The 57671-nt window shown below is 73.2% G+C and carries 48 protein-coding genes and 1 pseudogene (2 of these 49 only partly in view); 21 read left to right on the forward strand and 28 right to left on the reverse strand.

Features of this window, described 5'->3' with window-relative positions; all coding sequences use genetic code 11:
- A protein-coding gene (locus AB0J12_RS01955) for an MMPL family transporter (protein WP_363262160.1) crosses the window boundary here: on the forward strand, positions 1-2173 show its 3' portion. 77 nt of this gene lie to the left of the window's left edge; only the last 2173 of its 2250 coding nucleotides appear in the window; its start codon lies beyond the left edge, outside the window; it ends in the stop codon at positions 2171-2173.
- An 83-nt stretch (positions 2174-2256) separates the two neighbouring features.
- Here AB0J12_RS01955 and mgt read toward each other — a convergent pair whose 3' ends face one another.
- From mgt to AB0J12_RS01975, 4 genes are read right to left on the reverse strand one after another with little or no spacing between them, the layout of a single operon-like run.
- Complete coding sequence (mgt, locus tag AB0J12_RS01960) at positions 2257-3459, reverse strand: macrolide-inactivating glycosyltransferase (protein ID WP_363262161.1); 1203 nt, start codon at positions 3457-3459, stop codon at positions 2257-2259.
- Positions 3460-3518: 59 nt separating this feature from the next.
- A complete protein-coding gene (locus AB0J12_RS01965) occupies positions 3519-4802 on the reverse strand; it encodes an extracellular solute-binding protein (protein WP_363262162.1) in 1284 nt (427 codons plus the stop codon).
- A complete protein-coding gene (locus tag AB0J12_RS01970; RefSeq protein WP_363262163.1) occupies positions 4802-5635 on the reverse strand; it encodes a carbohydrate ABC transporter permease in 834 nt (277 codons plus the stop codon). The genes AB0J12_RS01965 and AB0J12_RS01970 overlap by 1 nt, the downstream gene beginning before the upstream one ends.
- Positions 5632-6567, reverse strand: coding sequence for a sugar ABC transporter permease (locus tag AB0J12_RS01975; RefSeq protein ID WP_363262164.1), 936 nt, complete (start codon positions 6565-6567; stop codon positions 5632-5634). Before AB0J12_RS01975 ends, AB0J12_RS01970 begins: the two co-directional genes overlap by 4 nt.
- Positions 6568-6715: 148 nt before the next feature.
- Here AB0J12_RS01975 and AB0J12_RS01980 point away from each other — a divergent pair, with 148 nt between their 5' ends.
- Positions 6716-7573 carry an aminoglycoside phosphotransferase family protein gene (locus AB0J12_RS01980; protein WP_363262165.1) on the forward strand — a complete coding sequence of 286 codons (858 nt, stop codon included), beginning with the start codon at positions 6716-6718 and terminating at the stop codon, positions 7571-7573.
- 41 nt (positions 7574-7614) lie between these two features.
- Here the strand turns inward: AB0J12_RS01980 and AB0J12_RS01985 are convergent, their stop codons facing one another.
- Entirely contained in the window at positions 7615-11118 is a 3504-nt protein-coding gene (locus AB0J12_RS01985) for a CHAT domain-containing protein (RefSeq protein ID WP_363262166.1), read from the reverse strand.
- A 75-nt stretch (positions 11119-11193) separates the two neighbouring features.
- Here AB0J12_RS01985 and AB0J12_RS01990 point away from each other — a divergent pair, with 75 nt between their 5' ends.
- Both AB0J12_RS01990 and AB0J12_RS01995 read left to right on the forward strand, forming a co-directional pair.
- Entirely contained in the window at positions 11194-11379 is a 186-nt protein-coding gene (locus AB0J12_RS01990) for a hypothetical protein (RefSeq protein WP_363262167.1), read from the forward strand.
- Positions 11376-12119 carry a hypothetical protein gene (locus tag AB0J12_RS01995; protein WP_363262168.1) on the forward strand — a complete coding sequence of 248 codons (744 nt, stop codon included), beginning with the start codon at positions 11376-11378 and terminating at the stop codon, positions 12117-12119. The genes AB0J12_RS01990 and AB0J12_RS01995 overlap by 4 nt, the downstream gene beginning before the upstream one ends.
- 135 nt (positions 12120-12254) lie before the next feature.
- On the opposite strand, the pseudogene AB0J12_RS02000 reads toward AB0J12_RS01995, so the two are convergent.
- Positions 12255-13133: pseudogene (locus AB0J12_RS02000) on the reverse strand (LysR family transcriptional regulator); the annotation flags it as partial.
- A 94-nt stretch (positions 13134-13227) separates the two neighbouring features.
- Here AB0J12_RS02000 and AB0J12_RS02005 point away from each other — a divergent pair.
- Positions 13228-14190, forward strand: coding sequence for a DMT family transporter (locus AB0J12_RS02005; protein ID WP_363262169.1), 963 nt, complete (start codon positions 13228-13230; stop codon positions 14188-14190).
- A gap of 143 nt (positions 14191-14333) precedes the next feature.
- On the opposite strand, the gene AB0J12_RS02010 is transcribed toward AB0J12_RS02005, so the two are convergent.
- Together AB0J12_RS02010 and AB0J12_RS02015 are read right to left on the reverse strand one after the other, a co-directional pair.
- Complete coding sequence (locus AB0J12_RS02010; RefSeq protein WP_363262170.1) at positions 14334-15056, reverse strand: 3'-5' exonuclease; 723 nt, start codon at positions 15054-15056, stop codon at positions 14334-14336.
- A 107-nt stretch (positions 15057-15163) separates the two neighbouring features.
- Positions 15164-16432, reverse strand: coding sequence for an SAV2148 family HEPN domain-containing protein (locus AB0J12_RS02015; RefSeq protein WP_363262171.1), 1269 nt, complete (start codon positions 16430-16432; stop codon positions 15164-15166).
- Between the two features lie 374 nt (positions 16433-16806).
- On the opposite strand from AB0J12_RS02015, the gene glgX reads away from it, so the two are divergent.
- The 3 genes from glgX to AB0J12_RS02030 all read left to right on the forward strand — a co-directional run bounded on the left by glgX (position 16807) and on the right by AB0J12_RS02030 (position 22732).
- Positions 16807-18918, forward strand: a complete 2112-nt coding sequence (glgX, locus tag AB0J12_RS02020; RefSeq protein ID WP_363262172.1) for a glycogen debranching protein GlgX — start codon at positions 16807-16809, stop codon at positions 18916-18918.
- A 104-nt stretch (positions 18919-19022) separates the two neighbouring features.
- Complete coding sequence (treY, locus tag AB0J12_RS02025) at positions 19023-21374, forward strand: malto-oligosyltrehalose synthase (RefSeq protein ID WP_363262173.1); 2352 nt, start codon at positions 19023-19025, stop codon at positions 21372-21374.
- Positions 21375-21481: 107 nt separating this feature from the next.
- Positions 21482-22732, forward strand: a complete 1251-nt coding sequence (locus tag AB0J12_RS02030; protein ID WP_363262174.1) for a M14 family zinc carboxypeptidase — start codon at positions 21482-21484, stop codon at positions 22730-22732.
- An 89-nt stretch (positions 22733-22821) separates the two neighbouring features.
- Here AB0J12_RS02030 and AB0J12_RS02035 read toward each other — a convergent pair whose 3' ends face one another.
- The 3 genes from AB0J12_RS02035 to AB0J12_RS02045 form a co-directional block, all read right to left on the reverse strand.
- Entirely contained in the window at positions 22822-23229 is a 408-nt protein-coding gene (locus tag AB0J12_RS02035) for an SSI family serine proteinase inhibitor (RefSeq protein ID WP_363262175.1), read from the reverse strand.
- Positions 23226-24608 carry a M14 family zinc carboxypeptidase gene (locus AB0J12_RS02040; RefSeq protein ID WP_363262177.1) on the reverse strand — a complete coding sequence of 461 codons (1383 nt, stop codon included), beginning with the start codon at positions 24606-24608 and terminating at the stop codon, positions 23226-23228. The genes AB0J12_RS02035 and AB0J12_RS02040 overlap by 4 nt, the downstream gene beginning before the upstream one ends.
- 96 nt (positions 24609-24704) lie before the next feature.
- Positions 24705-25256, reverse strand: coding sequence for a DUF1707 and FHA domain-containing protein (locus AB0J12_RS02045; RefSeq protein WP_363262178.1), 552 nt, complete (start codon positions 25254-25256; stop codon positions 24705-24707).
- Positions 25257-25441: 185 nt separating this feature from the next.
- Between AB0J12_RS02045 and treZ the strand changes: the two genes are divergently transcribed.
- The gene (gene treZ, locus AB0J12_RS02050; protein ID WP_363262179.1) at positions 25442-27187 is read left to right on the forward strand and encodes a malto-oligosyltrehalose trehalohydrolase; all 1746 of its coding nucleotides are present in this window, start codon (positions 25442-25444) and stop codon (positions 27185-27187) included.
- A gap of 62 nt (positions 27188-27249) precedes the next feature.
- Here the strand turns inward: treZ and AB0J12_RS02055 are convergent, their stop codons facing one another.
- Together AB0J12_RS02055 and AB0J12_RS02060 are read right to left on the reverse strand one after the other, a co-directional pair.
- Positions 27250-28176 carry an aminoglycoside phosphotransferase family protein gene (locus tag AB0J12_RS02055; RefSeq protein WP_363262180.1) on the reverse strand — a complete coding sequence of 309 codons (927 nt, stop codon included), beginning with the start codon at positions 28174-28176 and terminating at the stop codon, positions 27250-27252.
- Positions 28177-28228: 52 nt separating this feature from the next.
- The gene (locus AB0J12_RS02060; protein ID WP_363262181.1) at positions 28229-29356 is read right to left on the reverse strand and encodes an aminopeptidase P family protein; all 1128 of its coding nucleotides are present in this window, start codon (positions 29354-29356) and stop codon (positions 28229-28231) included.
- Positions 29357-29566: 210 nt separating this feature from the next.
- Here AB0J12_RS02060 and AB0J12_RS02065 point away from each other — a divergent pair, with 210 nt between their 5' ends.
- Positions 29567-30322, forward strand: coding sequence for a metallophosphoesterase (locus AB0J12_RS02065; RefSeq protein ID WP_363262183.1), 756 nt, complete (start codon positions 29567-29569; stop codon positions 30320-30322).
- Here the strand turns inward: AB0J12_RS02065 and AB0J12_RS02070 are convergent.
- On the reverse strand, positions 30315-30905 hold the full coding sequence (locus AB0J12_RS02070; RefSeq protein WP_363262184.1) for a PDZ domain-containing protein: 591 nt from the start codon (positions 30903-30905) through the stop codon (positions 30315-30317). The two genes, AB0J12_RS02065 and AB0J12_RS02070, sit on opposite strands and share 8 nt — an antisense overlap.
- 142 nt (positions 30906-31047) lie before the next feature.
- A complete protein-coding gene (phsA, locus tag AB0J12_RS02075; RefSeq protein WP_363262185.1) occupies positions 31048-32934 on the reverse strand; it encodes an O-aminophenol oxidase PhsA in 1887 nt (628 codons plus the stop codon).
- A gap of 163 nt (positions 32935-33097) precedes the next feature.
- On the opposite strand from phsA, the gene AB0J12_RS02080 reads away from it, so the two are divergent.
- Positions 33098-34030 carry a hypothetical protein gene (locus AB0J12_RS02080; RefSeq protein WP_363262186.1) on the forward strand — a complete coding sequence of 311 codons (933 nt, stop codon included), beginning with the start codon at positions 33098-33100 and terminating at the stop codon, positions 34028-34030.
- Positions 34031-34139: 109 nt separating this feature from the next.
- Here AB0J12_RS02080 and cyc2 read toward each other — a convergent pair whose 3' ends face one another.
- A complete protein-coding gene (gene cyc2, locus AB0J12_RS02085; RefSeq protein ID WP_363262187.1) occupies positions 34140-36302 on the reverse strand; it encodes a germacradienol/geosmin synthase Cyc2 in 2163 nt (720 codons plus the stop codon).
- 164 nt (positions 36303-36466) lie between these two features.
- Here cyc2 and AB0J12_RS02090 point away from each other — a divergent pair, with 164 nt between their 5' ends.
- Both AB0J12_RS02090 and AB0J12_RS02095 read left to right on the forward strand, forming a co-directional pair.
- Positions 36467-36613, forward strand: coding sequence for a hypothetical protein (locus AB0J12_RS02090; RefSeq protein ID WP_363262188.1), 147 nt, complete (start codon positions 36467-36469; stop codon positions 36611-36613).
- The gene (locus AB0J12_RS02095; RefSeq protein WP_363262189.1) at positions 36610-37872 is read left to right on the forward strand and encodes a cytochrome P450; all 1263 of its coding nucleotides are present in this window, start codon (positions 36610-36612) and stop codon (positions 37870-37872) included. The genes AB0J12_RS02090 and AB0J12_RS02095 overlap by 4 nt, the downstream gene beginning before the upstream one ends.
- Positions 37873-37896: 24 nt before the next feature.
- Here AB0J12_RS02095 and AB0J12_RS02100 read toward each other — a convergent pair whose 3' ends face one another.
- The 6 genes from AB0J12_RS02100 to AB0J12_RS02125 all read right to left on the reverse strand — a co-directional run bounded on the left by AB0J12_RS02100 (position 37897) and on the right by AB0J12_RS02125 (position 43770).
- On the reverse strand, positions 37897-39078 hold the full coding sequence (locus AB0J12_RS02100; protein ID WP_363262190.1) for a damage-control phosphatase ARMT1 family protein: 1182 nt from the start codon (positions 39076-39078) through the stop codon (positions 37897-37899).
- Positions 39079-39277: 199 nt separating this feature from the next.
- Entirely contained in the window at positions 39278-39931 is a 654-nt protein-coding gene (locus AB0J12_RS02105) for a ScbR family autoregulator-binding transcription factor (protein ID WP_363262191.1), read from the reverse strand.
- Positions 39932-40232: 301 nt separating this feature from the next.
- Positions 40233-41189, reverse strand: a complete 957-nt coding sequence (locus AB0J12_RS02110) for an ABC transporter substrate-binding protein (RefSeq protein WP_363262192.1) — start codon at positions 41187-41189, stop codon at positions 40233-40235.
- Between the two features lie 90 nt (positions 41190-41279).
- On the reverse strand, positions 41280-41948 hold the full coding sequence (locus AB0J12_RS02115) for an ABC transporter permease (RefSeq protein WP_363262193.1): 669 nt from the start codon (positions 41946-41948) through the stop codon (positions 41280-41282).
- A complete protein-coding gene (locus tag AB0J12_RS02120; protein ID WP_363262194.1) occupies positions 41945-42652 on the reverse strand; it encodes an ABC transporter permease in 708 nt (235 codons plus the stop codon). Before AB0J12_RS02120 ends, AB0J12_RS02115 begins: the two co-directional genes overlap by 4 nt.
- The gene (locus AB0J12_RS02125) at positions 42649-43770 is read right to left on the reverse strand and encodes an ABC transporter ATP-binding protein (protein WP_363262195.1); all 1122 of its coding nucleotides are present in this window, start codon (positions 43768-43770) and stop codon (positions 42649-42651) included. The genes AB0J12_RS02120 and AB0J12_RS02125 overlap by 4 nt, the downstream gene beginning before the upstream one ends.
- Positions 43771-43988: 218 nt before the next feature.
- Here AB0J12_RS02125 and AB0J12_RS02130 point away from each other — a divergent pair, with 218 nt between their 5' ends.
- The 3 genes from AB0J12_RS02130 to AB0J12_RS02140 are packed head-to-tail and all read left to right on the forward strand — an operon-like array spanning position 43989 to position 46768.
- Positions 43989-44585 (forward strand): LysE family translocator, encoded by a 597-nt coding sequence (locus AB0J12_RS02130; protein WP_363262196.1) that lies wholly within the window; start codon positions 43989-43991, stop codon positions 44583-44585.
- Positions 44586-44587: 2 nt separating this feature from the next.
- On the forward strand, positions 44588-45289 hold the full coding sequence (locus AB0J12_RS02135; protein WP_363262197.1) for a phenylalanine--tRNA ligase beta subunit-related protein: 702 nt from the start codon (positions 44588-44590) through the stop codon (positions 45287-45289).
- Between the two features lie 15 nt (positions 45290-45304).
- Positions 45305-46768, forward strand: coding sequence for a PLP-dependent aminotransferase family protein (locus AB0J12_RS02140; RefSeq protein ID WP_363262198.1), 1464 nt, complete (start codon positions 45305-45307; stop codon positions 46766-46768).
- A 3-nt stretch (positions 46769-46771) separates the two neighbouring features.
- On the opposite strand, the gene AB0J12_RS02145 is transcribed toward AB0J12_RS02140, so the two are convergent.
- From AB0J12_RS02145 to AB0J12_RS02170, 6 genes are all read right to left on the reverse strand, one after another.
- A complete protein-coding gene (locus AB0J12_RS02145; RefSeq protein WP_363262199.1) occupies positions 46772-47992 on the reverse strand; it encodes a PP2C family protein-serine/threonine phosphatase in 1221 nt (406 codons plus the stop codon).
- 46 nt (positions 47993-48038) lie between these two features.
- A complete protein-coding gene (locus AB0J12_RS02150; RefSeq protein ID WP_363262286.1) occupies positions 48039-48788 on the reverse strand; it encodes a PP2C family serine/threonine-protein phosphatase in 750 nt (249 codons plus the stop codon).
- Between the two features lie 97 nt (positions 48789-48885).
- Positions 48886-49293 (reverse strand): peptide-methionine (R)-S-oxide reductase MsrB, encoded by a 408-nt coding sequence (gene msrB, locus AB0J12_RS02155; RefSeq protein ID WP_363262200.1) that lies wholly within the window; start codon positions 49291-49293, stop codon positions 48886-48888.
- A 14-nt stretch (positions 49294-49307) separates the two neighbouring features.
- A complete protein-coding gene (murC, locus tag AB0J12_RS02160) occupies positions 49308-50696 on the reverse strand; it encodes a UDP-N-acetylmuramate--L-alanine ligase (protein ID WP_363262201.1) in 1389 nt (462 codons plus the stop codon).
- Between the two features lie 190 nt (positions 50697-50886).
- A complete protein-coding gene (locus tag AB0J12_RS02165; RefSeq protein ID WP_363262202.1) occupies positions 50887-51360 on the reverse strand; it encodes an indole-3-glycerol phosphate synthase in 474 nt (157 codons plus the stop codon).
- Positions 51361-51575: 215 nt separating this feature from the next.
- Positions 51576-52364 carry a pyrimidine reductase family protein gene (locus tag AB0J12_RS02170; protein ID WP_363262287.1) on the reverse strand — a complete coding sequence of 263 codons (789 nt, stop codon included), beginning with the start codon at positions 52362-52364 and terminating at the stop codon, positions 51576-51578.
- A 323-nt stretch (positions 52365-52687) separates the two neighbouring features.
- Between AB0J12_RS02170 and zapE the strand changes: the two genes are divergently transcribed.
- The 5 genes from zapE to AB0J12_RS02195 form a co-directional block, all read left to right on the forward strand.
- Positions 52688-53797: a cell division protein ZapE gene (gene zapE / locus AB0J12_RS02175; RefSeq protein WP_363262204.1), complete on the forward strand. Its 1110-nt coding sequence runs from the start codon at positions 52688-52690 to the stop codon at positions 53795-53797.
- Between the two features lie 484 nt (positions 53798-54281).
- Positions 54282-54677, forward strand: a complete 396-nt coding sequence (locus AB0J12_RS02180; RefSeq protein ID WP_363262205.1) for a hypothetical protein — start codon at positions 54282-54284, stop codon at positions 54675-54677.
- A gap of 108 nt (positions 54678-54785) precedes the next feature.
- Positions 54786-55367 carry a carbonic anhydrase gene (locus AB0J12_RS02185; RefSeq protein ID WP_363262206.1) on the forward strand — a complete coding sequence of 194 codons (582 nt, stop codon included), beginning with the start codon at positions 54786-54788 and terminating at the stop codon, positions 55365-55367.
- Positions 55368-55375: 8 nt separating this feature from the next.
- Positions 55376-56842, forward strand: a complete 1467-nt coding sequence (locus AB0J12_RS02190; RefSeq protein WP_363262207.1) for a SulP family inorganic anion transporter — start codon at positions 55376-55378, stop codon at positions 56840-56842.
- A 105-nt stretch (positions 56843-56947) separates the two neighbouring features.
- A protein-coding gene (locus AB0J12_RS02195) for an SPFH domain-containing protein (RefSeq protein ID WP_363262208.1) crosses the window boundary here: on the forward strand, positions 56948-57671 show its 5' portion. It continues 212 nt past the right edge of the window; only the first 724 of its 936 coding nucleotides appear in the window; it begins with the start codon at positions 56948-56950; its stop codon lies beyond the right edge, outside the window.

A 57671-nucleotide genomic window follows, 5' to 3' on the forward strand; every position in this document is an offset into this window, starting at 1 on the left:
GGTCGGCATCTGGGTGCTGTTCGTCGTCCTGGCCATGGGGCTGGGGTCCGCGGCGGGCCGGGTCGACGTCGACGACAGCGACCAGCTCAAGGGGGAGACGCACACCGCGGCTCAGATCATCAAGGACGCCGGGATCGAGGAGCCCGCGAGCGAGACCGTCCTCCTCCAGGCGAAGGACGGCCGGCTGCGGGCGACCGACGCGGAGTTCAGGTCCGCCGTGGACGCCGTCGTCAAGGCCGTCGACGGCACCGGCCGGGTCACGGACGTGACGTCGCCGTACACCACGCACACGATCTCCAAGGACGGGCACAGCGCGCTGGTGCAGTTCGACATGCGCGGCGACGCGGACACCGCCGGTGACCGGGTGGAGCCGGTGCTGAAGGCCGTCGAGGGGGTGCAGAAGGAGCACGCCGGCACGCTGCGGATCGAGGAGATCGGCGGCGCGAGCATGACGAAGACGTTCAGCGACGCGTTCGGGGACGACTTCCAGAAGGCCGAGTACTCGGCCGTACCGGTGGCGCTCGGCATCCTGCTCATCGCCTTCGGCGCGCTGGTGGCGGCCCTGCTGCCGGTGGCGCTGGCGATCACCGCGATCATGGCGACGATGGGCCTGATGGGCCTCGTCAGCCATCTCCAGCCGATGAGCGACACCGCCAACTCCGTGATGCTGCTGGTCGGCATGGCGGTCGGCGTCGACTACTGCCTGTTCTACCTGCGCCGCGAGCGCGAGGAGCGGGCGGCCGGACGGGACGCGCGCACGGCCCTCAGGATCGCCGCCGCCACCAGTGGCCGGGCGATCGTGGTCTCCGGCGTCACCGTGTGCGTGGCGATGGCGGGCATGCTGTTCACCGGGCTCGCCACCTTCGAGGCGATGGGCCTGGCCTCTCTGATGGTGGTGGCCGTCGCCATGGTCGGCTCGGTCACCGTGCTGCCGGCGGTGCTGTCGCTGCTCGGCGAGCGCGTGGAGAAGGGCCGTCTGCCGTTCCTGAGCCGTCGCCGGCGCAAGGGCAACGGGGAGAGCCGGTTCTGGTCGGCTGTCCTCAAGGGCGTCCTGGCCCGGCCCGCGGTGTCCGTGGTGGTCGCGCTCGGCGCGCTGCTCGCCGTGGCGGCGCCCGCGCTCGGCATGAAGACGCAACAGCTCACCCTGGACCAGGAGTTCGGTGACTCGCTGCCCCTCGTGCAGACCTACAACCGTCTCAACGACGCCTTCCCGGGCGGCTCGGAGCCGGCCCAGGTGGTCGTGAAGGCCAAGGACATCGACGCCCCGGAGGTGAAGGCGGCGCTCGCCGACTTCCGGGACCTGGCGATCTCCTCGGGCGCCTCGCGCGGCCCGGTCGACATCAAGGTCCACGAGAAGCAGAACGTCGCCTTCGTCTCCGTCCCGCTGGTCGGCGGCTCCGACCAGGACAAGGCGGGCGCCAGCCTGGAGAAGCTGCGCGACGACGTGCGCCCGGCGACGCTGGGCAAGGTGGCGGACGTCCAGGCGCCGATCACCGGGCAGGTCGCGGGCTCGCACGACTTCAACGACCAGCTCGTCGGCTCGGTCGTACCGGTCTTCGCCTTCGTGGTGGTGTTCGCCTTCGCGCTGATGCTGCTGTCGTTCCGCTCGCTGACCATCGCGATCACCTCGATCGTGCTGAACCTGCTGTCGGTGGGCGCCGCGTACGGCATCCTCGTCGCGGTCTTCCAGCACGGCTGGGGGGCGTCCCTGGTCGGCGCGGAAGGGGTCGGCGCGATCATCACCTGGCTGCCGCTGTTCCTGTTCGTGATCCTCTTCGGCCTGTCGATGGACTACCACGTCTTCGTCGTGTCCCGGATCCGCGAGGCGCGGCTGCGCGGCCGGTCGACGAAGGACGCGATCACGCACGGCGTGGTCACCACGGCGGGTGTGGTCACCAGCGCCGCGGTCATCATGGTCGCCGTCTTCGCGATCTTCGGCACGCTGTCGATGCAGTCGATGAAGCAGATGGGCGTGGGCCTGGCGGCCGCCGTCCTGATCGACGCGACCGTCATCCGCGGTGTGCTGCTGCCGGCGGTCATGGCGCTGCTGGGTGAGCGCAACTGGTACCTGCCGAAGTGGCTGCACCGGCTGCCGGACCTGACCCACGACGAGGCGCCGGAGGCCATCGCGGCCGAGCCGGCGCGGGGCGAGGGCGAGCCGCTGCGGGTGTGACGTCCCCAGCAGCGGCCCGAGGGCCCGCCGGTCTGCTGACCGGCGGGCCCTCGTATGGGTACGGCGTGACGGTACGGCGTAGCTCAGCGGACGCGCGTGGGCAGTTCGGCCTCGATGAGGTCGGCTGCCCGCCGGGTGCCGCCCTCCTGGGCCATCCGGGCCTGGATCTCCTTCAGCCGCCGGGCCACCTCCGCGTCGCCGACCAGCGCGAGAGCGGCCTCGCGCAGCGCCTCGGCGGTCGCCTCCTTTGTGGCCAGTTGCCGTGCCACACCGAGCTGCTGGAGCACGTCGGCGTTGCCGAACTGGTCCGCCGCCTGTGGTACGGCGATCATCGGCGTGCCCGTGGCCAGCCCCTCCTGGCTGCCGCCCGCCCCGGCGTGCGTGACGAACAGGTCGGCCTCCTTCAGGATCGCCAACTGCGGCACCCAGTCGCGCACTTCCACGTTCTTTGGTACGTCGCCCAGGTCTGCGGGATCGACGTGCTTGCCGATCTGCAGCACCGTGTGCCAGCCGGGCAGATCGCCGAAGGCGCGCACGCATTCCCGGTAGAAGGTGGGCTGCTTGGTGAAGGCGGAGCCCAGCGACACCAGCACCACCTTCTCGGCGCCGGCGGGCCGCCGCCACGTGCCCTGCGCGGTGCGGTCGCCCTGGCAGGCGCCGACGAAGGTGTACACACGCTCGTCGACCCGGTCGGACTGCGGCTGCAGCGCCTTCGGGATCAGCACCAGGGAGCGGGCGGGCCGGCCGGCGAAATCGTCGGGGTGCTGCGTGATGCCGTTCTCCTCCAGCCAGGCCCGGAAGCGGGCGTAGTACGCCTGGCCGCGCGGCGTCTTCTTCGGCTCCGCCCACATCGGCTCGGCGACCTCCTCCTCGTAGCCCTCCCAGGCGACGAGGCTGGGCGAGAGGGAGATGGCGGGGACGCCCCAGCGGTGGGCGAGGACACGGCCCGGGTAGGACGCGATGTCGTGCAGCACGAGGTCCGGTTCGTCGCCCCGGTAGGCCTCGATCAGCTGTGGCAGGGCTTGGACGGCGTCGTTCAGAAACGGTTCGACGTTGTCCAGCAGGGTGTCGCCCCACGCCGACGGGTCGTCGTCGGGCGAGGGCAGGGTGGAGTTCCAGAGCTTGGGTTCGGCACCGGTCTCGGCGACCTTGTCGGCGAGGAGCGGCGGGATGGCGTACGTGACCCGGTGCCCGCGCGCGACGAGCTCCCGGATCACCTCGAGGCTGGGGTTCACATGGCCGTGGGCGGCGATGGAGAACATGGCGATGTGGGCGCGACTGGTCATGGGCAGCACCCTAATCGAGACGAGACGTCTCGTCCAAGCATTTCGAGGGCGACCGGAAGTCAGCGCTGGTAGCGGGCCAGGACCAGGTTGCCGTCGCCTTCGAGGCGGCGGCGCAGTTCGGGGAGGCCGATCGCGCCGCTGTAGTACTCCTGGAAGGCGGGGGTGGCCACCTTGTCCTTCCACTCGGGGTAGCCGCGCACCGACTGCGCGGGCGCCGAGGTGAGCCGGCCGGCCAGGGCGGTGCCGGTGGCCCAGCCGTCCTTCGCGGTGTGCAGGGCGGGGTCGCTCAACGCCTCGGTGCCCGTGGGCAGCATCCAGTCGCCGAGCGCCAGCCGGACCATGTTCTTCGGCCGCAGCAGGAAGTCGAGGAACGCGGCGGCCTCCTTCTTGTGCGGGCTGTCCTCGGCGATCGAGAGGGTCTGCGGGCTGACGCCCTGGGTGAGCCCGCCCGCGCCGGCCGGGGCGGGCAGCACCTGCCAGGCGAAGCCCTTCGGCGCCTGCTGGGCGATCTGCTGGCGGTAGGAGAAGCCGAGCGGCACCATCGCGTACCGGCCGCCGAAGAAACCGGGCAGGGTGTCGGAACCACCGCTGCCGAGGGTGGAGCGCGGGGCGCTGTGGGCTCCGCTCACCTGGTCGCGGATGGTGCGCGGCACTTCGGCGTCGGCGGAGTCGAAACGGACGGTGACCTTCCCGTCGGCGCCGCGGTGGAAGAGCCGGCCGCCCGCGGACAGGGACAGGTTGAGCGTCGCGGACACCGGCTCCTTCAGCGGCCAGGCCACTCCGTACCGGCCGTTTCCGCTGAGCCGCTTGGTCACCTGCCGGAACTCCGGCCAGCTCCAGGGGTGTTCGGGCGACGGGATGCGGACGCCCGAGCGGCGCAGCCAGGTCGCGTTGGCGATGAGCACGCGCGGTTCCTGGAGGAAGGGCACGCCGTAGACGCCTTCACCGAAGGTCGTCGTCGCCCAACTGTGCTGCGGGATGGCGTCCTTGAGCCGTCGCGGGAGCAGGCCGGTGAGGTCGGCGAGGTAGCCGCCGTGCGCGAAGTCGGCGAGGTCGTCGGCGGCGTCGTGGATGACGTCGGGGGCCTCGCCGCCCTCGAAGGAGGTGAGCAGCTGGTCGTGGACGCTGTCCCAACTGCCCTGGACGTACTCGACCTGTACGTCCGGATGCGCGGCGTTCCACTCGCCCACCAGCTCCTTCGTGGCACGCACGGACTCGTCCTGCCAGGCGAGGGACTGGAAGCGCAGGGTGACGCGCCCGTCGTCCCCGGCATGCGGTGAGCACGCGGCGAGGAGCAGCACGAGTACCGTCAGCAATCGGGTGCACGTCAGCGTGGTACGCATCAGCCTCTCACCGCCCCGGCGAGCAGCCCGCCCGCGATCCGCCGCTGCACCAGCGCGAAGAAGGCCAGCGAGGGGATCGTGGCGAGCACGGACGCGGCGGCCAGCGGCCCGAGGTCGGCGACGCCCTCCGCGCCGATGAAGTGGGTGAGCACCACCGGCAGGGTCTGTTTCTCCGGGCTCTTGAGCAGCACCAGCGCGAAGAAGAACTCGTTCCACGCGGTGACGAACGCGAACAGCGCCGTCGCCGCGATGCCCGGGGCGAGCAACGGTGCCGTCACCGACACGAGGATCCGCAGCCGCCCGGCCCCGTCGACGGCCGCCGCCTCCTCCAGCTCCACCGGCACGGCCCGGACGTACCCGGTGAGCAGCCACAGCGCGAACGGCAGCGCCCACACGACGTACACCATGACCAGCCCCGCCGGGGAGTCGACCAGCCGCAGGGCGCGCAGCAGCAGGAACAGCGGAATGATCAGCAGCACGAAGGGGAACGCCTGGCTGACCACCACCCAGCCGCTCGCCGCCCGCGCGAGCCGGGTGCGGTGCCGGGCCAGGGCGTACGCCATGGGCGTGGCCAGGCATACGGCGATCAGGGCGGCGGCGAGCGCGATGAGCAGGGAGTTGGCCGCGGCCCGCAGCAGGGGCTGCTCGTCGAAGGCCTGGCGGAAATTGGCCAGGGTGGGGTCCTTCGGGAGCCAGGTGGGGTGCAGACGGGCCAGCTCGCGCGGCGGCTTGAAGGCGGTGGACAGCAGCCACAGGAAGGGGAACGCGAGGAAGACCAGGTACGCCAGCAGCGCGGCGTACTGGCCGGCGCGGGCACTCCTGCGGACCTTCACCGCTCCTCGCCTCCCCGCAGCCGGCCCGCCAGGAACACGGCGAGACAGACGGCGACCACCGCGACCAGCACACAGCCCATCGCGGCCGCATAGCCGAACTGCCCGTACCGGAAGGCCTCTTCGTAGGCGAAGAGCATCGGAAGCCGGGTGCGTCCGCCGGGACCGCCGCTGGTGAGGACGTAGACCAGGGCGAAGGCGTTGACGTTCCAGATGAGGTTGAGCGCGGTGATGGCGAGGGCGACCGGGCGCAGTGCGGGCCAGGTGACCGCGCGAAAGCGGCGCCAGGCGCCCGCGCCGTCCAGGGCGGCGGCCTCGTGCAGATCACGCGGGGTGTTCTGCAGGCCGGCGAGGAGGGCGACCGTGGTCTGCGGCAGGCCCGCCCAGACGCCGACGACGATCACGGCGGGCAGGGCGGTGGACAGGGAGCCGAGCCAGTCGCGGCCGCCGCCGAGGCCGAGGCCGCGCAGCGTCTCGTTGAGCACGCCGGCGTCGGTGTTGTAGACGAGCCGCCACATGATGCCCACCACGACCTCGGGCATGGCCCACGGCACGATCGCCAGCGCCCGGGCGAGCCAGCGCAGCCTCAAGTCCTGGTTCAGCAGCAGGGCGAGGCCGAGCGCGAGCAGGAACTGCGGGACGGTCACGCCGACGGCCCACACCAGGCCGATCCGGAACGACTCCCAGAAGAGGGTGTCGTGCAGCAGGTCGCGGAAGTTGAGGGCGCCGATCCAGTGGGTGGGCGCGGCGCGGCCGGACTGCGCGTCGGTGAACGCCAGCAGGAGGCCGTAGAGCAGCGGGCCGACGCTCAGCACGAGGATGGGCAGCAGTGCGGGCAGGACGAGGAACCAGGCGCCGCGGTCGCGGGGCAGCCCCGGGCCCCGGGAGCGCGGCGCGTGCGGGGCCGGCCGCCTCACGTCCGCCACTGCCGTCACGGAATCAGCCCCTTTGGACACCCTTGGGTTGGCATGACCATGGTTGTAAACGGCGTGGCCGCCGTCAAGGGACCGCGCACCGGGGCCGACCTGTACGAATGCGAGACTGACGCAGACACGGTGCGGGAACGTGAAACGGAGGCGGACGATGGACGAGGCGCGGGCGCGGGAGGTACTGGCCACGGCGAAGGTGCCGGAGGCCGGGGACGCGCGGCTGCTCGCCCTGGGCGAGAACGCGGTGTTCGCCGCCGGTGACCTGGTCGTCAAGGTGGGCCGCGACGCCGAACTGCTGGAGCGCGCCCGCCGCGAACTGGACATCGCGCGGTGGCTGGCGGACGCGGACGTCCCGGCCGTCCGCGCGGCCGAGCCGGAGCCGCTGCTGGTCGAGGGGCACCCGGTCACCGTGTGGCACCGGCTGCCGGACGCGGTACGGCCCGCCGAGCCCCGCGACCTGGCCGCGCTGCTGCGGATCGTGCACGCCCTGCCCACGCCCTCCTTCGAGCTGCCACGCCGGGAGCTGCTGGGCGGGGTGGAGCGCTGGCTGCGGCTCGCGGGCGACGCCATCGACCCGGCCGACGCCGCCTACCTGCGCGAGCGCCGGGACGGCTTCGCCTCGGCCGCGGCGGCGCTCACCCCGCACCTGACGCCGGGCCCGATCCATGGCGACGCCCTGCCCCGCAACGTCCACATCGGCCCCGACGGCCCGGTCCTGGTCGACCTGGAGACCTTCTCCTCGGACCTGCGCGAGCACGACCTCGTGGTCATGGCCCTCTCCCACGGCCGCTACGGCCTGCCCGCCGACGCCTACGACGCCTTCACCGCCGCCTACGGCTGGGACGTACGGGAGTGGGAGGGCTGCGCGGTGCTGCGCGGCGCGCGGGAGACGGCCAGCTGCGCCTGGGTCGCCCAGCACGCGCCGAGCAACCCCAAGGCCCTCGCCGAGTTCCGCCGCCGGGTGGTGTCACTGCGCGAGGGCGACGCGACGGTGCGGTGGTTCCCCTTCTGAGCTGCTGCTGAGCGGTCGAGGCCGCGCGCGACGGTGACGGATCAGGTGCCGAAGAACACGAACGCGCCCCAGCCGGCCGCGTCGGCGAACACCGGGAAGCGGTAGCCGCCCCCGGAGGCGGCCAGGCGACGGTGCCGGTCGGTGTCGAGGGACAGGGCCCCGGCGTGAAGGGCTGACACGTCGGTGGGCGGGACGTCCGCGTGGGTGTGGGGGACGTTCGCGCCGATGTGCGGGACGTCCGCGTCGGCCGTGCCCGCCAGCCGGTGGGCCAGCCGCAGCATCTCGCGGCTCAGATCGTCGGCCGCGGCGGGGCGCTGCGGCGTCTCCAGCCGGGAGCAGGCCCAGCCGACCAGGTCGGCGGCGGTCATGGCCGCCATACGCCGCTGGGCGCGGGCCAGCGCGTCCGCGACCACCCCGGCGTCCCAGGAGGGCTCGGCGGCCAGTGACTCGTAGAACAGGGACATCAGCACCGCCGTCTCGTGGTCCAGCACCGGCCACTGACTGACGATCAGCCCGCGCGCACCGGCGGACAGCAGGGCGTGCCCGAGGCCGGTCAGCTCGTCGCCGCGCCGCACCCGGTGGCGGCCGCTGCCGCAGGCGCTGAGGGTGACGAGCGCGCCCGACCAGTCCAGAGCGGCGAGCTGGTCCACGGTCACCACCTCGCCCCCGGCGGATCCGGTGCCGCGGGCGAGCAGCAGGCCGCTGCGTTCGGGGCGCCGCTCGTCGAACGTCGCGTGGCAGGCCAGATGCACCAACGACAGCTGCTCCGCGGCGGTGACGGCCTCCTGGAGCCACTCGCCCGTGACCGTGTGGCCGACCCGCTCGGTGCCACCCAGCCGGTGGGCGACCTCGGCGCACTCACTGCGGCAGAACACCAGCTCCGGGCCGCCGTCTGCGCGCCCGGCGCCGGGGAAGCCGCCCACCACGACCGTGCCGTCCCGGTGCCAGGGGCCGCCGGACGAGCGCAGCAGCGACGCCGACGGCAGGTAGCGCAGCGGCGGGCGGCTGTGGGCACCGGCAGGGTCGGGCGACAGATGCATCGGTACACCGTGCAGCGGGCCGTGGGGCACGACGAGCACCGAGCCCGCCGGGTTCACGCCATGCGCTGTGCTCGCGGCGTCCGCGGAGTCGGCGGAGTCGGCGGAGTCGGCAGCGTCCGCCCCGTTCGCCGGGCCCGCCGGGTTCGCCGCATGTGCGGCGCCGTCGACGACCGAGCGGAGGGCCGCGTGCAGGGGCCCCACCAGCAGGGAGCCGAGGGCACGTTGCCGGTCCCGGCGGTTGCGGGCGGTGCGCAGTGCCCGCATCCGGTCGGTTCCGTCCCGCAGGCCGAGGGTGTCGTGCCGGCCCACGGTCACCAGTTCCGGTTCGGCGCGGCCCGGCACGATCACGAACGCGTACAGCGCCTCCGCCCCGCTCCACAGCTCCACCAGGGCGGTGGCTCCGGAGCGGGCGAGCAGACGCGCCGCCTCGCGTGCCGTGATGGGCTCGGCCATCCGGTGGCGGCGTACCTCGGGGCGCGTGTCCGCCAACCGGTCCCAGAGGGCGGCCAGTTCGGCGCGTACCGCCACCAGCTCGTCCTCCACGGCGTACAGCCGGCGGATCCGCTCGTCGGGCCGCTCGTCCTGCCGCCACAGCGACAACTCCTCGCGCAGCCTTCGCTGGCGGCGCCACAGGTCGTGTTCGCGGGCGAGCGGGTCGGCGGCGGCATGGTCGGTGGAGGCGGCGGGGGCCGGGGCATCCATCACTCCGTGCCGCACCGCGTCCAGCAGCGAGCGGCTCCGGTCCCGCTCCGCCAGGGTGAAGCCCTGTTCGACCTGGCCGATCGCCAGCGCGACCTCCACCGCTTCCGCGTAGGGCGGGGTGGTGAGCGTGTGGAAGTCGGGCAGCGGTCCGAGGTCCAGGGCACGCCGGCGCACCTCCTCGTGGGCGTCGCACGCCGCGGTCAGCCGGTCGAGCAGCTCCGGGCTGCGTTCGCCCCGGCGGAAGCGGTGCGCGCCGACCGCCAGGGACGCCACCATGACCGTCTGCGGTGCGGGGTGGCGCGCGGCGAGTGCGGTGAGCCGTTCCACCGTCTCGGCGGCCTCGGCGTCCCGCCCGGTCCTCTCGGCCAGGTACAGCCGTACGGTCAGCCGTGCCGCCAGCCGGTATGCCGACGGGCCGTCGGCGGACCCGGCGGCCGCGATGCCGAGTTCGCTGTAATCACGGGCCAACTCGTAGGCGCCGTAGCCCATGCAGATCTGTGCCAGCCGGCTGTCGTGCACCCCGAAGTCGTCTCCGGGCGCGTCCTCGGGCAGGGTGGAGGCGGCCGCGCCGAGACGCCGGCGCAGGGAGAAACGGCTGAGCGCCCGTGCCCGCAGCAGGAGCATGAGCTCGTCCTCCTCACCGATGCCGAATCGGTTGACCGCGATGGCCAGATGGCGCAGCGCGATGCTCTCCCGGAACGCGTCGCCGAGGCCGTGCGTCACCTCCCGCGACCGCACGAGCATCTCGTGAGCACGGTCGTGGGCGCCCGCGTACAGCAGGATGATCCCGCGCAGATTCCACACCTGCGGCATCTCGTGCAGCGCCTGAAGGTGGGCCCAATGCGCCTCGGCGCGGTGCAGCAGCTCCTCCGCACCCACCAGGTCCCCTTCCTCGAACCGCCGTTCGGCCCGGTCGGCCAGGTCCCGGCCCTCAGTCGCGTGCAGCCCGATGTCCAGCGCGATCTCCGCGTCGCCCACGCCCGGCTCGGCGGCGTACCGCTCGCGCAGCACCTGCACAGTACGGGCCTCGATGGCCCGGACCCGCTCGTCGTACCCGGGACCGTAGTGTTCCTCTTCGATCCGGGCGTGCAGCCGTAACCCCAGGTCGTGGGCGCGGGTGAACGCGACGCCGGCGGCGGCCTCGTCACCGGCGGCACGGTGCAGGTCCGCCAGGTTCAGCCAGGCCTTGTACGCGTCGTGCTCGGCGCCCGCGGCGGCCAGCAGCCGCGCCGCCTCCTCGGTGTGCCGCGCGGCCTCGTCCCAGTGGCCCTGCCGGTCGAGCTCCCGGGCAAGGTTGTCGGTGACGATGCCGCGCTGGGCGCCGGTGAGCTCCTGAACCTCCAACGCCGCGCGCAGCAACTCCTCGGCGCCGTCGCGACCGTGCCGGATCAGGGCCGTGGCGTGGTTCTGCAGGACCATCGCGTAGCCCATGGCATCGCCGGCGTTCCGGGCTGCCCGGGCCGCCTCCTCGAACCAGCCGACGGCCCGCCGCAAGTCCCCCAGCGCCACCGCTGTGAGGGCGAGCCCCTCCAGGGCACCGCTGCGGGTCTGCTCCGTCGTGGCGGCGTCCCGGCACTTCTCGTAGTACGCGAGTGCCTCCGCCGGCCGCCCCTCGGTCCGCGTCACCTGGCCGAGCAGCCGGTAGAGCAGGAACCGCGCTTCGGCGTCGGCCACCTGTTCCGAGACGGTCTCCAGGGCGAGCAGCAGCCGTTTCGCCTCCGCCGTTCGCCCCTGGGCGAGTTGGCCGTGGGCGTACAGCAACGCCTCCTGGTACCGGGCGAGTCGGACGTCGTCGTCGGTCACACCGCCTCCGGTGGGTCTGCGCGATCCGGTGACGGGTCACCCATGACGGCCCGCCGTTCAGACATACTCTGACGCATGAGCATCCCGGACGACGTCGATCCGCCCACCCCGCAAGCGGGTGCCGTGCGGCTGTCGGAGGACGGCGAACTGCAGTACTGGGACGGCACCGAGTGGCTTCCCTATCTCCGGCTGGCCGAAGGCGAGACGTTCCACCACTCAGTGGTGTTCCGCGTTGACGATGCCGAGCAGGACGACCGGTGACCTCGCCGCTGCCCGACCCGGCCACCGCGGGGCCTACCGCCGACCCCGCCGCCACGGGCCCCGCGGACGCCGTGACCGATCTGCGGACCACGGCCCGCTGGACGATCGCGGCCACGGCGGCCGTCGGCGCACTGCTGCTGGGCGGCGGTCCGCTGGTGGCCGTCGGCCGCATCCACGGCTGGGCGGACGCTGCCGCCGCGTTCGGCGGGCTCGCGCTGGCCGTGCTCGGCATCGGCTGGGCCATCTGGCAGACCGGCGAGGCGCTGACGCCGCGCCTGGCCACGCTCGCTGATCTCGGCACCCCCGGCATGGCCGGTCTGCGCGAGGCCGTCGCCCGCGATCCGTCCGCCTACTTCGGCCCGTACGCCTCCCTGGACGAGCTGTCCGCCGGACGCCGGCTGCACGAGAAGATCGCCGCCGAGCTGGCGGTACGGCTGGCCCGCGAACCGGACGCGGACCACACGCGGGTGCTCCAGCAGGGCCTTGCCGACGCCCGCGCCAACGCGCAACAGGCCCGTGCGCTCCAGCAGCGGCTGCTCACGCTGATCCACGCCTGGGCGGTGCGCGACGCGGTGCGCCGGGCGCGGGTGCACACCCTGGCGGCCTTCATGGTCGTGACCCTCGGCGCGGTGCTGTTCCTGACCGCGACCCACGAGGACCCGCCCGCGCAGCCGGCCAAGTCCGCGCGAGCCTCCGTGTCACCTACGGGGGTCCACCCCGCCGCCACCGTGCCGCGTTGAGCGGGGGCTGTCAGGTTGCGGACCGCCGGCCCGCTCGGCGTCCCGTTCACCGGCATCCCTCGCGTCGGCGTCCCGCTCATCGGCGTCGCGTTCGCCGGTGTCGATTTCTCCGGTGTCGCGCTGACTGATCGCCCGGGCGGCGCGGCGGAGTTCCGTCAGCACCGTGCGGACCGCCGCTCTCGCCGTGCGTTCCGGGCGGCACAGCACGTCGATGTGACGGCGGGCCTGCACTCCGCTGAGCGGCCGCAGGACCAGGTCCGGGTGGGGGCGCATGGTCCAGCGCGGCATCAGCGCGAGGCCGCCGCCGGCGGCGACGGCCTCGGCGACCACCGCGAACTCGTTGATGCGGTGCGCCAGATGCAGCCGGCGACCTGCCGCCGCGGCGATCGCCTCGATCGTCGCCAGCACCGGGAAACCGTCGTGCACCGTGATCCACGGCTCGTCGGCCACGTCCCGCGGGCTCAGCCGCTCCTTGCCGGCGAGCGGGTGCCCGGCTGGCAGCGCCACGTCGAGCGGCTCACGCAGCAGCGTCGTCGCGGCGACGGTGCCCGGCCAGGGCGGGGCGTGGTCCAGACGGTGGGCGAGCACCAGGTCGTAGACGCGTGTCAGCCGGGGGAAGTCCTCCTGCGGCACGTCCTCGTCGGCGAGTGCGAGCCGAGGCCCGCCGGGGGCGCCGAGGGCACGCAGCAGCAGCGGGAAGAAGGCGGAGCCCGCGCTGTGGAACGCGGCCAACGACACTTCCCCGTCGGCCCGCCCCACGAAGTCCTCCACGGCGTGCCGGGCCCGGGCCAGCGCCGTCTCCACGTCGGCGGCCGCGGCCGCCAGCGCCTGCCCCGCGTCGGTGAGTACGAGGCGCCGGCCCTGCCGCTCGGTCAGCGGCACCGGCATCGTGCGCTGCAGCAGCCGTAGCTGCTGGGAGATCGCCGACGGGGTCACCAGCAGCGCCTCGGCGACCGCGCTGACGCTGCCCAGTTCCCCCAGCTCGCGCAGGATCCGCAGCTGCCGTTCGTCCATTCCCGCAGTGTACGGGCATGGTGTAGGGCTGCTAAAAGATCGTTGAAGGAAGTGGTGCTGGGCTTCAGGGTCGTGGCCGGTGCACGGTGGGCGGGTGTCCGACGCCCGCCGTACCGATGCGGTACTCCTCCTGGTCGCACTCGTCTGGGGCTCCAGTTATCTCTCCGCCCAGACGGCCACGGCCGCGCTGCCCGTCCTGTCCGTCCTCTTCGCTCGTTACGCCCTCTCCTTCCTGGCGTGCGTGGCCTGCCTCGCCCTGATCGCCGGCCGCCGCGGGCCGCTGCGGCCGCGCCGTGACGAGTGGCGTGCCGGGCTGCCGCTCGGCGTCACCCAGGCCGCGGTGCTGGTCGGGGAGACCTACGGCGTCGCCCACACCACGGCCGCCAACGCGGGGCTGATCATCAGCCTGACCATCGTCCTCACCCCCCTTTTCGACCGCTCCGGTCACCCGGGCGGGCTGCCCGGCTCCTTCTACGCCGCCGCCGGGGTGTGCCTGTTCGCCGTCGGGCTGCTGATGTCCGGCAACGGCTTCCACGCGCCCCGCCTCGGCGACCTGCTGATGCTGGCCGCCGCCGGGGTGCGGGCGGCGCATGTAGCCCTGGTCGGCCGGCTCACCACCCGACGGGCCGTGCGCCCGCTGCATCTGACGACGGTGCAGACGGCCGTCGGTACGGCGCTGTTCCTGCCCGCGTCCGCCGCCGGGCTGCCGGACCTGGTCCGCGCCCCGGCCGCCACCTGGACGCAGCTGTTCTACCTCGCCCTGTTCTGCAGCGTGTTCGCCTTCCTCGCGCAGACCTGGGCGGTGCAGCGCACCTCCGCCAGCCGGGCCAGCCTGCTGCTGGGCACGGAGCCCGTGTGGGCCGCGGTGGTCGGGATCGCGCTCGGCGGCGAGCACCTCACGGCGCTCACGGGACTGGGCGCGGGGCTGATGGTCGCGGGGACGTACTGGGGGCAGGCGGTGGAGCGGGGGCATCGGCATCGCACGATGTCCGCGACAGCCGGTGAGCAGACGGACGGGACGGTCCCCCGGCGGGCTCCGACACTCACCGGCACCTGACGGCACACCGCCGGGTGGAAGGTGATGCCCGGTCAGCTCAGACCCAGGGTCCGGCTGCCCCGGGACGGGTCATACCTGCTCTGCGGGTCCGGTTGCCCTGGGGTCGGTCACTGCTGCGCAGGCTCCGGTCGCCCCGCAGCGCGTCACACCCGCTCCCCCGCCACCTCGCGCACCGGCCACCTGCCGTCCACGACCGCGTCCGCCTCGCCCTTGCGGCGGAGGAAGGCCTGGAAGTCCGCCGCCCACTGCGCGTACCACTCGACCTGGCGGTGGTGCAGCTCCGCCGGGCCCAGGGCCGCGATCTTGGGGTGGCGGTCGGCTATCGCGCCTGCCAGGCGGGCCGCGGCGAGGGCGTCGGCGGAGGCGTCGTGCGCGGCGTCGAGCGGGACGCCGTACTCCGCGCAGACGGCTTCGAGGTTGCGTTTGCCGCGGCGGTAGCGGTCGGCCCAGCGGTCGATGGTGTAGGGGTCGACGACCGGGGCCGGGTCCTGGCCGCCGAGCCGGTCCCGCAGGGACGGCAGGCCGTGCCGCAGCAGTTCGGCGGAGAGCAGGGTGAGGTCGAAGGCGGCGTTGTAGGCGACGACCGGGACGCCCGTCTTCCAATATCCGGCCAGGACGTCCGCGATCGCGTCGGCGACCTGGTCCGCCGGCCGTCCCTCGGCCGCCGCGCGCTCGTTGCTGATGCCGTGCACCGCCACCGCGTCCGCCGGGATCTCCACCCCGGGATCCGCGAGCCATTCCCGGTGCCCCAGCACCTGCCCGGCCCTGACCTCGATCACGGCGCCGGCGACGATGCGCGCCTCACACGGATCCGTGCCGGTGGTCTCCAGGTCGAAGCCGATGAGCAGCTCGCGGTGCCAGGCCATGGCGGCCCCCCTTCTCGGTGGTGCTGTCCCCCAGTGGCCTCCACCATCGCACGGCCCACTGACAATCGACCGGCGGCCGCTTCACCCGGCCCCGGTCGAGGGACACTTCAGGACACGGGACGCGAATCCGCCCAAGCCATCTCGAACTCCTCCCGGTAGGTGGAGAAGAGCCCGCCGTCCTCGACGCCCTCCGACTTCACCACCCGGTTGCCGCCGCGCAGCACCAGCACCGGTGCCTCCATGCCCCGCGCCCGCCGCAGATAGGACTGCACGACGGCGATGCCGTCCGCGCCGTCGCCGTCGACGAGGTAGGCGGTGAAGCGCGGGGTGTCGTCGTACACCTGGATCTCGAACGCGCCGGGGTCGCGCAGCCGGGCGCGGACCCGGCGTATGTGCAGGATGTTCATCTCGACCGCGCGGCTCAGCTCGCCGCGCTTCATGCCCAGTTCCCGCTCGCGCCGCTTCACGGCGCTGGAGGCCGGGTTCAGGAAGAGCAAACGGATACGGGCGCCGGCCTCGGCGAGGCGGACCAGGCGGCGGCCGGAGAAGTTCTGCACGAGCAGGTTGAGACCGATGCCGATGGCGTCGAGCCGGCGGGCCTGGCCGAAGATGTCCTCGGCCGGGAACTGGCGCATCAGCCGCACCCGGTCGGGGTGGACGGCGACGACGTCCGCGTACCGGTCGCCGACGAGGTCCTCGACGGCGTCGACGGGCAGCCGGCGCGCGGAGGGCACGTCGCCGCTGGTGCCGAGCATCTCCAGCAGCCGCGCGGAGGCCCGCTCGGCCTGCCCGAGGACCGCCTCGGACAGGGCACGGTTGCGGGAGACGACGTTGCGGGTCACCTCCAGCTCGTCCAGGGCCAGCTCGACGTCGCGGCGGTCGTCGAAGTAGGGCTCGAAGCACGGCCAGTGCTGCACCATCAGCTCACGCAGCTGCGGCAGCGTCAGGAAGCTGATGACGTTGTCGTCGGCCGGGTCCAGCAGATAGCCCTTGCGGCGGCTGACCTCGCGGACGGCTGCCGCGCGCTGCACCCACTCCTGTCCGGCGGGGCCAGCGGCGGCGACCACCCAGTCGTCGCCGTGGACGGGCTCGTAGACTGGCCGCAGCACGGCGGCCACGACGGCCCGCAGCCGCTGCTCGACGAGGTTCAGCCAGATGTAGGCCCGGCCGGCCCGCTGGGCGCGGATGCGCACCTCGCGCCAGGCGTCGGCATCCCAGTCCAGCTCCGGTCCGATGGCGCCACTCTGCATGGGCCTGGCCAGCGACACCGCTCCGGGCGGGACCTCTGCGGAGTTCCCCTCACGACCCTCGTCACCAGGGGGTAGCTCCAGCTCTCCCGAGCCCACCCGCGCACCGCCTTCCGCTCCCCCGAGCACTCCCCGCTCCCAACGATCAAGGAAGGGTACTCCGCGAGCGCCCGGCCATGCAGCCCGATGAGCCGGGTCTCTTCTCAACTGCGCCGATTCCCGGGGCCGTTCCGGGCAGCCGGGTGCACGGAGTGAGCGGATTCATAGCGCACACTGACACCCGGTCACATACGCACAGGCGTTCCCCTGCCCTCACCGGCCCCACCACTGCCTTCTCCCTCAGTGGCCCCGTGGCCCCCTCCTGCACCATTTGGCGCAAGATCGACGTTTCGCTCCACTCACCCGGTAAAAGGGAGGTACGTCACAGGTGGTTCCCGCACTTTGGGGGAGACTCGCTGGCAAGGCGCTCCCTCAGACGCCGTACACCTGAAAGAGTCGTATCCATGCAGGTCTGGCCTGGCGAGGCGTATCCCCTCGGCGCCACCTATGACGGCGCCGGAACGAATTTCGCGGTCTTCACGGAGGCCGCGGACCGAGTAGAGCTGTGTCTGCTGCACGACGACGGCTCAGAGACGGCGATCGAGCTGCGCGAGAGCGACGCCTTCGTGCGGCACGCGTACGTGCCGGGCGTGATGCCCGGACAGCGCTACGGCTACCGGGCGCACGGCCCGTACGCGCCCGAGCGCGGACTGCGGTGCAACTCCGCGAAGCTGCTCCTGGACCCGTACGCACGTGCGATCAGCGGCTCGATCAACTGGGGCGAGGAGGTGTACGGCTACCACTTCGACGCCCCCGACAAGCGCAACGACCTGGACTCGGCGCCCCACACGATGACGTCGGTGGTGGTCAACCCGTACTTCGACTGGGGCGACGACCGCAGTCCGCGCACCGAATACCACCACACGGTGATCTATGAGGCCCACGTCAAGGGGCTGACCATGCGGCACCCCGGGCTGCCGGAGGAGCTGCGCGGCACCTACGCCGCGCTCGCCCACCCCGTGATCATCGATCACCTGGTGGAGCTGGGCGTGACCGCGCTGGAGCTGATGCCGGTGCACCAGTTCGTCAACGACCACCGGCTGGTCGACATGGGTCTGAACAATTACTGGGGCTACAACACGATCGGTTTCTTCGCGCCGCACAACGCCTACGCCTCCTGGGGCGACCGCGGGCAGCAGGTGCTGGAGTTCAAGTCGGCGGTGCGCGCGCTGCACGAGGCCGGGATCGAGGTGATCCTCGATGTCGTCTACAACCACACCGCCGAGGGCAACCACCTGGGTCCGACGCTGTCCTTCAAGGGTCTCGACAACCCGCAGTACTACCGGCTCGCGGACGACCCCCGCTACTACATGGACACCACCGGCACCGGGAACTCGCTGCTCATGCGGTCCCCGCACGTGCTGCAGCTGATCATGGACTCGCTGCGGTACTGGGTGACGGAGATGCACGTCGACGGGTTCCGCTTCGATCTCGCGGCGACGCTGGCCCGCCAGTTCCACGAGGTGGACCGGCTGTCGTCGTTCTTCGACCTGGTCCAGCAGGACCCGGTGGTCTCCCAGGTGAAGCTGATCGCCGAGCCCTGGGACGTGGGCGAGGGCGGCTACCAGGTGGGGAACTTCCCGCCCTTGTGGACCGAGTGGAACGGCAAGTACCGCGACACCGTGCGGGACCTGTGGCGGGGTGAGCCGCGCACCCTGGCGGAGTTCGCCTCCCGGCTGACCGGGTCCTCCGACCTCTACCAGGACGACGGGCGCCGGCCGCTGGCCTCGATCAACTTCGTGACCTGCCACGACGGCTTCACCCTGCACGACATGGTGTCGTACAACGACAAGCACAACCAGGCCAACGGGGAGGACAACCGGGACGGCGAGAGCCACAACCGGTCCTGGAACTGCGGCGTCGAGGGCGAGACCGACGATGCGGACGTGCTGCGGCTGCGCGCGCGGCAGATGCGCAACTTCATCGCCACGCTGATGCTGTCCCAGGGCGTGCCCATGATCAGCCACGGGGACGAGTTCGCGCGCTCCCAGAAGGGCAACAACAACGCGTACTGCCAGGACAGCGACCTGTCGTGGGTACACTGGCCCGAGGACGGCGGGCACCCGATGCTCGACTTCACGCGCGCGATGGTGTGGCTGCGCCGCGACCACCCGGTCTTCCGGCGGCGGCGCTTCTTCCACGGGCGTGCCGTGGAGGGAACCCACGACGATCTCTCCGACATCGCCTGGTTCACCCCCGAGGGCCGGGAGATGACCCAGCGGGACTGGGAGTCCTCGCCGGCGTCGGCGCTCGCGGTGTTCCTCAACGGCAACGCGATCTCGGAGCCGGGGCCGCGCGGCGAGCGCATCACGGACGACTCGTTCCTGTTGCTGTTCAACGCCTCGCCCAAGCCGCTGGACTTCGTGGTGCCGGTCGACCACGGCCGGCAGTGGCAGGTCGTCGTCGACACCGCGCTGCCGGAGGGCGTCCCGCCGGACACGGGCCCGAAGGTGCAGGCCGGCGACAAGCTGAGGCTGGTCGACCGCAGCATGACGGTCCTGAGGCGGCCGACTTAAGGAGGCGTCTCCCCGACCGTGCCGGGGTCGCGGGGCGGGGCACGGGCCGTGCAGTTGGAGGAGCCGGTGACACGAAAGGCGGCAGGGCGGGTACGTACGTTTCCATGACACCCGAGCGAAACGCCCCGTCCCTGCCGACGGCCACCTACCGGCTGCAGCTGCAGCCCGCGTTCCCGTTCGCCGCCGCGGCGGCAGCCGTGCCGTATGTGGCCTCGCTCGGCGTCTCCCATCTGCATCTGTCACCCGTGCTGCAGGCGGTGCCCGGCTCGGCGCACGGCTACGACGTGGTGGACCACGCGCGCGTGCGCGACGAGCTGGGCGGCGAGGAGGGGCTGCGCGCGCTCGCCCGCACCGCGCGGGAGCACGGCCTCGGCCTGATCGCGGACATCGTGCCGAACCACATGGCCATGGCCCCGCGCCACAACCGCGCCCTGTGGGAGGTCCTGAGGGAGGGGCCGAAGTCGCCGCTCGCGCGCTGGTTCGACATCGACTGGGAGGCGCAGGGCGGGCAGCTGCTGCTGCCCGTGCTGGGCGGTCCCCTGGGTGACGTGATCGGTGACCTGCGTGTCGACGGCGACCTGCTGCGCTACCACGACCACCTCTTCCCGCTGCGCGAGGGCACCGAGGACCTGCCGCTGCCGCAGCTGCTGGACGCCCAGTGGTACCGCCCGGTGTGGTGGCGGCTGGCCCGCACCGAGCTGAACTACCGGCGGTTCTTCAGCATCTCCGAGCTGATCGGGGTGCGCGTGGAGGACCCGGAGGTCTTCGACGCCACCCACGGCAAGATCCTCCAGCTGCTCGACGAGGGCGTCGTCGACGGGCTGCGCGTCGACCATCCGGACGGGCTCGCCGACCCCGGCGCCTACCTGCGGCGGCTGCACGAGGCCACCGGGGGCCGCTGGACGGTCGTGGAGAAGATCCTCTCCGACGGGGAGCATCTGCCGGCGTCCTGGCCCGTCGCCGGCACCACCGGCTACGACGCCCTGCGCCACATCGACGGGCTGTTCGCCGACCCGGCGGGCGCCGCCGACCTCACCGACGCCTACCGGCGGTTCGCGGCCCCGCAGACCGACCGGGGCGGCGACTGGGCGGCGACGGCCCGCCGGGCGGCGTACGGCGTGCTCACGCACGAGCTGGCCACCGAGGTCGACCGTCTCACCCGGGTCGCGTACCGGGCGTGTGCCGGCTCGCCCGACCCGGCGCTGCGCGACCGCGCCCCGTGGGCGCTGCGCACGGCGCTGCAGGAGCTGCTGGTGCGGCTGGAGGTGTACCGGCCGTACACCGCCGACGACGCGGCACGGGTGATCACCGAGGAGGCGGCCGCGCAGGCGCGGCAGGCGTTCCTGGTGCCCGAGGAGGCCGGCGCGGTCGACGTCGTGCGCGACCTGCTGCTCGGGCGGTACGGCGACGGGCCCGACCAGGTGGAACTGCGCACCCGGTTCGCGCAGACGGCGTCCGCGCTGCGCGCCAAGTCGGTGGAGGACACGGCGTTCTACCGCTATGTGCCGCTGCTGTCGGCGACCGAGGTCGGCGGCGAACCGGACGCCCCGGCGGTGTCACCGCGGGACTTCCACGGCTACTGCGCGCGCCTGCAGCGCGACTGGCCCGCCACCGGTACGGCCGTCTCCACGCACGACACCAAGCGCAGCGCCGACGTCCGCGCGGCCCTCGCGGTGCTCACCGAGTGCCCCGACCGCTGGGCGGAGCTGCTGGCCGACGTCACGCGCGTGGCGGAGGACGTACCGGACGGGCAGCTGGCGTGGGCGGCCTGGCAGACGGTGTTCGGGCTCGGCCCGGCCGACCCGGGGCGGGTGCGTGAGGCACTGCTGAAGCACGTGCGCGAGGCGGGCCTGTACACGAGCTGGACGGAGCAGGAGCCGCCGTACGAGGAGGCGGTGGCGGCGTTCGTGACGGCGGGGCCGTGCGGGCTGCCGGGTGAGCGGGTCGCCGCCTTCCGCGCGGAGCTGGCGCGGCACATCCGGGCGAACGTGCTGGGCATCGCCCTGGTCCAGCTGACCATGCCGGGCGTGCCGGACGTCTACCAGGGCACCGAGGCGGAATACCGGGCCCTGGTCGACCCTGACAACCGGCGGCCGGCGTCGTTCCCGCCGGCGGACCCTGGCGTCAAGGGTGCGGTGACCGCGGCGGCCCTGCGGCTGCGCCGGCGGTGGCCGGAGGTCTTCGGCACGTCCGCGACGTACGAGGCGCTGCCGGCGGACGGGCCGGCGGCGGACCACTGTGTGGCGTTCGCCCGCTCCGGGCAGGTGATCACGGCCGTGACCCGGTTGTCGCTGCGGCTGGCACAGGCCGGCGGCTGGCGGGAGACGGTGCTGGCGCTGCCGCCCGGGCGGTGGGTGGACACGCTGGATCCGGAGCGGGAGTACGAGGGGCACGCACGCGTGGCGGAGCTGTTCGGGCAGCTGCCGGTGGCGCTGCTGGAGCAGGTCCGGGAGTGATGGCGTGAGGCCGCCGACACGGCCGTACCACGGGCGCTCCCGGCTCCTTGACAGGGGCACGCGTCCGTGGGGTACTGCCAGGGCCAGGCCGGGACGACGAGTCGGGGGTGAGTCTCCTGCCGGAGCTGCGCTACCCCAGTGTTCTCGAACTTCAGGCGTCCGCGCGGGCGCTCGCCGCGGAGCGGCCCGGCCTGTGCGTGCTGCGCCAGGTGGGTGTCTCCCGGGCGGGCCGGCCGCTGCACCTGCTGTCCGTGGGCCACGCCCCGCGCGCCGTCCTCGTCGTCGCCGGCGCCCACGCCAACGAGCCGACCGGCGGAGCCACGCTGCGCTTCCTGGCCGAACGGGTCGTCGAGGAGCGGTCCCTGCGGGACGGTGTCTCCTGGCACTTCCTGCTGTGCGCGGACCCGGACGGGGCGAGCCTGCACGTCACCCCGGCGCCGCGCAGCCTGTTCGACTACCACCTCGGCTTCTTCCGGCCCGCCGGTGACGAGCAGCCCGAGTGGTCACCGTCCGTGCTGCCGCCGGACCGGCTGCCGCCCGAGACCCGCGCGCTGACGGCGGTGATCGACGAGGTGCGCCCCTACTTGCAAGTCACTCTGCACGGCACCGACCTCGGCGGCACCTGGGTACAGCTGACGAAGGACATCCCCGGGCTCGCCGAGCCGTTCGCGAAGTCCGCGGCGGAACTGCACATACCGGTGGAGGCGGGCGCCTCGGACGCGGCCGGCTGGCCCGCCTCGGGGCCGGGCGTGCACGTGATGCCCGCACCGGGGGCGGGCGCGGCCTACCCGAGCATGCCGGACGACGCCCGGCACAGCACCTGGTACCACGCGCACCGGTACGGCGGGCTGACGGCGATCGTCGAGGTGCCGATGTGGGCGAGCGACCTGGTCGGTGATCCGGCGCCGCACCCGGCTCCGGCCGCCGCGCTGGGCCGGCTCGCGCACCGGCTGCGCAGCGACGCCCTGCTGGTGGAGGAGGCGCTCGCCGAGGCCCAGCCCCGGCTGGCGGGCCGTGACGGCGCGCTGCTGCGGGCGGCCCGGTGGACGCTGGCCCTGGTGCCGGGCCTGGCCGAGGACTGGGTGCGCACCTCCCCGGCCGACACGACGATGGCATACGTCGGCAGCGTGGACGCGTTCGCGCGGCGGCTGCCGCTGCGGGCGGCGGCGATGTTGCTGCGGGTGCTGCGCGACGTCGACGACCCCGCGGCACCGCGCCTGGAGCGGCTCGTGGCGTACTGGAGCGAGAACTTCGCCCGCCGCTTCCACGCCCGCTGGGTCCCGCTGGGCGATCAGATGGAGCACCAGTCCCGCACGGTCGTCACGGCGGCCCAGCAGGCCCGCGAACAGGCGGACTGAGCCGAGGGGAGGACACGCGCGCGGCGCCCGAACGGCACGCGCGTGCCCCGCACGCGGCGGTCACCTGCCGACCGCGCACCCCGCTCCGGTCACCTGTCGACCGCGAACACCGCTCCCGTGCGGGCCCGCATCTCGCATCGGTTGGCGAAAGTCTGCCGGTAGGCGACCGGGCGGCCGTGCCAGCGGCCGCGGGCCTCGGCGGTCACCGGGGCGTAGATCATGGTGCAGACGGCCCCCTTCGCGGCCGGGAAGGCGCCGATGTCGCCGTTCACGGTGGCCAGCTGCGCGCAGGCCTCCGCCGCGCGCGGGTGGCCCTGGGGCGGGTCGCAGCGCAGCAGGGCGCTCCGGGCGCCGTCGGCGCGGTGCTCGCCGCGGCTGACGGTGATCTCGAGCCAGTCGCCGTGCCGCGTGTGCAGGGCGACGGCGGGGGCGGTCGCGGTCAGGAGGGCGGTCGCGGCGAGGAGCCCGGCCACCGCCGATCGTGTCAGGTGCGTCATTCCCGGTGCATCGGCACGGCGCGGCCGGAACACCAGCCCGGCTCACCCGAACGGGAGCGCGCGGACGCCTGTTCGCCGGCGAGCTCGAACGCGGCGAGCACCACCTCGGCCTGGTACTGCGCCTGCCGGGCGACCGGGATCCAGCGCGCGCCGCAGTCGTCGCGGTAGTCGGCGCAGCCGGTGTCGATGAGGCGGTCCAGTTCGGGCAGAGCGTCCGCCGGGTCGCGGCCGCTCTCGCCGACCAGCCGGTGCAGCAGCCCGGCGGTGCGCAGGACCAGCCGCCGTCCGGCGATGCGCAGGGCGGTCAGATGGGCGGTGCTGAGCGGGGGCAGGGGGCGGCCGGACACGGCCGTGTCGGGGTCCCAGGCGTCGGCCAGACCGGGGCAGACCAGTAAGTAGTCGTCGACGGGGGCGAGCAGCCGCGCCGCCTCCGCCGTGCCCGTGACGTGCGGCCGGATCCGGGCGAGGAGGCGCTCCAGGAGCCGCGTCTCGCGCCGCAGCGTGGCGCTGACCGCGCGCAGGGTCGCGTCGGCGTCGGCGGGCGGGGAGCCGTCCTCGACGGCGGGCACGCCCCACATGGGCGCCTCGACGATCGCGGTGACGGTGCCGTACCGGTGGGGGTGGAACCAGGTGGACTGCACGGCCGCCTCGGTGATCGCGGCGGCCAGGCCGCTCGGGCGGGGCGGTGGGATGCGGTAGACGGCCGGGCCGAGGCTCGGCCAGTACAGGGTGTCGTAGGGGCCGAGTTCGCGGGGGACGCCGAGGCGGGCCGCGGCCCGCGCGATCCGCAGGTCGAGGCCGGGCAGCTCGTGGGTCACCTCGACGAAGCCGCCGCCGACGTCGACGCCGTGCAGGGACGCTTGGAAGAAAGGTTTCAGCTCGTCCTGGAGGCCGAGCAGCGCCCGCGTCTCCGGCAGCGCGGCGGCCTGCGCGCCGTCCGGCAGCCACTCGGGCTGCTCCAGGAAGCCCGGGCGGAAGAAGTGCCGGAAGTAGCGGCCGAGCGTGTACGGGCCGGACAGCCAGCCCTCGTTGCGGTGCAGCCCGTCGGGGTCGAGGCAGAGCAGCAGGTTCCAGGTGGCGTCCGCGCCTTCGGTAAGGCTCGGGTCGGCGAGGGCGCGTTCGGCGAGGCGGAGCGCGGTGGCGCCGCCGACGGGCTCGTTGGCGTGCGGTCCGGCGACCACCAGGGCCTGGCGGCTGCCGTGGCCGACGGAGAGCAGCCACAGCGGCCGGCCCGCGCGGGAGGTGCCGACCTGGCGCAGCCGGACGTCCCGGGGGCAGCGGGCGGCCAGCGCGGCGGCGCGGGTGGCCAGCGCGTCCACGTCCGGGTAGCGGAGGAGCGGCGGCAGGGCACACCTCCACGAGCGGGACCGACGGTTCACCTGGTGTCCATGGTGTACGCACAGTCAGTCACGGCTTCGCGGGTACGTCAACACCGTGGCACGCGGGCCACCTTGCGGCCGGACGGCAGCCCGCGTTCACTGCCCCGCGAGCCGGAACGCCAGCTGCCCGAAGGCCACCAGGTCGCCCTCGCGCACGACGGCGGCGCCGACGACCCGCCGGCCGTTGACGGTGGTGCCGTTGGTCGAGCCGAGGTCGCGCAGCACCCATATCCCGCCCTGGCGCCGCAGCTCGGCGTGGACCCGGGAGACGGTCTCGTGGTTCAGCCTCAGGCCGCTGGCGGGGTCGCGGCCGATGCGCAGCGGGTGGCCCGCGCCGGGGTGCGGCAGCAGCAGCTTGGGCAGCCGCTCGGCCTGCCAGGCCCTGCGCAGCCGTACGGTGAAACCCGAGACGGCCTCGACGGCGCCGAACAGGGCGCGCGAGACACGGCCGTCCTGGGGGAGGTCGGCGGTGAGCGCGGCGAGCTCGTCGGCGTGGCGGGCGGCCAGCGCCAGTTCCATGCGCCGCACGAAGGTGTCCTGCGACAGCCGGCCCAGGGCGACGCCGTCGCGCAGCGCCTTCAGCGCGTGGTCGCGCTCCGCGTCGGACAGCCGCGCGGGGTATGTGGGGAACTCGAAGGACGACGTCACGCATGTGATTGTCGGTCAGCGGACACAGGGTGTCCAGGAAACGGGGCATCGGCCGTCACGCGCGCGCCCCTGGGCTCCGCCGGGCGGCGACACCCCGCAAACGGGAGGATCCGAAAGCGGATTCACCGGGTGTGACGCACCATGGACGGGCTACATCACGGTGAGCAGACGAAGGGGAACCGTCCGTGCAGTTCGAGGTGTGGGCACCACAGACCGATCGTGTGACGCTGATGTGCGACGGCGCCACGCGCGCGATGGAGCGTGATCCGGAACGAGCGGGGTGGTGGACCGGCGAGGCGGAGGCGCACGAGGGCTCGCGGTACGGCTTCGCGCTGGGCGACGGGCCGGTGCTGCCCGATCCGCGCTCGCGGCGGCAGCCGGACGGCCCGGACGGGCTGAGCGCGGTCGTCGACCACGCACGCTACGAGTGGCACACACCGTGGCCGGGCCGGCCGCTGCCGGGCGCGGTCCTGTACGAGCTGCACGTGGGCACCTACACGCCCGAGGGCACGCTGGACGCGGCCGCCGAACGGCTCGACCACCTCGCCGAACTGGGCGTGACCCACGTCGAGTTGATGCCGCTGTGCCCGTTCCCGGGGCGGCACGGCTGGGGATACGAGGGGGTCTCCCTGTGGGCCGTGCACGAGCCGTACGGCGGGCCGGAAGCGCTGAAGCGGTTCGTCGACCGGGCGCACGAGCTGGGACTCGGGGTGGTGCTCGACGTGGTGCACAACCACTTCGGGCCGTCCGGCAACCATCTCCCCGCCTTCGGCCCCTACCTCACCGACACGCACCACACCCCCTGGGGCGCCGCGGTGAACCTGGACGCGCCCGGCTCGGACGACGTGCGCGCCTATCTGGTGGGCAGCGCTCTGGCATGGCTGCGGGACTTCCACCTCGACGGGCTGCGGCTGGACGCCGTGCACGCGCTGATCGACACACGCGCGTACCACTTCCTGGAGGAGCTGACGGAGGCCGTGGACGCGCTGGCCGAGGAGAGCGGCCGCCCGCTGTTCCTGATCGCCGAGTCCGATCTGAACGACCCGCGGCTGATCACCCCGCGCGAGGAGCACGGCCTCGGGTTGCGGGCACAGTGGAACGACGACTTCCATCACGCCCTGCACACCGCGCTGACCGGCGAGTCGCAGGGCTACTACGCCGACTTCGCGCGCGCCCCGTTCGCCGCCCTCGCCAAGACGCTCGGCGGCGGCTACTTCCACGACGGCACCTACTCCTCCTTCCGCGGCCGCTCCCACGGGCGCCCGCTGGACCGGTCCCGCACGGCCGCGCACCGGCTGCTGGGCTACAGCCAGACCCACGACCAGGTCGGCAACCGTGCCCAGGGCGACCGGCTGTCGGCGGCCCTCTCCCCCGGCCTGCTGGCCTGCGCCGCCACACTCGTCCTCACCGCGCCGTTCACGCCCATGCTGTTCATGGGCGAGGAGTGGGGCGCGTCCACGCCCTGGCAGTTCTTCACCGACCACACCGATCCGGAGCTCGCGGAGGCGGTACGGCGGGGCAGGCGGCGGGAGTTCGCGGCGCACGGCTGGGCCGAGGAGGACGTGCCCGACCCGCAGGACCCGGCGACACGCGACCGCTCCTGCCTGGACTGGGCCGAGCGTGAGCGCGAGCCGCACGCGCGCGTGCTGGCCTGGTACCGGCAGCTGACCGCCCTGCGGCACGCCCATCCGGATCTCACCGACCCGGACCTCGCCGACACGAAGGCGGCCTACGACGAGGACGCCCGCTGGCTCGCCTTCCGGCGCGGGGACGTGCGGGTGGCGGTGAACCTGGGCCGGGGGGCGGCGGCGATCCCGCTGGGCACGCGCCCGGCGCGGATCCTCGCCGCATGGGAGCCGGTGGAGGGGCCGGACGACAGGGGGGTGCTGCACCTGCCCGGGGAGTCGAGCGTGGTGCTGGAACAGGCATAAACGCTTGCGCAAGCGTTTACGCGGGCTCCGTGGCTCGGGCCTCGGGCCGGCCGCTGCCCGCCCTACTCCTCCCGCAGCTCCGTCACCCGTTCCAGCAGGATCGCCTCCCAGGCCCGCTGCAGCTGGGTCTGGAGAAGTTCCACGGGGCCGTGGTCGCGGCCCTCGAGGCGTTCGGCGAGGCGGATGACGGTGTCGCAGCGGGCCAGCCACAGGCCGCGCAGGCAGGGGCGGGCGCCGTACCCGGCCAGGGTGGCGGCGCGGACGGCGGCGCCGGAGCCGACGGCGAGCGCGAGACCGGCGATGTCCTCGGCCGGGTCGCCGAGGACGGCGCCGGTCCAGTCCAGGACGCCGCGCACCCGGCCGTCGGCGCTGACCACGAGATGCTCGCCCCGGAGGTTGTGGTGGACGAGGACGGCGCTGCCCGGCTGTGCGGCGAGCTGGGCCGCGCCGGGCGGGGTGAGCTGCGCCAGGCGCGCCGGGTCGAACTCCTCGGCGGTGGCCAGGGTCCGGGCGGCGGGCACGGCCATCCGGCGCAGCGCCTCCAGGGAGCGCGGGGCGGCGCGCGGCACGCCGAGCGTCTCGGCCTGCCGGGCGGGCACCGCGCGCATCCCGGTGAGGAACCCGGCGAGGTCGGCCTCGCCGATGGCGGACACGTCGTGCTCCTCGGCCGTACCGCCGGGCACCAGGGTGTCGAGGGTGTAGGTCAGGCCGGGACTCCACTCGCCGTGGGACACGCTGGTGGGCACGGCAACGGGCAGATGCGGGCGCACCAGGTCCCGCAGCCGCAGTTCACGGCGGCGGCGGATCGCGGCGTCGCGGTCGGGGGCGAGGCGCAGCACATGGCGGGTGCCGACCCACCACGTGCCGTGCTCGCCGCCCTCGGCGACGGGCCGGACGTCGGGGCCGGCCGGGTCGTTCCCCGCTTCCTTCAGCAGGGTTCTGACCAGTGCGCGGACGGTGTCCGCGGTGGGTGTCGGTGCCTGGGTCATGGTCGCGCCGTCGTCACTCGTTCGATGGGTGAGGGTGGTACCAGTGTCGCCTTCAGTCCACTATGACCATCTCGCGGGTGGTGTTGTTGAGCCGCCGGCCGCCGTCCTCGGTGACGGTGACGATGTCCTCGATGCGGACCCCGAACCGGCCGGGCAGGTAGATGCCGGGCTCCACGGAGAAGCACATGCCGGGCACGAGCGGCTGCTCCTCGCCCTCGATCATGTAGGGCGGTTCGTGCGTGGTGACGCCGATGCCGTGGCCGGTGCGGTGGATGAAGTACTCCCCGTACCCGGCGTCCTCGATGACCTTGCGGGCGGCGCGGTCGACCTCCTGGCAGGCGACGCCGGGACGTACGGCGGCGCAGCCCGCCTCCTGCGCGGCGCGCACGATGTCGTGCACCCGGCGTTCCTCGTCGGTGGGTTCGCCGACGTGGACGGTGCGGGTGGTGTCGGAGCCGTAGCCGTCCTTCAGGCCGCCGAAGTCGAGGACGACCATGTCGCCGCGTTCGATGACGCGGTCGCCGACCTCGTGGTGCGGGTTGGCGCCGTTGGGTCCGGAGCCGACGATGGTGAAGTCGACCTGGGAGTGGCCGAACCGGCGCAGCAGGTCGGCGAGGTCGGCGCCGACCTCGCGCTCCCGGCGGCCGGTGAAGGCGACCTTGCGGATCTCCTCGAAGGCCGCGTCGGCGGCGGCGCCCGCGGCGGCCAGGAGCTCCAGTTCGGCCGCGTCCTTGACGGCGCGCAGCATCGGCAGGGCGTCGGTGAGCGCGGCGTAGGAGCTGCCGGGCAGGGCGCGTTGCAGACCGAGCAGGTGCATCGCCCAGGTGTTGTCGCTGATGCCGAACCGGCCGCCGGAGCCGAGGAGGCCGGCGGTGGCGGCGTAGGGGTCGGTGCCGTCGGTCCAGTCGCGCAGGGTCAGGGCGGGGGCGCCGGTCGCGTGGGCGGCGTCCGGGGCCTCCAGGGTGGGGACGACGAGGACGGGATCGCGGCCCGGGGCGAGAACCAGCAGGGTGAGGCGTTCGGTGACGGCGGTGGGCGCGTAGCCGGTGAGCCACACGAGGTCGGGGCCCGGCGCGACGAGCAGCCCGGCGAGGCCCGCGTCGGCGGCGGTGCGCGCGGCGCGCTCCATCCTGGCCCGGTAGTCGTCGGCGCCGAACGGTGCGGGCGCGGTGCCGGTCATCGGCCTCTCCTGTCTGACGGGGCTGCCCGGAAGTCCCGGCCCGGACTCCCGGAAGGATCACTCTGGCCTGCCAGCATCCTGCCCGCCCCGCCGTGGCCACGCGAGCCGGTTTCCCCACCCGTGACCAACGGCGACCCGTTGCCCCACCGTTGCCTCTAATGTTTCGATGCCGGAGCACCATTAGATCTCATGGGGGGAGGACGTACGGTCGTGCTCGTACTCGCACACATCAGCGATCTGCATCTCGACGGGACCGCCCGGGCCACGCGCCGCGCCGAGCAGGTGCGCGACCGGCTCTGGGAGCTGCCGGGCCGGGTGGACGCCCTGCTGGTCACCGGGGACATCGCGGACCACGGGGCCGAAGCCGAGTACGAGGAGGCGGCCCGCGTCCTGGGCCTGCACGACGGCTCGGCACCCGTCCCGGTGCTCACCTGCCCCGGCAACCACGACCGCCGCGCCGCCTACCGCAAGGCCCTGCTGGGGCAGCCCGCGTCCGGCGAACCGGTCAACAGCGTGCGCGTCTTCGCCGGGGGCGCCGTGCTGATGTGCGACTCCAGCATTCCGGGGCGGGACGACGGGGCGCTGGAGGCGGCGACGTACGACTGGATCGAGACGACGCTCGACGAACTCGGCGGGCGCCTTCCGATCCTGCTCGCCTTCCACCACCCGCCCGTCGCGCTGCACCACCCGCTGCCCGACTCCTACCGGCTGGGCCGGCCGCAGGCGCTGGCCGCCCTGATGGAGCGGCGGCCCGAGATCGCCGGCCTCGTCACCGGGCACGCGCACTCGGCGGCCGCCACCACCTTCGCCGGGCGGCCGCTGGTCGTCGGGCCGGGCGTGACGTGGACGCTGCGGCTGCCCTGGGAGGGCGAGCAGGTGGCCGACCGCGACGCCCCGGTCGGCCTGGCCTTCCATGTGCTGGACGACGCAGGGCGGCTCACCAGCCACTTCCGCGTGGTCAGGTGACGACTCCCGGTACGGCGGCCAACTGCTGGTAGCCGCCGCTGCGGTGGCGCACCGTCAGCACGACCGGTGCGCCGGGGCGCGCCGCGGCGACGACCCGGCTCAGGTCGGCGGCGGAGTCGACGCGGCTCTGGCCCACGGCGAGGACGATGTCGCCGCGGACCAGGCCGGCCGTGCAGCCGGGGCCGGGGACGTGCACGCCGACGACGAGGGCGCCCGGCTTCTCGCCGTCCATCGCCTCCACCCCGAGTGAAGCCCGTACCGGGCCGGGGGATCCGGCGGGCGTGGGGGCCGGGCTCGCGGCGCCGTGGGAGGGGGCTTTCCCGAAGGAAGGGGCGGAGCCGGGCGCTGCGGTGTGTCCTTGCAGCTCGGCGAGTTTGCTCAGGCCGATCACGGTGGCGCCTACGGTGCCGAGCCCGACGCCGGTCAGGACCAGGACCGCTCCGACGAGAAGGCCGAGCCGCCAGGTGGTGAGCCGCCGGCCGCGGCGCCGCGCGGCGTGCGGACGCCGGGGCTGCCCCGCGGGGCGGGCACCGCCGGGATCACGGCCCGGCATCGGCTTGGGGCGCAACGCAGTGTCTTCCATGGTTCGCCTCCGGCCGGTGATCTACCCGGAGACGGCTCGCGCCCGCACCCGATGATCCGGGGACTGGCGCGAGCCGCGGTCGATCACGCGGCACGCGGGGCCCGTCAACCTGCGTGACGCGCGGGTCCCCTGAGGGCGCGCCTCAGCCGGTGTGTCCCTCTCCGTGCCCGCCGTGGGCACCACCGTGGTCGAACTTCAGCGCCTCAGGCGGCATGACGACGAACGGCCGCATCATCCCCATGTCCTCGTGCTCCAGCAGATGGCAGTGGTACATGAACCGGCCGTACGCCCCGTCGAACCGGCCCATGACGCGCAGTATCTGGCCGCCGGGCACCCGGAAGACGTCCTTGTGGCCCCGCTCGTTGGGCGCGAGGGGGATCGTCCGGCCCGCGTCGAACCGGATCGGGGTGCGGGTGCCGCCCACGGTCGGGTCGAAGCCGGAGATGTCGTAGGCGTCGCGGCCGAGGATCTGGAAGTCGGCCAGGTGGATGTGCATCGGGTGCACGATGGGGGCGAGGTTGAGGAAGCTCCACTGCTCGTGGCTGCCCTCGCCGATGGTGAAGCCGAGCCCGTCGTTGAACGTGCGCGCCGTGCGCCGGTAGGTCTTCGTGGTGCCGTCGGCTCCGGTGACCTGGAGGACGCCGTCGGCGGGGAGCTGAAGCCCGGACGGGTCGGCCACCTCGGTCATCTCCCAGATCTCCGGGTGGCCGCCGGCTCCCTTGGTGGCGGGCGGGGTCAGCACGATGAGGCGGTGGCCGTGCGGGATGTCGTGCGTGAGGCGGCGGAAGGAGCCGGAGAGCACCTCGGGCAGCTCGAAGGCGTCCGGCTCGCAGCTCTCGCGGACGCGGAACTTCATCACCTCCGGGTAGCGCACGTCACCGGCCGGGTCGGGCACGCCCGGCGGTTGGTTGCGGCCCTTGTTGACCAGGCGCAGCGTCCGGCCGGCCAGTGCGCGGAAGTCGACGAGCAGGTCGAACCGCTCGGCCGGCGCGGCGGTCAGGGTGGGCAGCGTCGCGTCGAAGTCGATCGGCACCGGGCGCGGGAGCAGCCCGCCGTCGCTGCCGATCTGGTGCACGACGCCCGGCACGGGCGTGCCGTCCTCGTCGACGAGGACGAGGTCGTAGATGCGCGCGTTGGAGGCGTTGACCAGCCGGAAGCGGTACCAGGCGGCGTCCACCTCGGCGTACGGCCAGATGCGGCCGTTGACCGTGGTGTACGGGCCGGTGAACGGGATGGACACCGGTTTGCCGGTCTCCGGGTTGCTCTGCTGCACGATCACCGTCTTGTGCAGCAGCCGGCCGTTGAAGCGGCCGTCCTCGTCGGTGTCGAGGTTGCGGTCGGCCAGCAGCAGCGGGATCTCCCGGTCGCCGGACGGCAGATGGAGGGCGTCCTCCTCGTCGTCACGGACCAGGTAGGTGCCGTACAGGCCCGTCATCACGTTCCACCGGGTGATGTTCATGGCGTGGTCGTGGTACCACCACTGCACCGCCTGGTGGTCGTTCGGGTACTCGGAGAGCTGGGCGTCGCCGTGGCCCACGGCGTTGTCCGCCCAGCCGTCGTTGCCGCCGCCGGTCTGCGCGCCGTGCAGATGCGTGACCGACCAGGCGGGCAGGGCGGCGACGTCCTTGTTGGGCTCCACGCCCTCGCGGCCGGGTTCCGTGGTCGCGGGCGGGCGGCCGTCGGTGCGCAGCGGCACCTCGACCGACGTGACCGGGTACTCGCTGTCCTTCGGTATGCGGTTGGTCCAGGCGATACGGACCCGCTGGCCGCGCCGTACCTCGATGGTCGGCCCCGGCACGTGCCCGTCGTAGCCCCACATCAGTGTCGGTGGCAGCTGCGGGTGCAGGCGCACCCAGGTGGGACGCAGGGCGATCTCGGTCTCGCGCAGGACATCGCCGGTGGCCGGGCGCAGGACGGGCGGGACGGGCAGCGGCGCGACGTACGGCGTCAGTTCGGCCGGAGCCGGTGCCGGTGCCTCGTCCTCCTTCTTCTCGCTCGCCGTGATCGTCTGGTCGACGAGGTCGGTCAAGGTGAACACCCCCGTGTTCTGTCGTCTGTTCCCCTCACCCTGGAAGACTCCCCGAACGCGGCCGAAGTTCCCTGAACACCCCATTCCGGACGAGAAGATCCGGTGACCGGCGCAGCGTCACGCCGACCCGGCGTTGTCAGTGGGCCCTGTTACGTTCTGTGACATGACCGATCACGCGCTGCCGAAGCTGCGGGACAACCCGCGCCTGGCCGAACTGGCCGCCTTTCCCTTCGACTTCGACGTGGACCGCGCGGCCCACGGCCATGTGGAGCCGGTGCGGCTGGCCTCGGGCGGTCCCCTGACCGTGGTGGCCGGGGACGACACGGGCGGCACCTACTTCGTGTGCGCCGACGGCTGTGTGCTGCACGCCGACTCCGAGGGCGGGGCGTGCCTGATCGGCACGAGTGTCGACGAGGCGCTCGAGGTGGTCATCGGACTGGCCGACTGGGGCGCGTTCGCGGATCTGACGCCCGGGGACGGCGCGGAGCGGATCCTCGCGCGCAAGGCCGAAGTCGAGGACGAGCTGCGCGAGCACTACGGCATCGACGACGAGCGCGAGGAGCTGCTCGCCGGACTCGGCCTGCCGCGGCGCACACCGATGGAGCTGGTGAGCATGCTGCACCGGGCGCTGACGCGCACCGAACCCGACCATGTGCTGCTCAACGCCCGTGAGCTGAACGCCTACCGGTTCCTCCACGACCACGACGACCTTCCGCCGCTGTGGGAGTACTTGGGCGTCGACGCCGGCGGGTTCGCGGAACCGGCCGCGCAGCCGGCGGCGACCTGGACCCGTCCGGCCCTGGCGCAGGGCCGCACGGAGGCGGTGCGGGTGGCCCTCATCCGCCGCCTGGACGCGTTCGTCATGAACCAGAGCCTGCTGGGCATACCGGGGGCGCCCGGGCATCTGGACACCTCCCCGCTGCGGGAGCTCGCCGAGGAGTTCGAGCACCTCGGCGACCTCCCCCAGGCGCTGCGCGCCCAGCGCCTGTACACCGCGCTGCAGGACACCCCGCAGGAGCGGGCGGCCGCCACCGCGATACGCGACCGCCTGGAGGAGCGGGTGCGCCGCGCGCCGCAGGTGCCGGTCGTCGGCTGAGCCGCGGGACGGGGCGCGCTGGGGGCCGCAGGTCGCCGAGCGGCCGTGTGCGCGCGCAGGCGCGGGCCGTCAGCCGAGCGGCCGAGCGGGAGAAGCAGGCGCGTGCCCGTCAGCCGAGCGTCAGGGCGGGCGCGGCGGGCGGGCGGTCCGGCAGGAAGCCGTGGGCGCGGCGGGCCAGCCACTCGGCCTTGTAGCGGTCCACGCTGCGGTGCCAGTTGAGGATGCCGGCCATCCAGTTCCGCAGATCGGTGACATACCCCTGCATGGCCGCGCGGGCCTCCCCGGACAGGGCGAAGTCGTCGTACAGCACGGGCAGTTCGTGCGCGGCCACGTGCTCGAACTGCTCCATGCGCTGGGTCATCAGGTCGTGGACCACGCCGAGCGCCTGCGGATAGTCACAGCCGAAGAAATTCTGGACGACAAGGATCGCGTTGTGGATCTCCCCCTCGTACTCGATCTCCTTCTGGTAGGAGAAGACGTCGTTGAGCAGGCAGGCGTAGTCGATGGCGGCGTTCTCCAGGGAGCGCACCGGTCCGCCGGCGTACACCTCGGGCGGCACGGCGGGGCCGTGGCCCATGCGGCACAGGCTGAGGGTGAGGTCGGAGCCGAAGGTCTGGCGGCGCATCTCCAGGTAGTCGACGGGGTCGGGGACGCGGTTCTGCAGCTGGTTCGACAGCTCCCACACCCAGCTCTCGGTCATCACGTCGACGGACGCCTTCAGGGTGCGCCGCTGCTCGGCGGTCATCCCCGCCGTGGTGCGCGCCCACAGGTCGATCAGGGCCCGTTCCATGGCGTTGGCCGGGACGAGCGGTTCCTCGCCGTCGACGGGCATGCACGCGGACAGCCGGGCCGTGGTGAGGCGGGCGGCGGCCAGGTCGCGGCGGTGGCCGTAGACCAGCGGGTAGTAGTCGTCGCCGTAGGTGCCGAAGGCGAGCCAGCAGGAGCTGAGGTCGAGGGCTTCGGGGGTGGCGTCCGGGTCGAGGCCGGCCGAGCACAGGGCGAGGTCGTAGGCGCGGAGCTTGTCCTCGTCCCACACCCCCTCGCTCAGGATGCCGATCTCCCGGCACCAGTCGGCCAGGCGCGAGCGTGTGCCGTCCAGGTGCGGGCTGAGTTCGAGCGGGAAGGGCATGTACAGGTCCGGGATGCGGGACGGACCGACCTTCTGGAAGGGCACGTTCCGGTAGGCGCGCAGCCGGTCCTGGGCGGCCGAGGCGAGCAGCGCGCCGACGTCGGCGGCGGAGGTGCCGCGCCCGGTGAGCGCCTGCCACGGCGAGTCGGTCCGGGCTCCCTTGTTCATGTAGCGGCTGGAGCGCAGGTGCCACTCGTGGCCACCGGACTGCCAGTCCTGCAGCCCCTTGGTGTAGGCGGCGACGGCCGCGACCTCGGCCGGGCCGAGCCCGTGCTCCAGGGCCAGCGCGGGCACCTCGGTGAGCGCGGTGTGCTCGAACTGGTGCAGTCGCGAGGTGAGGATGTCGTTGACGGTCTGCGCGGCCTTCTGGGTCGTACAGCCGAAGAAGGTCTCCAGCACGAGGACGCCGTTGCTGTTCTCGCCCTCGTCCTCCACCTCGCGCTGGTAGGAGAAGAGGTCGTTGCGCAGGTGCACGGCGTCCGAGAAGGTCTCCATCAGCACCCGCAGCGGCCGGGCGCGCGCCACCGCCGCCGGGACCTCGGCCGTCGCGTACTCCACGAGCCCCGCCGACCAGGGCGCGCCGCCCACCTTGCGGCGCATCTCGATGTACTCGACCGGGTTGGCGATACGGCCCTCGTTGATGTTGGACAACTCCCACATCGACTCGTTGAGCAGGTGCTCGGTGGCGACGGAGAAGCGGCGCCGCCAGCCGGCCGACATGGACGGCACGGTGCGCTGCCAGAGGTCCTTGAGCCCCGCCTCCACGGGGTTCTCCGGCTCCGGCACGTCCGTGGCGGGGTCCAGCGGCATGAACAGCGGCAGCCGGTCGAGGTGGGCCTTTCCGGCGGCGCGGTCCTGGGTGCGCTTGAACATGTCCAGGAAGTGGTCGTCGAAGAAGAACACCCACACGTACCAGTCGGTGATCAGCGACAGGGCGGCCCCGTCGCAGTCCGGGTGGGTGTAGGCGCAGAGCAGCCCGTAGTCGTGCGCTTCGAGGTCGGCCTGCTCCCAGATCCCGGACCCCTCGAGCATGCCCATCTCGCGCGCCCACCGCGTGGAGTGGGCGCGGGCCTCCTCCAGATGCGGGTTCAGCCGCGCGGGATACGGCATGTAGAAGTGCGGGAGTTCGAACGGCTGCGTCATGGCCGGGCCCTACCCAGGGCCGTCGAAGCACATCCGGAGGGGCGGACGTGATCACACCATCGCGTGAACTCGGGCCCGAACAGCGTCGAACCGCCCCGAACGGCCCCTGCGGGAGCCCCTTCCGGCCCCTGGACGCCGTGCGGGCCGCGGTGCACCGTGGTCGCATGACGACGTTCACGCTCCCGCACGAGCTGTGCGGCCACGGCGATGCGCGGGGCGCCGACGCGCCGTTCCCCACCGGGCGGGCCGCCCCGGACCACGGGAACGACCCACATGCGCCGGAGACGGCCGGCGAGGGCGAGGGCGCATGACCGCCCCCACCGCCCCGCCCGTGCCCGACGTGTTCGACCCCCGGCAGTACGCCGACGGCGTGCCGTACGCCGCCTACCGCGTGCTGCGCGACCACCACCCGGTGGCCTGGCAGGCCGAGCCGGAGGTGCTGGGCTGGCCCGCGGGCCCAGGATTCTGGGCGGTGACCCGGCACGCGGACGTGGTGCGGGTGCTCAAGGACGCGACGACGTACTCCTCGCATCTGGGCGCCACCCAGATCCGCGATCCCGACCCCGAGGATCTGCCGTTCATCCGGCGGATGATGCTCAACCAGGATCCGCCACGTCACGGCAGGCTGCGCCGCCTGGTCAGCCGGGCGTTCACACCGGGCCGCGTCGAACGCTTCACGGACGTCGCCCGGGACCGGGCCCGGGAGCTGCTCGGCCGGGCCCTGGCCGGGGCCCCGGCCGGCGGCGGCACCGTGGATCTGGTGTCGGCGGTCACCGACGACTACGCGCTGCTCAACCTCACCGATCTGCTGGGCGTACCGGAGAGCGACCGCGGGCTCCTCCTGCACTGGACGCAGCGCGTCATCGGCTACCAGGACCCCGACGAGGCGGGCCCGTCGGTGCGGGACGCGGCGGGCCGCCCCGTGAACCCGCGTTCGCCCGCGATGCTGCGGGACATGTTCGCGTACGCCCGGCAGCTCGCCGCGTTCAAGCGCCGCCATCCGGCCGACGACATCATGACGGCCCTCGCCCACGACGCCGAACTCACCGGTCCGGAGCTGGAGATGTTCTTCTTCCTGCTCACGGTCGCCGGCAACGACACCGTGCGCAGCGCGGCCCCCGGCGGCCTGCTGGCGCTCGCCGAACACCCGGAGCAGTACGAGGCGCTGCGCACGGGGAAGCCCGATCTCGCCGTGGCCGTGGACGAGTTGCTGCGCTGGCATCCGCCGGTGCTCACCTTCCGCCGTACCGCGCTGCGGGACACGGAGCTGGCAGGGCGGCGCATCCGGGCGGGCGAGAAGGTGGTCGTCTTCCACGCCGCCGCCAACCGCGACGAGCGGGTCTTCGCCGGACCCGACCGACTGGACCTCGCCCGCTCCCCGAATCCGCAGGTGTCCTTCGGGGACGGCCCGCACGTGTGCCTGGGCGCGCACTTCGCGCGGCTGCAACTGCGGCTGCTGTACGGCGAGGTGCTGCGGACACTGCCCGCGCTGCACACGGCGGGACCGCCGAAGCGGCTGGTGTCGAACTTCATCAACGGCATCAAGGCGCTCCCGGTGCACGCCGGTTGAGCGCCGCCGCATGCTGGAGGCGGGTCACTGCCCCAGCTGGATCAGCGCATGCGTGCCGCTGGTCCGCCACCGTGGCCCCTCGGCGGAGTCGAGCGCGGCCACGGTGGCGGCGTCGAGACCGGTGACCACGTCCGACTTCAGGGTGCGCAGCGCGGCGACCGGTCCCGGGAAGTGGGCGGTGACCTCGGCGAAGGGGGTGGTGGCGGGCCACATCCGGTCGCCGACCAGGCGGCGGTAGTTGAGGTCGCCCTTGACCACGGTCAGGGTGCAGGCGGCGAACTCGGCGCGCAGGTCGTCGGGCATCCGCGCGTACGGCAGCGGGCCGGCCGAGAACGGGTGGGTGCGCACGGTGAGGGTGCCGTCGGTCATGGCCTGCCACAGCCGCCGCCCGTGGTCTGCGGCCGCGCCCGCAGCTGCGGTGAGCCGGCGAAGGGCGTCGACGACGTCGGCGGTGGTGGCGTCGGAGACGTAGTACGGGTGCGGTTTGACGTGCAGCAGGACCCGGGCGACGTGGCCGTGGGCGAGCAGGTGGGAGATCAGCAGCAGGTCCGGTACGAGTTCGCGGCCGGCGTTGTCGGCGACGAGGCAGAGGGTGCCGTCCGCGCGGCCGGGCGGGAGCAGCGCCCACAGGGCCGCGCTGTCGTCGGCGAGCAGGGCCGGGGTGGTGTCCCGGGCGGCGCCGGCGGCGGTCTGGAGGCGGAAGCTCAGGTCGGCTCGGTTGCCCCACAGGGAGCCGTGCAGCAGGGCGGTGGCCTGTTCGTCCCGGCCCAGGTCGGCGAGCCGGTCGAGGGCGGCGAGTTCGCCGCCGGTCTCGGGGGCGTCGAGTTCGCCGCGTTTGGCGGGCCGGAAGGGGTCGATGCCACGCCAGGGGCCGTCGCCGAAGTAGCCGACGGTCTGCAGCAGCAGGCGGTAGAAGTAGCTCTCCGACCACAGCCACGGCACCTCGAACCAGGACCGGCCGGTGTACGTCGAGAGCCCCCAGGCCAGCCAGCGGTCGCGGTCGGGGGCGCCGGGCGGGAGCGGTTCGATGACACCGCCGGTGCACTGGGCGAGCAGCGCGTCGAGGGCGGCGTGCAGGTCGGGGCCGTACGGGAAGGAGTCGCGGACCTGCCGGATGATGGCGGGGTGCCGTTCGGCGAGCACGCTGTGCGGGAAGGAGCCGGGCTCGTCGGCGCGCAGCTCCGGGGGCTGCGGGGTGTCGGGCATGCCGCTCACCGTACCTCCGGCCCTCCGGCCGCGCCGCGCACCGAACCTCCGGCTCCACGACCCCGCCGCTCACCGCACCTCCGGCCACGACCGCGCCGTATACGCCGCTCACCGCACCTGCGGGCCCCGGCCGAACGGTATACGCCGCTCACCGTGCCTCGGGCGCCGGCGGTCCGGTGCTGTGGCCGGGAGGCCGGGGTCAGACGGCGGCCGCGGCGGTCTCGCGCTCCAGCCGGGAGACGAGCGTCAGATAGCGCGGGCGGCGCGGCACGGGCACCAGGCCGCGGATCAGCAGGTGCCACATCTCGGCCATCCGGCGGGGCAGCCGGGTGACGGGCTCCAGGGAGCGGCCGACGACACGGGTGCCGACGAAGAAGGAGACCAGGGAGTGGGTGACGGCATCGATGTCGACGTCCGGGTGGAGGTCGGACTCGCGGACCGCACCGCGCAGCCGCCGGGAGACCAGCTCGCGCCACTCGGTGAAGGGGTGGCGCAGCGGGGGGCGGACCGGGACGGATCCGGTGGCGAGCCGGAGGCCGGCCCGGGCGATCGGGCCCTCCACGGACAGGCGGGCGAAGCCGAAGGTGATGCGCATCAGGGCTTCCAGGGACGGATAGCCGTGGCCGTCGATGTCGCCCGCGACCCTGCGCGAGGCCTCGGACTGGATCTCCAGGATGGCGTGCGCCAGATCTTCCTTGGCGGCGAAGTGGAAGTAGAGGGCGCCTTTGGTGACCTTGGCGTGCTCGACGATGTCGCTGAGGCTCGTCGATTCGTAGCCGTGCCGGTCGAACAGGTCGGCTGCGGCGGTGAGGATCGTCGCGCGGGTCTGTTCGGCGCGTAACTGCCTCGGCATCGGCGGGTCACTCCTGGGGGACGGAAAAGAACGGACCATGCCGTTTGTTCTACTCACTCCCCGTACATGCTAGCTCACCGGTTGCCGGGGCCCACAGGGCCCGCCGAGTCCCCGCGGGCCCCGGCCCCCACGCCGGGCGCGGGGGCCGTACGCCCGTCAACTCGCCCTGACGGCACGGCCTTCGGTACCGGCGACGGATCGAGCGTACGCTCACGAACCAACCCTTCGTGAGCCGAGGGCCGCTCAGCTTCCGCCGGAAGTGCCGGAATTACCGGGACGGGCGGTCTGTTTTGCTTGCCGCTCAGCCCAGCTGCACCGACTTCAGCCACGCCTGCGCCACGTCCAGCGGGTCCTTCTTGTCCAGCTGGACCTGGGCGTCCAGGCCGAGCAGCGTCTTCGTGTCCAGCTTGGCGGAGACGGCGTTCAGGGCGTCGACACCCGGCTGCGGCAGGCCCTTCTTGTAGACGAGGGGCTGCACGTTCTGGAAGCCGAAGAGGTTCTTCGGGTCCTGCAGGACGACGAACTTCTCCTTCTGCACGGTGGCGTCGGTGGAGAAGAGGTCCGCGACCTGGACGTTGTTCTGCTTCAGCGCCGCCTGGGTCAGCGGGCCGCCCGCGTCGAGCGCCTTGAACGACTTGAACTCCAGGCCGTACACCGACTTCAGGCCCTCCAGGCCCTGCTGCCGCTTCTGGAACTCCGGCGAGGCGCCGACGACCAGGTCCCCCGCGATGTCCTTGAGGTCGGCGATGGTCGAGGAGGACGTCAGGTGGTACTTCGCCGCAGTCTCGGAGTTGACCGCCAGCGCGTCCTTGTCCTCGGCGGGCGACGGCTGCAGCAGCGTCAGCTCGGGGGCGAGTTTGGCCGCGATGGCCCGGGTGGTCTCCTCGGCCGACTTCGGCGTGGCCTTGCGGTCGAGGTAGGCGAGCAGCGCGCCGTTGTACTCGGGCAGGACGGTGAGGGAGCCGTTCTTGATCAGGCCGTAGGTCGTCTCGCGGGTGCCGATGTTGGGCTTGTAGGTGACCTTGATGCCCTTGGCCCGCAGGGCCTCGCCGTAGATGTCGGCGAGCAGCGTGGACTCGGGGAAGTTGTTGGAGCCGACGACCACCGTCTTGCCGTCGGAGTCGTTCTCCGCGAGCGGGTTGTCACCCTTGCTGTCGGAGGAACACCCTGCCAGCAGCACCGACGTCGCGGCGAGCACGACGGCGGCGGCGCCGGGGAGGGTCCTGCGGGGCCTGCTGCGCTGGGCGGTAGTAGTCACCCACTGATCCAATCCAGCCACTTCTCCCCCGTCAAGGGCATTTGTGTTACCAATGGCGTTCGTCACCCTGCCCGTTGGAGTGCCGCCGTCTCAGCCGCGCCGGCGCACCCCCGGCGCCACCGCGTAGCGGCCGGCGGCCCAGAACAGCGCGAGGGTGACGAGGGCCAGTCCGGCCACCAGGGTGGCGCCGCCGACGACCTTCTCGTAGTCGTGCTGGTACAGGCCGTCGATGACGTACCGGCCGAGGCCGCCGAAGCTGACGTACGCCGCGATGGTGGCCGTCGAGACGATCTGGATGGCCGCCGAGCGCAGGCCGCTGAGGATCAGCGGGAGCGCGACGGGCAGTTCGACCCGGAAGAGGATGCGCGTCTCGGGCATGCCCATGCCCCGTGCCGCGTCCACCGGGGACGGGTCGACGGAGCGCACCGCCTCGTAGGTGGTGACGAGGATGGGCGGGATCGCGAGGACCACCAGCGGGATCATCACGGGCAGCAGCCCGAAGCCGAGCAGGATGAACATCAGCACGAGCAGGCCGAAACTGGGCAGCGCGCGGGCGGCGGTGGCGATGAGCGCGAGCGCGTTGCCGCCGCGTCCGGTGTGCCCGGTGACCAGCCCGGCCGGCAGCCCCACGGAGGCGGCGATCGCCAGCGCGAGGAGCGAGTACTGGACGTGCTCGCGCAGCCGGGTGGGGATGCCGTCGTAGCCGTGCCAGTGCGAGCTGTCGCTGAAGAAGGCGTCGATGAAGTGGAGGATGTTCACCGCGCGGCCTCCTCGGCCGCGGACACGGCCGGTTCGGGCCGCGGCCCGGCGGACACCGTGCGGGTGCCGCGCGGCATCCAGGGCGTCAGCAGCAGGCGTACGGCGACGAGGACGGCGTCCGCGAGGACGGCGAGGACGGCGGTGCCGATGACCGACAGCCACACCAGCCGGGGCTGCTGGTAGGTCATGCCGTCGTTCAGCAGGTTGCCGAGGCCCCCCTGGTTGCCGATCAGCATGCCGACGCTCACCAGGGACATGCTGGAGACGGTCGCGACGCGCAGCCCGGCGAGGATCGCGGGCACGGCGATCGGCAACTGCACCGTCAGATAGCGGCGCACGGGCCCCAGTCCCATGGCGGTCGCGGCGTCGAGGGTGTCCTGTGGCACCGAACGGACGCCGTCGACGACGGCCGGGACGAGGACCACCAGGCTGTAGAGGCCGAGCGGGATCATCACAGTCGTCTCGCTCTGGCCGGTGTAGTCGATCAGGAAGACGATGAGCGCGAGGGAGGGGACGGCGTACAGCACGGTCGTCACCCCGAGCACCGGCGGGTACAGCCAGCGCAGCCGCACGCACAGCTGGGCGAGGGGAAGCGCCACCAGCAGTCCGGCGAGGACCGGGATCAGCGCCTCGCGCAGATGCATGCCGACCAGGCCGAGGTAGGTGTTCTGCAGGTCGCTGGGCAGGTCGAACAGGCCGTTCATCGCAGGGCCTTCGGCTCGCTCGGGGTCTCGGCGTGGGCGGCGCGGATCGCCGCCCCGATGGACTGCTGCGACACGACACCGCGCACGCGCCCGGTGTCGTCCACGGCGACGGCCCAGCCGGTCGGCGACAGCACGGCGCAGTCCAGCGCGGCCCGCAGCGAGTCGGTGCCGGCGACGAACGGCCGCCCGTAGGGCAGCAGTCGGGCGGTGTCGATGCTCCCGGCACTCAGCGCGCCGGGCTCGCCCCAGCCGAGCGGCCTGCCGTCGGAGTCGGTGACCAGCAGATAGGACGCGTCGGCGGCGGCGAGCTGCTCGGCGGTGGCGTCGACGGCGACGACCGGCGCCGTGAGCAGGTCGAGGCCGGCGGAGGAGAAGAAGGACAGCCGCCGGATGCCGCGGTCGGCGCCGAGGAAGTCCTCGACGAAGGCGTCGGCCGGGTGGGACAGCAGCTCGGCGGGCGGCGCGTACTGGGCGAGCCGGCCGCCGGTGCGCAGGACGGCGACCATGGTGCCCAGCTTGACGGCCTCGTCGATGTCGTGGGTGACGAAGACGATCGTCTTGCCCAGCTCGTCCTGGAGGCGCAGCAGTTCGTCCTGGAGGCCCTTGCGGACCACCGGGTCGACCGCGGAGAACGGCTCGTCCATCAGCAGCACCGGCGGGTCGGCGGCGAGGGCCCGGGCGACGCCGACGCGCTGTTGCTGGCCGCCGGAGAGCTGGTGCGGGTAGCGCCGGGCGAGCGAGCCGTCGAGGCCGACGCGTTCCATCAACTCCCGGGCGCGCTCCCGGGACTTGGCCTTGCTCCAGCCGAGCAGGCGCGGGACGGTGGCGATGTTGTCGACGATCGTGCGGTGCTGGAAGAGTCCGGCGTGCTGGATGACGTATCCCATGGACCGGCGCAGGGTGTGCACCGGCTGCTGCTGGAGGTCGGTGCCGTCCAGCAGGATGCGGCCCTCGCTGGGCTCGACCATCCGGTTGATCATCCGCAGGGTCGTCGTCTTGCCGCAGCCGGAGGGGCCGACGAGGACGGTGATCGCCTTCTCGGGTATCTCCAGCGTGAGCCGGTCGACCGCCACCGTGCCGTCCGGGTACCGCTTGGTGACTGATTCCATCCGTATCAAAACGCCGAACGCCCTTCGGTTGGCAGCACGTGCCTGGCGGTGGACGTCTTCCGTACGTGCGTACGAACGCCCGCTGCCGGGAGAGTCTAGACGCCGTGAACGTCCCTACCCGGTAAGGCCACGGTTTATGGACCCGTGAACGGCGCCGTCTTTGGCCCTGTCCGGCGGGCCAAGACGCGGACAGGGTGGGAGGCCTCGCCCTTCTCGCGGAGGTTTCCTTGAGCTTCACGTTCCTGCTGACCACCCTGGTCGTGGTCGTCACCCCGGGCACCGGCGTGGTGTACACGCTGGCCGCCGGGCTCACCCACGGCCGCCGGGCCGGCGTGGTGGCCGCGTTCGGCTGCACCCTCGCCACCCTGCCGCACCTGTTCGCCGCCGTGACCGGACTGGCCGCGCTGCTGCACGCGGGCACCGTCGCGTTCACCGTGGTGAAGTACCTCGGTGCCGCCTACCTGCTGTACATGGCGTGGGCGATGCTGCGCGACCGCTCGGCGCTGGTGGTCGACCCGGAGGCGGCACCGCGCTCCACCTCCCGCCTGATCGGCTCCGCCGTCCTGGTCAACCTGCTCAACCCCAAACCCGCCCTGTTCTTCCTGGCGTTCCTGCCGCAGTTCGTCGCGGCGGGCGACGTCCGCGCGATGCTGCGGCTGGGCGCCGTGTTCATGGCCCTGACCTTCGTCGTCTTCACCGCGTACGGCCTCGGCGCCGCCGCACTGCGGAAGCGGCTGCCGCAGCACCCCGGACTGCTGACGGGGATGCGCCGGGGCTTCGCCGCCTGCTTCGTCGCCCTGAGCCTGCGGCTGGCGGTGGCGTGAGCATGCGTTTCCGGCACGCGGACACGATCTGGTCCACCCACCCGCAGCTCACCGCCGGCGTGCTGTACGCCGACGGGGTCGACGCCCATGCGGACACGGGCCCGCGAGCAGCCGCGCACACCGCGCGGGCCGCGGCCCGCCTGGCCGGGGCACCGGAGGGCGAGTTCCCGGAGATCACGGCCTGGCGCCGCACCTTCTCCGGGCTGGGCCTGCGGCCCACGCAGTACCGATGCGCGGCGGAGTCGCTGCTGCGGCGGCTGCGCAAGGAGGGCGGACTGCCGCGCATCCACCCGGTGGTGGACCTGTGCAACGCGATCTCGGTGGCCCACGCCGTCCCCGTCGCCGCCCTCGACGCGGACCGGATCGCCGCTCCCCTGCTCGAAGTACGGCCCGCCCGGGGCGAGGAGGTGTACACGGCGTTCGACGGCACCACGGAGCATCCCGCGCCCGGCGAGGTCACGTTCGTCGACTCCGCCGGCCGGGCCCACGCCCGCCGCTGGACCCACCGGCAGAGCGGTTGGTCCGCCGTCGGCCCGGACACCCGCCGCGTCCTGGTGGTGACCGAAGCCATGCACGACGGCGGTGAGCGAACCGTGCGCGCGCTGCTGAAGACGGTCGCGGAGGAGCTGGCCGCGCACTGGCCCGTGGTCACCACCGACGCCGTTCTCACGGCCGGGGCGCCGGAGTTCGCCTTCGCCGGCTGAGGGGCACGTGACAGCATGAGCCCGATGAACGCAGCGTCCGGCGGCTCCGACTTCCTGCAGCTGGACATCGGTGCGGCACCGGCCGGGGGCAAGGCGCGGTGGCTGACCGAGCGCCTGCGCCGGGCCATTGCCGACGGCCGGCTCACGGTGGGCAGCAGGCTGCCCCCCACCCGGGTTCTCGCCGCCGAACTGCGCGTGTCACGGGGCGTGGTGGCGGAGGCGTACCGGCGGCTTGCCGAGGACGGCCACCTGGAGGGACGGCGGCGCGGAGGCACGGTCGTGGTCGCGGTCCCGCAGGAGCCGGTACGCGGCGAAGCTCCCGGGAAGGCCGGCCCGGACATCGCTCCGTTCACCGGCGAACCGGGCCCGGACGTCTTCGACGCGTTGCGCGCGGCCCCGGCCCCGTTCGACTTCACCCCCGGCCGGCCCGACCTGGCGGCGTTCCCGCGCGCCGCGTATCTGCGCGCCGAACGGGCCGTCCTCGCCGGGCTGTCGGCGGACAGTCTCGGCTACGGCGACCCGCGCGGCGCGCTCCCGCTGCGCCGGTCCGTGGCCGACTGGCTCGCGCGCAACAGGGGTGTGCGGGTGGCCCCCGACGACGTACTGATCGTGGCCGGCACCGCACAGGCGCTCACCCTGCTGCACGCGGTCCTGCGCGCGGACGGCATCGAGGCGGTCGCGCTGGAGGACCCCGGCTCGCTCGGCTCCCGCCAGCATCTGCGCAACGGCGGGCTGGCCACCCCACCGGTACCGGTGGACGAGGCCGGCATACGCGTCGACGCCCTGCGCGCCTCGGGCGCCCGCGCGGTACTGCTCACCCCGGCCCACCAGTTCCCCACCGGGGTCGTCACCAGCGGCGAGCGCCGCCGTGAGCTGCTGCGCTGGGCGCAGGACGGCGGGCTGATCCTGGAGGACGACTACGACGCCGAGCACCGCTACGACCGGCCGCCGGTACCGGCGCTGCGCGAGCTGCTGGCCGACCGCGTCTGCTACATGGGCAGCGTGTCGAAGCTGCTCGCGCCCGCCCTGCGGATCGGCTGGCTGATCCCCCCGCCCGCCTATCACGCCGCCCTCACCACCGCGAAGCGCTTCACCGACCTGGGCAACGCGGTGCTCCCCCAGCTCGCGCTGGCCCGGCTGATGGACTCCGGCGACCTCGAACGCCACCTCCGGCTGCTGCGCGGCCGCCATCGCCGGCGCAGAGACGCGATGATCGGCGCCCTGGCAGCCCATCTGCCGGGCGCGGTCGTACACGGCGCCGCAGCCGGCCTGCACCTGACGGTCACCTACGCGGCGGACGTCCCGGACACCGCCCTGGCCGCGGCGGCACTCACCCACGGCGTCAAGTGCCACCCCCTCTCCTGGCACCGGCAACGCCCGGGCCACCCGGGCCTGGTCCTCGGCTACGCGGCGACACCGACGGGAGTGATCACGGAGGGAGTGGCAGGGCTGGGCAGGGCTCTGCGCGAGCTGAGCTGACGCCTACTCCCCGCCCCGCCCCCGCGGCCGCGCCCCCAGCACCGCCACGTCGTCCTCGGCATGCCGTGCGTCCATCCGGACCAGAACGGTGTCCAGAATCTCCTCCAGGGTGGCTCCGGCAGGGAACCGCACCTGCGCCAACCGCTCCAGCCCCCGATCGATGTCCTCCCCGCGCCGCTCCACCAGCCCGTCCGTGAACAGCAACAACGTGTGGCTGCTGTCGAGGTCGTAGGTGGCGGACTCGTACCCGCCGAGCCCGGTCCCGAGCGGCGGCCCGACAGGCAGCGGCAGCAAGCGGCTGCCGTCGCCCTCGTCGATCACGACCGGCGGTAGATGTCCGGCCCCGGCCAGCGTCACCTGCCCGCGCGCGGGATCGACGCGGGCGATCAGGCAGGTGGCGGGCCGCATGTCCGGCTCCCCGGCGGCGAGGTCGTCCATCTGGCGCAGCACCCGGTGCGGCGGGAGATCGGTGGCGGTGATCGACCGCAGCGAGGAGCGGTACGCGGCCATGTCGACGGCGGCCTCCACTCCGTGGCCCATGACGTCGCCGACGACGAGCAGGGTCCGGCCGAAGGGCAGCCGCACGGTCTCGCACCAGTCGCCACCGACCAGGGCGCGCCGCCCGGCGGGCAGATAGCGCACGGCCACGTCGAGGTTCGGGTGCGGCCGTCCCGGCTCGGCGAGCAGCGCACGCTGCAGATCGCCCATGGTGCGGCTGACGCGCGCGTACTCGTCGGCGTGCCGCAGATACGGTCCGACGGGAGCGGCCAGCAGCGCGAGCAGTTCCGCCTCCTGCGAGGTGAGGGGCGGCGCCGACCGGGCGCACACAAGGACGCCGTACATCTGCTCGGGCGTGGCGAGCGGCAGGCAGACGACGGCACCCCCGAAGACCGCTCCCCGCAGGAGCGGCCCGCCCTCCCGCACCGCCTCGGTGATCCGGCGCACGTCCGGCAGCGCGTCGGCGTCCCCGCTGATCGCCTCGTACCCGGAGACCGTCCCGCCGGTGATCCGGACGATCGCCGCCGTGCACGCGGCGAACACGCTCGCGGCGTGGGTCAGCTCCGCGCAGGTGAGATCCGCGTCGAGCGTGGTGCCGACCCGGGTCAGCAGCGACCGCAGCCCGGCGAGCCGCCGGTCGGCGGCGCCGGTGCCCCGGGCGGTCCCGGGCCGGCCCGGGGAAGCCGGCCGGCCGAGCCCTCTGATCCGTCGCACAACGCTGAACACGATCAAATCGTGACAGCGCCCGCCCGGCCGCGCACAACCGGGATCATCACGGGCCCCCGTCCCCTTCCACGCGAACGACCGCCAGCGTGATGTTGTCCGGTCCGCCCGCCTGGATGGCCGCGTGCCACAGCTCGAAGGCAGCCCGGCCGTCGTCGTTCTCGCGCAGCACCGCCTCCAGCACGTCCTCGGTCACCGGGTCGGTCAGCCCGTCGGTGCACACGAGGTAGCGGTCGCCGGGCCGCAGGGGAACGGTGGTGACATGCGGCCGGACGTCGCGGTGGGCGGCGGAGCCGCCCAGGCACTGGGTGACCAGGGACGTGGTGCGCTGCCCCGGTTCGAGGGGCGGGCTGTCGTCGACGCTGACCTGGCGCAGTCCGTCGGAGGAGGCCGCGAAGACCCGGCTGTCGCCGACGTTGAAGACGAGCACCGAGTCGTGCAGCAGGACGAGACCGGCCACGGTCGTGCCCATGGCGGTGAGGTCGCCGCCCTCGGCGGCCTGGTACACGGCGCGGTTGAAGTCGCTCAGCGCCTCCCGTACCGCCTCCTCGTCCCCCAGTACCGGCCCGGCCCGTGCGAGCAGGCGGGCGACGAGCGCACTGGCCACCTCACCTCCGGGATGGCCGCCGAGCCCGTCGGCGACGGCGACCACGACGGGCGACCGCAGCGGAAAGACCAGGGTCTGCGGGATCTCGGTCACCGTGGCGCACAGGGTCCACGGTCCGGCGACGAGGCTGTCCTCGTTGTGTTCGCGCACCAGCCCGGGATGGCTCAGCGCACTGACGGCGACGTACGGCATGTGCAGGTCCACCGCCTTCCCGCTCCGGACCCTGCCGGTCCTGCGCCGGCCGTGGGCCGGGCCTTTCCAGTCAGTCTAGATCGGCCCGGTGACGCGCTCAGCCCTCTTCGGGTTCAAGGCGCAGCGCGATGCTGTTGATGCAGTAGCGCTGGTCGGTCGGGGTGGGGTAGCCCTCTCCCTCGAAGACGTGCCCGAGGTGGGAGCCGCAGCGGGCGCAGCGCACCTCGGTGCGGACCATGCCGTGGGAGCTGTCCTGCACCAGCTCCACCGCGTCGGTGTCCTTCGGGTCGAAGAAGGACGGCCAGCCGCAGTGGGACTCGAACTTGGTCTGCGAGGTGAACAGTTCGGCCCCGCAGGCCCGGCAGGAGTACACACCCTTGGTCTTGGTGTCCGTGTACTCACCGACGAACGCGGGCTCCGTGGCGGCCTGGCGCAGCACCGCGTACTCGGCCGGGGTCAGCTCCGCCCGCCACTGCTCGTCCGGCTTCTCGACGTCGTACGACATGTCGGCCAACCCCTTCACTTGTGCGCGAGACGGTCCAGGATGCGCGGGCCGAGGTCCGTGACGTCGCCCGCCCCCATGGTGAGAACGAGATCACCGGCCCGCGCCATTCCCGCGACCACGTCCGGCACCTCCGCCTTGTCGTGGACGGCCGTGACGTCGGCGCCCGCGGCGCGCGCAGCCTCGATGATCAGCTCGCTCGTGATGCCGGGGATCGGGTCCTCGCGGGCCGGGTAGATGTCGAGGACGACGGAGGCGTCGGCGAGGGACAGCGACTGGCCCATCTCCTTGCCCAGCTCCTGAGTGCGGGAGAACAGGTGGGGCTGGAAGACGACGAGGATGCGCGCCTCGCCGGCGGCGCCCCGCATGGCCTCCAGGTCGGCGGTCATCTCGGTGGGGTGGTGGGCGTAGGAGTCGATCACCTGGACGCCGGCCGCCTCGCCCTTGAGCTGAAGGCGCCGCTTGACGCCCGTGTACGCGGCGAGCGCCGGGGCCAGCTCGGCGGCCGGGATGCCGAGGGCGGCGCCCGCGGTGAGCGCGGCGACCGCGTTGAGGGCGTAGTGGCGGCCGGGGACGGAGACCTCGAAGGTCAGCTCCTGACCGTCGAGGACGACCGTGACCTGGCTCTTGAGGCCCTGCGGCACGATCGACAGCACACGCACGTCGGCGTCCTCGGCCTCGCCGTAGGTCACCACGCGCACGTCCTCGACGCGCCGGGTCAGCTCGCGCGCGCCCGCGTGGTCGGCGGAGATCACCAGCGTGCCGCCGGGCACGATCTTCCCGGCGAAGGTCTCGAAGGACGCGTAGATCTCGTCTATCGAGGCGTAGTTGGCGTGGTGGTCCAGCTCGACGTTGAGGACGATCGCGACCTCGGGGGCGTACTTGTGGAAGCTGCGGTCGCTTTCGTCGGCCTCCGCGACGAAGATCTCGCCGTCGCCGTGCAGCGCGTTGGAGCCGGGCGCGTCGAGATCGCCGCCGATGGCGTACGACGGGTTAAGGCCCAGCGCGGTCAGGGAGACCGCGAGCATGGACGTGGTGGTCGTCTTGCCGTGGGTCCCGGCGACGGCGATCGGGCGCAGGCCCTCCATCAGCGCGGCGAGCGCGTCGGAGCGGTGCACGACCGGGATGCCCAGCTCGGCGGCGCGCACCAGTTCGGGGTTGTCCTTGCGGATGGCGGAGGAGACGACCACGCAGCTCGCGTCGTCGGCGAGGTGCTCGGCGGCGTGCCCGATGTGCACGGTCGCGCCCAGCGCGCGCAGCGCCTCGGCGGTGGCGGACTCCTTGGCGTCGCTGCCGGCCACCTTGGCGCCGCGCTGCGCGAGGATCTTGGCGATGCCCGACATCCCGGCGCCGCCGATGCCGATGAAGTGCGGTCGGTCCATGGCGGTAGGAAGGCCGGGTGCCATGCGTTCTTCTCCCAGATACGGTGCGGACTGGAGCGTGCCTAGCCTATGTGCTCAGGCACCGGGCTCCTTGCAGCGCGGGCCACCGGTCCGACGCAAGGGGCGCGGGGAACTGCGCGACCAGCCACAACGAGCCCGCACCCGGACAGGCGCCGCGCCCCGAACGGCGCGGACCGGCCACACCCGCGGAGCGCTACGCCTTGCTGTGGGAGAAAAGCTTCAGCACCGGCACCCCCACCTTGTGCCGCGCCCGCGAGGCCCAGTCGCGGTGGAAGAACTCCTCGACATAGTGCGGGTCGGTGAGCACGATCACCTCGTCCGCGCCGATCTCGTCCACCAGCCTCCTGAGCGCGTCCAGCGGGTGGTCCTCGACGAACCGGCCCTCGGCGGGACTGCCGGCCGAGCGCAGGGCGGTCAGGGACACGTCCAGCGCCTGCCGGCCGACGCTCCTGGCCTCGTCGCCCTCGGGTGTCTCGTTCTCGCGGGCGGCCTCGTCGATCTCGCCGAGCGCGATGTCGTCGATGGCTCTCAGGAGCCGGTCGGCCTGGTCGCCCCGGGGCTGGAGCAGGACGTGGAAGGTGACCGGCTCGTCCCCGTGCAAGCTGGTGACGAACTCCACGTCAGCGGACGTCAGGGCCTTCTCGATCATCAAAACGCTTGTGAACACCAGGCGCCCCTTCTGCTGCGGGGGCCCCGTGCCCCCTGTCCTCCGTGGGCCGTGCCAGCCCCTGCGGAAACCATCCTGCCCCGTGATCGCACGGGTTCTGCCGGATTTAGTGTGCCCATCACAAGCAAATCGGAACGGCATATTCCGTCGATGTCGGCGCTCCGGGCGGCCGCCCGCCCGCCGGGGGGCCGACGGACGGGTTCCCGGGGCCGCACTCAGGGCTGCGACCTGCGGTAACGGCTGTAGAGGAAGCCGTCGTCCTCCAGTAGGGACACCAGTGCGAAGCGGTGCGGGACGGTGACGGACGGCCCTCCCGCGATCCGCTGGGCGTCCCCGGCGGTGAGCATCGGGGAGATGGTCAGGCACAGCTCGTCGAGCACCTCGGCGGCCACCATCTGCCCGAGCAGCCGTGGCCCGCCCTCGGTCAGCAGGCGGGTGTGCCCCAGCTCGGCGAGGGCCTGCACGACGCGGACCGGGTCCACGCCGACGCCGTCACCGGCGATGACGACCTTCGCGCCCGCCTTCTCGGCCGCCGCCCGGCGCTCCGGGGAGGACGCGGCGCCGGTGAGCACGATCGTCGGCACCACGGGCGAGGTGAACAGAGGCAGCGAGAAGTCGAGGTCCAGGCTCGCGGTGACGACGGCGACCGCGGGCACCGGGTCCTGCCCGGCGGCCTCACGCATCGACGCGAACTCCGCACGCACGCGTGCCGGGCGGTAGCCCTCCTTGCGTACCGTTTCCGCCCCGACGACCACCACGTCGGCCAGGGCCCGCAGCGTGCCGAAGATGCGCATGTCGGTGGCGTTGGAGATGGGCTGGGAGCGGCCCTGGTGCTGGGCGGCGCCGTCGAGGCTGGAGACCATGTTGGCCCGCAGCCACGGCTGCCGCTGCCCGGCGGGCGGCTCGGGGTAGGCGTAGGCGGCGGCCAGCTCGGCGAGGCTCCACTCAGGCCCGTCGGCCCCGCCGGCGAACGTGGGCAGCCCGACGGGGCCCTCACCGGGCACGGGATCCGCGCCACCTCCGCCGGTCGCGTCCCGCGCACCGCCGGCGGTCACGGGGCCGCCGGAGGGCTCACCGCCGGAGCCTGCGGCAGCCGCGTCCGGGTCGTCCGGCGTCCCGCCCGCCACGACCGCCCCGCCCGCGATCGCCGCGGTCGCCCTCGCGGTCCCGGGAGTCACCTCACCACCGGCGGCCCCCGGCACCCCCGCAGCCCCGGCGACCACCCCCTCCTCGGAAGCCTTCCGCAGGGTCTGGACTGCTGTTTCTTCGGTCACAGGGAACAGGCGTCGCATGGTGTGCAGTCTGGCACGCCCTAAGCTGGGGAACCGTGTCGTCCTCCACCTCCGCCTCCGGCCTCGCCCCGATAGCCGACGCGACCCCGCTGTCCCTGTGCGCCCGTGAGCCGCGTGTCCCCGCGGACCGGCTGGTGGCCGAGATGGTGCCGCCGCCGCGGTTCGACTCGGTCCGCTTCAGCACGTACATCCCGGACCCGAACCAGCCCAGCCAGACCGAGGCCGTCCAGGTCCTCGAGGGCTTCGCTGCCGGACTCGACGGGGCGGGTGCCGGCGGCGCCAAGCGCGGCCTCTTCGGCTTCGGCAGGGCGAAGGCCAAGGCGGCGAAGGCCACGGCCGGCCCCCGCGGCGTCTACCTCGACGGCGGGTACGGCGTCGGCAAGACCCACCTGCTCGCCTCCCTGTGGCACGCCACCCCGGCCGAGCCGTCGAAGAAGGCGTTCGGCACCTTCGTGGAGCTGACCAACCTGGTGGGCGCCCTCGGCTTCCAGCAGACCGTGCAGACCCTCTCCGGCCACCGTCTGCTGTGCATCGACGAGTTCGAGCTGGACGACCCGGGCGACACCGTCCTCGTCTCCACGCTGCTCGGCAAGCTGGTCGAAGCGGGTGTCGCGCTCGCCGCCACCTCCAACACACTGCCCGGCAAGCTCGGCGAGGGCCGGTTCGCGGCCGCCGACTTCCTGCGCGAGATCCAGGGGCTGTCCGCCCACTTCCGCGCCCTGCGCATCGACGGCGAGGACTACCGCCACCGCGGTCTGCCCGAGGCGCCCGCGCCGTTCACCGCCGAGCAGGTCGAGCGGACCGCGCGGGCCACCGCCGGCGCCTCGCTGGACGCCTTCCCGCAGCTGCTGGACCACCTGGCCAAGGTGCACCCCAGCCGCTACGGCGCGCTGACCGACGGACTCGAGGCGGTGTGCCTGACGGACGTGCGCCCGGTGCCCGACCAGTCCACCGCGCTGCGGCTCGTCGTCCTCGCGGACCGGCTCTACGACCGCGAGGTGCCCGTCCTCGCCTCGGGGCTGCCGTTCGACCAGCTGTTCAGCGAGGAGATGCTGAACGGCGGCTACCGCAAGAAGTACTTCCGGGCCATCTCCCGCCTCACGGCCCTGGCCCGCGACGCCAAGGGCCTCGTCGAGAAGGGTTAGGCCCGCGACGCCAAGGGCCTCGTCGAGAAGGGTCAGCGCCCGGCCGCCGTCGGCTCCATCGGACTCGCCGTGCCCGCGCGCCTTGCCGTGCCCGCTCGCCTTGCCGTGCCCGCTCGCCTTGCCGTGCCCGCGGCCGGGCCGGTGCCAGGTCAGCGCAGGGGGGAAGCGGCGGCGGCAGGACGAGAGCCGGCGGGCCGCCGCTCGTCCGCAGCCGACGTCGTCCGGGCTCGGCAGCCTCTTTGTCGTACCGGCTCAGCAGTCGCTTCATGCCGCGCGGCACGCCCATGACGCCCTGATCGGGAGCGCCCGCCGCCCGGGGGCAGGCGCCGCTTCGCGCCAAACCACCCTCTCTTTTCAGGCTCTCTTCAGCTCGTAACGCGTAGTTAACCTTGCAAACGCGCTGACACCGCTACCGTGTCTCTTGACCATTCATTGACCAAGCGTTGGTCCACACATGACGCGTGAGCCGGGCGGAGGGAGGGGCATGTTCCGAGGTACGACGGGCCGGGCCGTCCTCGCGGCGCTCACCGCGGTCCTGCTCGCCCTCCCCTTCCTCACCTGCACCAAGACCTTCGCACAAGCGCACACACCGCGTCATGCGGAGGCCACGGCCCGCCCCGGTTCCGCGCTCCCCGTCACGGCCCTGCGCGAGGAGACCGTCGCCTCCCGGGACTGCGGACACCTCCCCGGCCCGGCCGACCCGCTGCGCCCCCGCGACCGGCAGCGCACGGCCGATTCGGCGCCCCAGGGACCCGAACGCCCGCTGTCGGCCCCGGACCCGGCCGCGCCGCGCCCCTCCACCACCCGCAGAGCCGCGCCGCACTCCCCCAGACACACACCGGCCCCCTCCCCGGCCGCGCTCCAGGTCTTCCGCTGCTGAGAACAGAGCAGTACCCCGCACCTCCGCACCGAGCGGAGGCAGTGCACCCCACCTCTGTCCTTGAAGCCCGACGCGCCCCCCACGGCGCGCCAGGAGGAGTCACCACACATGCAACCCCTCATCGACCACGCCCGTGCCTTCGGCCAGCGCCCTGAGGAGTTCGCCCCGCTGGCCCAGGGCCAGTCGCCGCAGGTCCTGTTCATCACCTGCTCCGATTCCCGGGTCGTCCCGGCCCTAATCACGGGCGCCCGCCCCGGTCAGCTCTTCGAGCTGCGCACCGCGGGCAACATCGTCCCGCCGTACACCCCGGACCGGCCCACCTCCGAGGCGGCCACCATCGAGTACGCCGTGAACGTCCTCGGCGTACAGGACGTCGTCGTCTGCGGCCACTCGCACTGCGGCGCCGTCGGCGCCCTGGTGCGCGGCGACGACCTCGACGCCGTACCGGCCGTACGGGACTGGCTCGCGCACGCCGCCGAGGACCCCCGGGCGGCCGACCCGCAGGACCCGACCGTGGCCGAGGCCGTGCAGCACCACGTGCTCGCCCAGCTGCTGCGGCTGCGCTCCTACCCGTGCGTGGAGCGGCGGCTGACGGACGGCCGGCTGAACCTGCACGCCTGGTACTACGAGGTGCACACCGGTGCGGTGCGCGAACACCGCGTGGCCACCGACTCCTTCGAGGCACTGTGAGGTTTGGCATGCGCGCGTTTCCTCATCTGCGGCAGGACTTCCTCGCCTCCATAGTCGTCTTCCTGGTCGCCGTGCCCCTGTGCGTGGGCGTGGCGGTCGCGTCGGGCGTCCCGGCCGAACTCGGCCTCGTCACCGGCATCGTGGGCGGTCTGGTCACCGGGCTCATGCCCGGCAGCAGCCTCCAGGTGTCGGGGCCGGCCGCCGGTCTGACAGTGATCGTCTTCGAGGCCGTCAGCGAGTTCGGTGTGGGCACCCTCGGGGTGATCGTGCTGATCTCCGGTCTGTTGCAGCTCGCCATGGGCTTTTCCGGGATCGGCCGCTGGTTCCGGGCGATATCCGTCTCGGTCGTCGAGGGCATGCTCTGCGGCATCGGCCTGGTGATCATCGCCGGGCAGATCTACGCGGCCGCGGGGCTCACGGCCCCGAAGACCGGCATCGACAAGATAGCGGGCCTGCCCGGGGCGTTCGCCGACGTGATCGGCAGCGCCGAGGCCCTCGCCTCGCTCACGATCGGCGTCGGCACCATCGCCGTCATCGTGCTGTGGAAGAGGCTGCCGAAGGCGGTGCGGGCCGTGCCGGGCGCGCTCGCCGCGGTTGTCCTGACGACGGTCGTCGCCCTCACCCTCGATCTGCCGGTCGCCACGGTGCAGGTCGAGGGCCTGCTCGGGGTCGTCCAGCTGCCGGGTGCCGATGCCTTCGGCGATCTGGCGCAGCCGGCCATCTGGGGCACCGTCGTCGCGTTCACACTGATCGCCTCGGCCGAGAGCCTGTTCAGCGCGGCGGCGGTGGACCGGCTGCACGACGGTCCGCGCACACAGTACGACAAGGAGATGATCGCCCAGGGCGCCGGCAACACGGTGTGCGGTCTGCTGGGCGCGCTGCCGATGACGGCCGTGATCGTGCGCAGCTCCGCCAATGTCCAGGCGGGCGCGAAGACGAAGGCGTCGCGGGTGCTGCACGGCGTGTGGCTGCTGCTGTTCGCCGCCGCGCTGCCCGCCGCGCTGGCGCTGATACCGATCCCCGCACTGGCCGGCATCCTCGTCCACGCGGGCTGGAAGCTGATCCCGTTCCGCCAGATCGCCGACCTGTGGCGCGGCCACCGGGGTGAGGCGCTGATCCTCGTGGTCACGGCCGTGGCGATCGTCGCGGTGAACATGTTCGAGGGCGTGCTGATCGGCCTGGCCCTGTCCGTGGTCAAGACCGCCTGGGAGGCCTCGCACATCCGGCTGGAGGTCGTCGACAAGGGCGCCGGCCCCGTCCAGGCGCATCTGTCGGGCAACGCGACGTTCCTGCGGCTGCCGAAGATCCTCGACAGCCTGGAGGCCCTTCCGCAGGACCGGCCCGTCGAGCTGGACCTGTCCGGGCTGCACCACCTGGACCACGCCTGCCGTACGGCGCTGCAGTCGTGGGCCGAGCGGCACAGCGCGGTCGGCACGGAACCGGTGAAGCTGGTGAGGGTGACGACGGCGGCTTAAGCACGTGCCGGTGTCCGGCCTCCTGCTCCGAGCGTGGCCCGGGACCGGAGGCCGGGCATATCGTTGCAGGAGCAGACAAACGGACCTCTCGGTGAGGAGGTCGCCATGCTCCAGGAGCTGCTGGGAGCGATCGTGGGGGCCGGAGTGGTGGGCGTGGTGTACCTGACCGCGGCGGCCCGCGTCGTCAAACAGTACGAGCGCGGAGTGGTCCTCCGGCTCGGCCGGCTGCGCGGTGGCGTGCGGCCCCCCGGACTGACCCTGATCCTCCCCGGGGTCGACCGGATGCGGAAGGTCAACATGCAGATCGTGACCATGCCGGTGCCGGGTCAGGAGGGCATCACCCGGGACAACGTCACGGTGCGGGTGGACGCCGTCGTGTACTTCAAGGTCGTGGACCCCACCGCGGCCGTCATCAACGTGGAGGACTACCGGTTCGCGGTCTCCCAGATGGCGCAGACCTCGCTGCGGTCGATCATCGGCAAGAGCGAGCTGGACGACCTGCTCTCCGACCGCGAGAAGCTGAACCAGGGCCTGGAGCTGATGATCGACAGCCCGGCCGTCGGCTGGGGCGTGCAGATCGACCGCGTCGAGATCAAGGACGTCTCGCTGCCCGACACGATGAAGCGGTCCATGGCCCGCCAGGCCGAGGCCGACCGTGAGCGGCGGGCGCGGATCATCAACGCCGACGCCGAGCTCCAGGCCTCGAAGAAGCTCGCCCAGGCCGCCCAGGCCATGGAGGACACCCCCTCCGCGCTCCAGCTCCGGCTGCTGCAGACGGTGATGGCGGTGGCGGCGGAGAAGAACTCCACGCTGGTGCTGCCCATCCCGG

Source organism: Streptomyces sp. NPDC049915, from assembly GCF_040656475.1.
Taxonomy (GTDB): Bacteria; Actinomycetota; Actinomycetes; order Streptomycetales; family Streptomycetaceae; genus Streptomyces.

Excerpts from the sequence above, each read along its gene's own strand:
- msrB (WP_363262200.1), bottom strand. The coding sequence starts at position 49,293 with ATGTCGTACGACGTCGAGAAGCCGGACGAGCAGTGGCGGGCGGAGCTG.
- AB0J12_RS02150 (WP_363262286.1), bottom strand. The coding sequence starts at position 48,788 with ATGCCGTACGTCGCCGTCAGTGCGCTGAGCCATCCCGGGCTGGTGCGC.
- murC (WP_363262201.1), bottom strand. The coding sequence starts at position 50,696 with ATGGCACCCGGCCTTCCTACCGCCATGGACCGACCGCACTTCATCGGC.
- AB0J12_RS02135 (WP_363262197.1), top strand. The coding sequence starts at position 44,588 with ATGCGTTTCCGGCACGCGGACACGATCTGGTCCACCCACCCGCAGCTC.
- AB0J12_RS02190 (WP_363262207.1), top strand. The coding sequence starts at position 55,376 with ATGCGCGCGTTTCCTCATCTGCGGCAGGACTTCCTCGCCTCCATAGTC.
- mgt (WP_363262161.1), bottom strand. The coding sequence starts at position 3,459 with ATGACCAGTCGCGCCCACATCGCCATGTTCTCCATCGCCGCCCACGGC.
- glgX (WP_363262172.1), top strand. The coding sequence starts at position 16,807 with ATGCAGGTCTGGCCTGGCGAGGCGTATCCCCTCGGCGCCACCTATGAC.
- AB0J12_RS02090 (WP_363262188.1), top strand. The coding sequence starts at position 36,467 with ATGACGACGTTCACGCTCCCGCACGAGCTGTGCGGCCACGGCGATGCG.
- AB0J12_RS02105 (WP_363262191.1), bottom strand. The coding sequence starts at position 39,931 with ATGCCGAGGCAGTTACGCGCCGAACAGACCCGCGCGACGATCCTCACC.
- AB0J12_RS02060 (WP_363262181.1), bottom strand. The coding sequence starts at position 29,356 with ATGACCGGCACCGCGCCCGCACCGTTCGGCGCCGACGACTACCGGGCC.
- AB0J12_RS01980 (WP_363262165.1), top strand. The coding sequence starts at position 6,716 with ATGGACGAGGCGCGGGCGCGGGAGGTACTGGCCACGGCGAAGGTGCCG.
- AB0J12_RS02080 (WP_363262186.1), top strand. The coding sequence starts at position 33,098 with ATGACCGATCACGCGCTGCCGAAGCTGCGGGACAACCCGCGCCTGGCC.
- AB0J12_RS02120 (WP_363262194.1), bottom strand. The coding sequence starts at position 42,652 with ATGAACGGCCTGTTCGACCTGCCCAGCGACCTGCAGAACACCTACCTC.
- AB0J12_RS02035 (WP_363262175.1), bottom strand. The coding sequence starts at position 23,229 with ATGACGCACCTGACACGATCGGCGGTGGCCGGGCTCCTCGCCGCGACC.
- AB0J12_RS02180 (WP_363262205.1), top strand. The coding sequence starts at position 54,282 with ATGTTCCGAGGTACGACGGGCCGGGCCGTCCTCGCGGCGCTCACCGCG.
- AB0J12_RS02140 (WP_363262198.1), top strand. The coding sequence starts at position 45,305 with ATGAGCCCGATGAACGCAGCGTCCGGCGGCTCCGACTTCCTGCAGCTG.
- AB0J12_RS02095 (WP_363262189.1), top strand. The coding sequence starts at position 36,610 with ATGACCGCCCCCACCGCCCCGCCCGTGCCCGACGTGTTCGACCCCCGG.
- AB0J12_RS02010 (WP_363262170.1), bottom strand. The coding sequence starts at position 15,056 with ATGGCCTGGCACCGCGAGCTGCTCATCGGCTTCGACCTGGAGACCACC.
- AB0J12_RS01965 (WP_363262162.1), bottom strand. The coding sequence starts at position 4,802 with ATGCGTACCACGCTGACGTGCACCCGATTGCTGACGGTACTCGTGCTG.
- AB0J12_RS01990 (WP_363262167.1), top strand. The coding sequence starts at position 11,194 with ATGAGCATCCCGGACGACGTCGATCCGCCCACCCCGCAAGCGGGTGCC.
- AB0J12_RS02185 (WP_363262206.1), top strand. The coding sequence starts at position 54,786 with ATGCAACCCCTCATCGACCACGCCCGTGCCTTCGGCCAGCGCCCTGAG.
- AB0J12_RS02100 (WP_363262190.1), bottom strand. The coding sequence starts at position 39,078 with ATGCCCGACACCCCGCAGCCCCCGGAGCTGCGCGCCGACGAGCCCGGC.
- treY (WP_363262173.1), top strand. The coding sequence starts at position 19,023 with ATGACACCCGAGCGAAACGCCCCGTCCCTGCCGACGGCCACCTACCGG.
- cyc2 (WP_363262187.1), bottom strand. The coding sequence starts at position 36,302 with ATGACGCAGCCGTTCGAACTCCCGCACTTCTACATGCCGTATCCCGCG.
- AB0J12_RS02055 (WP_363262180.1), bottom strand. The coding sequence starts at position 28,176 with ATGACCCAGGCACCGACACCCACCGCGGACACCGTCCGCGCACTGGTC.
- AB0J12_RS02070 (WP_363262184.1), bottom strand. The coding sequence starts at position 30,905 with ATGGAAGACACTGCGTTGCGCCCCAAGCCGATGCCGGGCCGTGATCCC.